Consider the following 42,034-nt stretch of genomic DNA (forward strand, 5'->3'; position numbering starts at 1 on the left):
GGTCCAGCCGCCGTCGACCGTGAGTACGGTGCCGGTGACGTACGTCGCCGCGTCGGACACCAAGTAGGCGGCGGCACCGACGAGTTCGTCGGCGCGGGCCCAGCGTTTGAGGGCGGAGGCCTGCGCGTACGCGTCGTACCAGGCGGGGTCGGCGGCGATCTGGTCGGTGAGGGGGGTGCGGACGACGCCGGGCGCGACGGCGTTGAAGCGGACGCCCTGGGGACCCCATTCGGCGGCCGCGGTGCGCAGCAGCTGGACGAGTCCGGCCTTCGACGCGGCGTACGCGCCCTGGCCCGGCTCCACCTGGAAGGCCCGCATGGACGCGAACCCGACGACGCTGCCGCGGCCGCGCTCGGCCATGCCGGGGGCGACGGCCTGGACGAGGGTGAGGTAGGAGCGCAGGTTGAGGGCGATGACGCGGTCGAACTCGTCGAGGGTGTAATCGGCGATGCGCTTGCGCACGTTGGCGCCGACGGTGACGACGAGTCCGTCGAGCGGGCCCCAGCCCTCGACGGCGGTGCGGGTGGCGTCGGCGTCCAGGACGTCGAGGGTGCACACGGACCCGGCGCCGGCGAGCCGGACGGTCTCCCCGGCCCCCTTCTCGTCCCGGTCGGCGACGACGACGTCGGCGCCCTGGGCGACGAGCGCGCCCACCACTTCGCGGCCGATGCCGCTCGCGCCGCCGACGACGGCGACGCGCCGCCCGTCGAGCCTGAACAGACGTGTGTAGTCCATGGGTTGACACCTCGGGCGGGTCAGGGCCGGATGACGGCCATGCGGGTCACGGTCAGCTCGTCGATGGCGAAGCGCGGCCCCTCGCGGCCGATGCCGGAGTCCTTGACGCCGCCGTACGGGGCGATGTCGCTGCGGTAGCCGGGCACGTCGTTGATGACGACGCCGCCCACGTCGAGGGCGTCGATCGCGGCGAGGGCGGTCCGCAGGTCCTTGGTGTGCACGGCGGCGTGCAGGCCGTAGCGGCTGGCGTTGACGACGGCGTACGCCGTGTGGAGGTCGGGCACGGTGCGCAGGCACACGACGGGCCCGAACACCTCTTCCGCCCAGACGGGTTGGCCGTCGGGGACGTCGGCGAGCACCGTCGGGGCGATGCAGCTCGGCTCGCCGGGCGCCCGCGTCCCGCCGGCCAGGAGCCGCGCCCCGGCCGCCCGCGCCTCGTCGATCCACTTCAGTACGCGGACGGTGGCGGCCTCGTCGATCAGGGCGGAGACCCGGGTCCCGGGGTCGCGCGGGTCCCCCACCGCGACGGACGCGACGCGCGCGAGGATCCTGCGCCGCAGTTCGTCGGCGACGTCCGCGACGGCGATGACGCGCTGCACCGAGATGCAGGCCTGTCCGCTGGCGTAGAGGCCCCCGCGGACGATCGCGTCGGCGGCGGCGTCCAGGTCGGCGTCGGCGGCCACGACGAGCGCGGCGTTCGACCCGAGTTCCAGGACGACCTTGCGGGGTGCGGCGTCCCGGGCGATGGCGTGGCCGACGGCGGCGGAGCCGGTGAAGGAGACGGCGGCGACGTCCGGATGGGTGGTGAGGGTCAGTCCCACCTCGACGTCGCCGGTGACGAGCTGCACCGCGGCGGCGGGCGCGCCGGCCGCGGTCAGCCGCTCGCGCACCAGGTGGACGAGCCAGAGGGTGGCCAGCGGGGTCGCGGGTGCGGGCTTGAGGACGATCGGGCAGCCCGCCGCGAGCGCGGGGGCGATCTTGTGGGAGGCGAGGAGCACGGGGTAGTTGAACCCGGCGATGCCGACGACGACGCCGACCGGGCGCCGCGTCCAGAACCCGAGCAGCCCCTCGCCGGACTCCTGGGCGTCCAACGGCACGGTCTCGCCCCGCAGTTGGGACACCTCGTCGGCGGCCGCCCGCCAGGTGCCCACGGTCCGGCGTACCTCCACGTCGCAGTCGACGCGCGGCTTGCCGGTCTCCAGGACGAGCAGCTCCGCCATCCGGTCGGCCACCGCTTCCAGGGCGTCCGCGACGTCGGCGAGGACGCGGCGGCGCAGATGGGCGGGGAGCGCGGCGACGTCGGCCCGCACCCCGGCGGCGTGCGCGACGGCGGCCCGGGCCAGGGCAGCGTCCCCGACGGGGGCGTCGGCGACGGTCCCGCCGTCGTAGGGGAAGGTGACGGGGTGGTGGACGGCGACGGGCAGCCAGCCGGGACCGACCGGCAGCCCGTCCGGCACCTCGGGCGCGGTCCGGGCCGCGGCCGGTTGGGCCCGCGTCATCGCGCACCGCCGGTCAGGAAGGCGCGGGCGGCGGCCGCGTAGACGCGGGCGTACTCGCCGATCTCGTGGACCTCCACGAACTCGTCCTTCTGGTGGGCGATCCACTTGCCGCCCGGCCCGTAGACGACCGTGGGCAGGCCCGCGTCGCGGGTGAGGATGGTGCCGTCCGTGGTGCCCGGTACGGCGCCGAACGGCGGGGCCTCGCCGTGCACGCGGGTGTGGGCGTCGACCAGGGCCGTGACGACGGGGTGGTCCGCGGGGATCTCGATGGCGGGCCGGTCGTCGACGACGGTGACCGTGACGCCCACGCCGACCGTCGCCGCCGCGCGGCGCGCCGACTCCTCGATGCGGGCGATGAGTTCGGGATGATCGGTGCCCGGGACGGTGCGCACGTCGACGCCGACCACTGCGTGCGCGGGGATGACGTTCAGCTGGTCGGGGTCACCGCCGAGCAGCACGGTCGGGGTGACCGTGACCCGGCCCGCGTGCGGATGCGTGCCGTACCGCTCGCGCGCCCACGTCTGCGCGGTGTCGAGGGCCGTCACGACGCGCGCGCCGGCGACGATGGGGCTGCGCCCCTCCTGCGGCATCGCGCCGTGGGCCATCACGCCGTGCAGATCGAGCCGGAGCCGGATACCGCCCCGTGCCGAGGTGCACACCTCGTAGCCCTCCGGCTCGCAGACGATCACGCCGTCCACGTCGCGGGCGAGCGGGGACGCCGCGAACGCCTTCGCGCCGAGCATCAGCCCTTCCTCGTCGCACAGCACGCCGACGACGATCCGGCCGGGGAACGGGCCGGCCAGCTGCAGCGCCCGGACTCCGTGGATCATGGCCGCCACACCGGACTTCATGTCGGCGGCGCCGCGGCCCCACAGCTTCCCGTCGCGGATCTCGCCGCCGTACGGGTCGACGGTCCAGTCCCCCGGGTCGCCCTCGGTCACGACGTCGACGTGCCCCTCGAACATCAGGGTGGGGCCCGGTCCTCCCCCGCCCTCCACGACGGCGACGGTGTTGGGGCGGCCCGGCGCGACCTCGGTCACCTCGTAGGGCCACCCGAAGTCGTCGAAGAGCCGCTGCACGAGTGCGGCGGCGGGTCGCTCGACCTCAACGGCGCCCGCGGCGTTGACCGTTCGCAGTCGTACCAGGTCACGGGTCAGGGCGACGGCGGCGTCGGCATCGACCACGGGCTCGGTCGTCGACGGATGTGCACCGGCATGCATAGAACCTCCAACTCGACTGCCCACCAGGCCAGTCGACTGGTCAGACCAGGTGAATTCCCGTACTGTGCCCACACGTTCGAGCCGAGGTCAATGGTCCGATCATGGATTCACCGCGCGGTGACGCGCCGGCCTTACCCGGAGAGGCACATGACATCCGACGACGTTCTCTTCCGACCGGTGCAGCCGGTCCGCGCGTATCAGCGGGTCGCGGAGCAGATAGAGGAGCGCATCCTCAGCGGGGACCTGCCGCCCGGCTCCCGGCTGCCCGCCGAGCGTGACCTCGTCACCCGGTTCGGGGTCGGCCGGTCCACGGTCCGGGAGGCGCTGAGGGTGCTGCAGTCGGCCGGACTGATCCGGTCGCGGCCCGGTGACCCGCTGGGCGCGGAGGTGCTGGGCGTGTCGCCGGACAACCTGAGCCAGGCGCTCGGCCGGCTGACCCGCTCGCGCGTCGCGAGCCTCGGTGAGCTGGTGCAGTTCCGCATGGTCCTGGAGGCCGAGAGCAACCGGCTCGCCGCCCGGTTGCACACGGCGGAGGACCTCGCGCGGATGCAGGACGAGATCGACCGGATGGCGGCGCTCGGGCCCGCCGAGCTGCACGCCTTCAGCGAGGCCGACGCCCGCTTCCACCAGGCCGTCGCCGAGGCCAGCGGCAACTCGTTGCTGGCGTTGTGCGCCCGCGCGGTGCACGAGGCCGTGGTCGCGGTCATCGAGAAGAGGATCGCGGGGGCGGCGGACGCGGCGGCGTGGATGGCGCGGTCGATCGAGCATCACCGTGCGGTGCTGTGCGCTGTCCGCTCGGGGGAGGCGGAAGCGGCCTGCCGGCTGGGGCGGGAGGCGTTGTTCGCGTACTACGCGGACCTTGTGGAGCCGGAGGCGCGGCGGCTGCTGGAGGCATCGGTGGAGCCGTGAGCTCCGCTCCGTGGGGGCCGCGGATGGGCGTGTGCCGGGTGGGTGGGGGGTGTCGCGTGCGGGTTCGTCGTGGCTGGGCGCGCAGTTCCCCGCGCCCCTGTCGGGGCCGTTGCCCGCTCCCCCTTCACGTCAGGCTCTTGGGCCGCCCAGTCTGCCCTCCAGTTGGGAGAGCAAGTCGCCCAGTAGGGCGCTGAGTTCGGCGTCGCGGCCGTTCGTGAGGCCCGAGAGGACCGAGGTCTCGTACGCCAGCTGGCTCGGCAGCAGGTCGTCGACGAGGGCGCGGCCCTCGTCCGTGAGGCTCAGGTGGGACACGCGGCGGTCGCGGGTGTCGCCGCGCCGCGCGACCAGGCCCCGCTCCTGGAGCTGCTTGAGCCGCTTGGTGACGGCCGCGCCGGAGGCGAACGTCTCGCGGGCCAGGTCGCCGGGGGTCAGCTCGCGCCCGGTCCGCCGCAACGTGCCCAGCAGGTCGAACTCGGGCCGGGTCAGTCCGGCGTGCCGCAGCGGGGCGTCCTCGGCCTGCTGGAGCAGCGCGGCGCACCGGTTGATGCGTCCGATGATCTCCATCGGGCCGGTGTCGATGTCGGGCCGTACGGTCTGCCACTGCCGTACGACGGACGACACGGTGTCGAGCGGCCGCGCTGCCGCCCCGCCTTGCTGCGTGCTCATCCCTGCCTGACCGGCCCTTCCTCGCCGAGGTCGCCCGCCGGGGCGACTAGCCGCGGGCGCCGCTTCGGTCGCCCGTCCTCTCCCCAGTCTCGCCGACGCCCGCCTGACGTCGCACCGTGGCCGCGAGCGTACGGTGTCCGGCCTGCTCGGCCGCGAGGACCCGGTCCTCGGGCAGGGCCCGCTGCCACCACTCGCCGGCCGCGGTGTCGGCGGCGGCGCGCAGCTCCACGAGGGATCCGGCCAGACGGCGCCCGGCGGCCTCCAGGGCCGCGGGGCCCGGCTCGGGCAGGGCGAGGACCCGGCCGGCCGCCTCCCGCGCGGTGTCGGACGCGGCGAGGGCCCGCTCGATGTGGTCGCCGGCGCGCCGGTTGGTGACGGCGACCGCGGCCAGGATCCCGACCAGCGCGCCGACGAGGGTGTCGACGACCCGGTCGGTGATCAGTTCGCCGGGCTCCTGGAACCGGGCGAACTCGGTGACGAGGAGCGCCATCGGCGTCACGCACAGGCTGCCCAGCCAGTAGTTGCGGGTGATGAGGGCCTCCGCGCCGAAGCTGAAGGCGAGCACGCAGACGATGAGGGCGGCGTGGCCGGTGTGCGCGAACGGGACGACGGCGGCGAAGACGAGCACCCCGGCCAGGTTCCCGACGACGCGCTGGACGCCTCGGCTCCAGGTCAGCGTGACGTTGGCCTGGTAGAGCGAGGCGGCGGTGACCAGCGCCCAGTAGGGGCGCCCGACGCCGAGGGCGAGCGAGGCGTATCCGGCCAGCGCGCAGCCGAGGAACGTGCGCAGGGCGACCGGCAGCAGCGGCGAACCGGGACCGAGCCGCCGCCACAGCGACGTCTTCGCCCCGGCCGCCAGCTCGGTCTCGACGCCGAGCAGCTCGTCGTCGTCACCGGCGACCGGCGCGGGCCGCGGCACGGCTCCCGTGCCGCGCAGTCCGGCGGCCCAGCCACGCAGCTGCGCCGCGTCCGCGTCGCCGGGCGCCGCGACGGCGACCTCGGCGCGGACGACGAGCCGTTCCATGGCCCGGCGGGCGGGGGTGCGGGCGCCGGTGGCGAGCAGCGACTGCCAGGCGGCGTGCACGGCGGCCGCGGCGGCGGCGCGGGCGGGCGCGTGGTCGGGGCGCTCCGCGTAGGCGGCGGCGGCGTTCAGGGCGCGTGCGGTGGCGCGCCGCTCCGGGCCGTGCGGGCGGACGACGCAGGGCGCCATGCCGACGATCCAGGCGACGACCCCCGCGCCGAGGGTGAGCGCGAGATGGCCCGGCACCTGCCCGAGGGTCTGCGGCGCGAACAGCGACGCGGAGCTGACGAACGTGAAGATCAGGTGTCCCGGCGGTCCGATCCGGGTCGCGTCGCAGAGCGTCTTCTGCGCGGCGGCGAGCAGCGCGCCGACGGCGACGAGCACGGCGACCGAGGTGGTGAGCGAGGCGGCGACGAGCGCGACGCCGACGCTCGCGAGCATGCCGAGCAGCACCCAGACGAGGGCGCGCGCCCGGGCCGCGTAGGGGAGGTTGTGCGCGTACAGGGCACAGAAGCTGCCGGCCATCGTGTACATCACGAGGTCGAGCCGGCCCAGGGCGAGCAGGGTCAGGTTCGGCAGCGCGGCGGCGGCGACCACGCTGGTGGCGGGCTTGAACCAGATGTCCGACGGCTTGTTCGGGCGCAGCACTCCGGCGAGCGGGAGCGGTCGGACGGAGGGGGCGCGAGGGGACGGGGGTGTGCTGCTCATACCTAAAACCTTAGCAGGTGTTTTACTCGTAAAAGATGTGAGGCGCAGGACACCGCGCGACCGCCCGTGCTCCCCTGCGCCGCCATACGCCCCCGGCCCGCCGGGCATCTAGCCCGGAGACCGGCACCGGACGACGGAGCCGGACGACGAGGGGGACTCGGGTGCACGGACCGCTGTCGGCCGCCTGGCTGCTGGTCGCGCTGTGCGCGGCGACCGGCGCGTACTGCCTGCTGCGCATGCGCAGCCCCGTCGACGAGCAGCGCCGCACGGCCGGCGGCGAGGCGCTGATGGGCTTCGGAATGGCGCTGATGGCCGTGCCCGCCGCGGTCCTCACGCCGCCGCGCCCGGTCTGGCTGCTCTACGCGGTGGTGTTCGGGGCCGCCGCGCTGCGGGCCCTGTGGGCGTCGAGAGCCGGTGCCCACCATCTGCACCACCTGGTCGGCGCGTTCGCGATGGCCTACATGGCGGCGGCGATGGCGGCGCGCCCGTCGGCGGAACACGCCCACCACGGCGGCGCGGGCGCACCCGCCCTCACGGCGCTCCTGCTCGTCTATTTCGCGGCGTACGTCCTGTGGTCGGGCTCGCGCCTCGTCCCGGCCACAGCCACGGCGACCACGGCCGGCGGCCCGGCCGGCGGCTGGGGCGACCGCCCGGAACTGGCGCGGGCCTGCCGGCTCTCGATGGGGATCGGGATGCTGGCGATGCTGCTCACCATGTGAAGAACCCCTGATCGATAAGGTCCGTCCGCGTCCCGTACCGCGACGGCGCGATCGGCAACGAAACCGTGGCGTGCGTCACTTGCGGCTCTCGTGCATACCGCCGGGTAGCGGCCGACTCATAGGCTGCGACCATGACGGTCCCCGTAGCACTGTTGCTGCTCGGCTTGCTCGCCGCTGTCGTCGCCCCGCGCCTGCTGGCGCGCGCCGACTGGCCCGAGCGGGAGCCGATCGTCGCGCTGTGGGTGTGGCAGTGCGTCGTGGCGGCGGTGCTGCTGTGCTGCGCCCTGTCGATGACGCTCAGCGCGGCCGCCGCGTGGCAGGCGGTACGCGGGCACGTGTTCGCGCCCGCGCCCAGCGGAGTCGTCGACGCGTACGCGCTGCGGGCAGGACCCTGGGCGGTGACGCTCGCCGTGACGCTGGCGCTCGGCGGGGTGTGGACGGCCGCGATGCTGGTGCGCGAGGTGCGCGGGGCGCGGGTCCGGCGCGGTCGGCGGCGCGCCGAACTCCTGGTGCGCGCACCGCAGTTGCCCGGCGAGGAGCCCGCTACCGACCGGCTCGTGATCCTGGAGGGCGAGCGCCCCGACGCCTGGTGGCTGCCCGGGCAGACGCCCCAACTGGTGATCACCACCGCCGCGTTGCGTCGCCTGAAGGGCCGTCAGCTCGATGCGGTGCTGGCGCACGAGATGGGCCACGCGCAGTGGCGGCACGACTGGCTGCTGCACTGCTCGGGCGCGCTGGCGTCCGGATTCCCGCAGGTTCCGGTGTTCGCCGCGTTCCGCGACGAGATGCACCGGCTCGTGGAGCTGGCCGCGGACGACGTGGCCTCGCGCCGGTTCGGCCGGCTGACCATCGCCCTCGCCCTGGTCGAACTCAACGAGGACCGCGGCGTGTTCGGCGGCCCCTGCCCGACACCGCACGCGCATGTCCCGCAGCGCGTGCACCGGCTGCTCGCACCGCCGTCCCGGCTCACCCCGGCCCGCCGGCTGCGTCTGACGGCGGCCGCCGCGCTCGTCCCGCTGGTCCCCGTCCTGGTGGCCTTCGTCCCGGGGTTGCGGGCCCTGGGCTAGGTGCTGGACGAGGAACTTGGCGAGGACCCGGGTTGGCCCGCGCCCCCGCCGATGGGCGAGGATCCTCCCCATGCACCCGGCACGGCTCGACTCCCCGCACCGTTCCCGATCCCGCGCCCCGCTGACGGCGACGCTCGCGCTGACCTCGCTGCTGCTCCTGGTCCTCGTCGCGGTCCGGTGGCGCCCGCTGACGGACCTCGACTCCGGCATCGCCGATGACCTGCACCGCTCCGCCGTCGCCGAACCCGGCCTGACGCGGGCGAACCGGATCCTGACGGACTGGGTCTGGGACCCGTGGACGATGCGCGCCCTGTGCGCGGTCGTCGTGCTGGTGCTGGTGTGGCGGCTGCGGAACTGGGCGCTCGCGGGCTGGATCGCGGCGACCTGTCTGCTCGGCACGCTCGTGCAGCAGGGCCTCAAGGCGGCGGTCGACCGGCCCCGCCCGGTGTGGCCCGACCCGGTGGACTCGGCGCACTACGCCGCGTTCCCCTCCGGGCACTCGATGACGGCGGTCGTCGTGTGCGGCCTCCTGCTGTGGCTGCTGCGCCGGTACGGCGCGGGGCGCGCGTTGCGCCGCACGGCACTGGCCGTCGCGGTGGTCTCGGTCCTCGGGGTGGGCCTCACCCGGCTGTGGCTGGGCGTGCACTGGCCGTCCGACGTCCTGGGCGGCTGGCTGCTGGGCGCGCTCACGGTGACGGTGTCCACCGCCGCGTACGAACGGTGGAACGGCCTGAACAGCCGTCCTTGACCAGCGAGTTCGGCACCCCGCAGGATCGGTCGCATGACGATCAAAGCGGTGCTCTTCGACTTCTCAGGGACCCTCTTCCGCATCGAGTCCACCGAGTCCTGGCTGCGCGCCGTGCTCGACTCGTCCGGACTGTCCATGTCCGACGGGGAGTTCAGCCGCGCCGTGGCGGGACTGCACGCGGTGGGCGCGCTGCCCGGCGGCACGACGCACCACGTCGAGGTGCCCGGCCACCTGACGGAGCTGATGGCCGTCCGCGACGTCGACGCCGAGCGGCACCGGGCCGCGTACACGGGGATGGCCCGTGAGGTACCGCTGCCCGACGACCGGCTCTACGACGCGCTGTACGACCGCCACATGCTGCCCGCGGCCTGGCGCCCCTACCCCGACGCGCTCGACGTCCTCACCGGTCTGCGCGAGCGCGGCGTACGCGTCGGCGTGGTCAGCAACATCGGCTGGGACCTGCGCCCCGTCTTCGTCGGGCACGGCCTCGACCCGTACGTGGACACGTACGTCATGTCGTACCGGCACGGCATCACGAAGCCCGACCCGCGCCTGTTCACGACGGCCTGCGAGGCGCTCGGCGTGGCCCCCGGCGACACGCTGATGGTGGGCGACGACCGGCGCGCGGACGGCGGCGCCGCCGGCATCGGCTGCCGGGTGCACTTCGTGGAGCACCTGCCGGTGGACCGGCGCCCGGACGCCCTGCGCCCGGTCCTGGACCTGCTGTAGCCCCCACGGCTCCTGGCGGGGCGCTCAGCCCTCGCCGTCCTTCCCGCACGCGCCCGCGTGATCGCAGTACGGCTGGTTCCCGCTGACGCCGCAGCCGCACAGGGTGGCCCGGACCTCCACGGCCCGCGACCCGTCGGCGGTACGGATCCGCAGGTCGCCGCGCATGACGAGGCGGCCGTCCGGTGTCCGCTCGATCGTCGTGGCCGCCGGGGGCACCTCCACGGTTCCGTCGAGGAGCTCGTAGCGCAGCGCGCCCGACGGACAGCGCCGGACGACCGCGGCGACCTCGTCGGCGGGCGCGGCGTCCGGCTGGATCCAGGGCCGCCGCGCCGTGTCGAAGACCTGCGGGAGGCCGCGCACGCACTCCGCGGCGTGCAGACAGCGCTGCCCGTCGAACGTGACCGTGACCAGGTTCCCCGGGTACGGCTTGCGGGTCACGACTGGTATCCCTCGACCTGCCCGGACGGCCTGACCCGTGCCTCGTCGGGGTTCTCGCCGAACTCGGCCTTGGCCCGGCGCTGCCGCAGCAGGTCCCAGCACTGGTCGAGGGCCCGCTCCACGGCGGCCAGCCGCTCTCGCTCGGTGGCGGTGTCGATGGTCCCGTCGGCCAGGGACGCCCGGAGCTGCTTCTCGTCGTCGACCATGGCGCTGATCCGGCTCAGGATCTCCTGCTGGTCCATGTGGCACGCCTCCCGGTGAAGGTGACCCCCCGGCCCACTCTAGGAAGACCCGCCCGGCCCCGCGCGCGGAACGGCCCCCGGGCGGCGCCGACACCGTCCGGAGGCCCGCTCACGAAACGGCCGTATCGGACGATCCCCCGCGTCGCCCGATACGGCCGGCCGCCCATGCGCACCACGCCCCGAAGGACCGGTGGCCGGGCCGCGCTGAGTATAGTTGGCTGGAAGCCAGTCAACGCAGGAGTCAAGGATGTCCCCCCGCAGCGCATCGGTCAATGAGGAGTTGCGCCGACGTTCCCGCGAACGGCTTCTGCAGGCGACGCTGGAGCTCGTCGGGGAGCGCGGGTACGACGCGACGACGCTCGGCGACATCGCGGACCGGGCCGGTTCGGCCCGCGGTCTGGTCTCGTACTACTTCCCGGGCAAGCGGCAGCTGCTGCAGTCCGCGGTGCACCGGCTGATGCACCGGACGCTGGAGGAGGCCCTGGCGCGGGAGCCGCGGCCCGACACCGAAGACGGGGACGAGCGGCTGGCCCGGGCGATCGACGCGATCCTGGGCCTCGCCCGCGACCAGCCCGTCCTGATGCGGACGCACATGGCCGGGATCCTCCAGGCCGAAGGGTTCGTGCAGTGCCCGGAGCAGCAGCGGCTCGCCGCGCTGCTGCGCGACACGGTGCTGCGGCACGGGACGCTCGACGTGGATAGGGACTATCCGCTGCTGCGGGCCCTGCTGATGGGCGCGGTCTTCTCGATCCTGGTGCCCGGGGCGCCGATGCCGATGCCGACGCTGCGGGCGGAGCTGTTCCAGCGGTACGACCTGACGTGGGAACGGGGCTTCCCGCCGGGCGGCGGTGACGAGCCGTCCGACGAGAGCCCCGCGCACGACCGGGTGGCCGATTTCTCACGCTACTTCGAGCCGTTGCGGCCCCCGGCCGACCCTGACGGCCGGGGGGCGCGGCCTCCTCAGTCGAAGTAGTCGGGCTGCGTCTGGACGTTGAGCTCGTCCAGGTGGATCCGCTTGGCCGGATCCGTGCGCTTGTCGCTGAGCTTCAGGACGTCGAAGCCCTTCGCGATGTCGTTGGAGAAGATGTAGCCGTTGTAGTAGTACGCCGACCAGGAGCCGCCCGTGGTGAGCTTGTCGGTGGTCAGCGGGCCGCGCTCGAAGTAGCCGATCTCCTTGGGCTTCGCCGAGTCGGTGAAGTCCCAGACGGAGACGCCGCCCTGGTACCAGGCCTGGACCATCAGGTCCTTGCCCTTGACCGGGATCAGCGAGCCGTTGTGCGCGACGCAGTTCTCGGTGTCGGCCTGGTGGCGCGGGATCTTGAAGTAGCTCTTGAAAACGAGCTTGCGCTTGTCGCCCTTGCCGACGATGTCGTAGATGCCGTCGGCGCCGCGGTTCGGGCCGATGGCCGCGTTGCAGGTGGCGGCACCGCCACCGCCCAGCTCATCGGTGAACACGACCTTGTTCGCCTTCTGGTTGAAGGTCGCCGAGTGCCAGAACGCGAAGTTGACGTTGTCCTGGACGCGGTCGATGACCTTCGGGTTCTCCGGGTCCTTGATGGAGAACAGGATGCCGTCGCCCATGCAGGCACCGGCCGCCAGGTCCTTGGAGGGCAGGACCGTGATGTCGTGGCAGCCCGTGGTCTTGGAGACGCCGGGGTTGGTGGGCGCGCCCGGGTTGCCGCCGCCGTCCGGGCCCTCGCCCGGGAACAGCACAGGGAAGCCGACGACCGCCGCCTTCTCCGGAGCGTTGCGCGGCACCTTGATGACGGAGATGCCGTCGTGCGGCGGCTGGCAGTCGGGGAACGTCGCGCTCGGCGAGTACGAGGAGACGTAGATGTAGACGTTCTTCTTCTCCGGCACCAGGGAGTGCGTGTGCGAGCCGCACGCGGTCTCGACGGCGGCGACGTACTTCGGGTTCCGCTTGTCGCTGATGTCGAAGACCTTCATGCCCTCCCACGACGACTTCTCGGTCGCGGGCTGGGTGGTGGAGGCGCAGGAGTTGTCACTGCGGGAGCTGTCCGTGGACAGGAACAGCAGGTTCCCGGAGACGGTGACGTCGTTCTGCGATCCGGGACACAGGACCTGCGCGACGGTCCTGGGCGCCTTCGGGTTGCTGATGTCGAAGATGCGGAAGCCGTCGTAGTTCCCCGCGAAGGCGTACTTGCCCTGGAAGGCGAGGTCCGAGTTGGTGCCGGGCAGCGCGTCCTTGGGGATGTTGGTGAGGTGTTCGATGTTGTCGGAGTGGACGATCTCGTCCTGGCCGGGTATCTCGCCGGCGGCTATCGCCGCCTTCGCGCGAGCCTCGGTGCTCTCCGAGACGCTCTTGGGCGCGGCCGACTTGTCACCCGGGTCGGGCGTGGCCGACACGGGGCCGGCGGCGAGGAGCGCGGCGAGCAGGCCGGCGGCGGCGGTGGCAACTCCGAGGCGTCTGCGGCGCGTTCGGGCGGAGTTCTGCAACAGGGTCACTGTTGTCTCCCTGGTTGACGACGGCGTCGTTCATACGTGAACGGTTCACGGATCCCCCGAGTATCGTCTTCCTCATGCACAGATCAACAGATGGCAACAGACTCGTCATGATAGTTGCTGTGCCCGCGCTGGTCGCGGCGCTGGCCCTGGGGGTGACCGGCTGCGACTCGGACGGGCCCGCGAAGGCCGACTCCCCGGCGTCCGGCGGCCCTTCGGTGATCGCTCCGGGCAAGCCCGGCGAGGCGGCGGAGACCCTGTCGGCCAAGGACGCCGAGCGGCGCGCCCCGGACGACAGCCCGAACTCGGCCGACGTCGGCTACGCGCAGATGATGATCCAGCACCACGAGCAGGCCCTGACGATGACCCGACTCGTCCCGAAGCGGGCGGAGTCGGGGAAGGTGAAGCGGCTCGCCGAGCGCATCTCCGCGGCGCAGGCCCCGGAGATCGAGGTGATGCGCGGCTGGCTGAAGAAGTACGGCAAGTCCGAGTCGCCGACGGGCCACCAGGGGCACGGCACGATGCCGGGGATGGCGACCGAGGCACAGCTGAAGAGTCTGCGGGCGGCGCACGGCGCCGCGTTCGACGAACTGTTCCTGAAGCTGATGATCACGCATCACCAGGGGGCCGTGACGATGGCCACTGAAGTGAAGAGCGACGGGAACAACGTGCAGGTCGAGGAGATGGCCGACGACGTGATCGCGCAGCAGACGGCGGAGATCGGCCGGATGCGCGACATGGGGTGACCGGGCGCGGCACGGCTGACGCGGGCGCGACATGGAGTGACGCGGGGCGCGAGGTCACGCGGGCGCGGCATGGGGTGACCCAGGCGCGCCATCGGGTGACGCGGGCGCGATGCCCTGTTGTTCAGCGCCTGTTGTGGCGTGGCGCCAGGAACCCCGCGTCCCGGGCCGCCGCGATCAGGCGCAGCGATCTGCGGCGGCTGCGGCCCGTCGCGCACATCACCGCCAGGACCGGGTCGCGGCCTTCCGCCTGGGCCGCGCGATAGGTCTCGGCGACGCCGCGGCGCCCCTCGACGCCGCGCGGCCAGGCCGGGCGCGCCCGCCGGCCGGCCACTCCTTCGCGCCCCTCCTCCCGGCGGGGCGAAGCGTCGAAGGGGCCCGCGTCGGAGTAGTCGGCGACGGCGACGAGGGCGCCCTCGGCCCAGTCGTCCCGTGCCACGCCGGGGTCGACGGCGGACAGCGGCGGCCCGGCCCCCATCTCCTCCAGGACGACACGGCCTTCCGTGACCCTGCCCAGCATGTCGACCCGGGCCCCGTCGCCGAACGCCAGCCGGACGTGGAAGCACGGCGTCCTGACGTCATCGCCGGGCCTCTCCCGGTTCCCCTGCGGCCGCTCAGAGACGGAATCGTCCGGCCGGTAGTGATCAGAAAAGTCGAAGAATGAACTCTCCAGCACACGCGAACGGTAGCCCTATGATCACGTTTGGTCATCAACGGCGCGCAGGGAGCCCTGCCGATCCCGGGGGCACAGCACGCCCACCACCCCCGTCCAGCCCCTCCCCGGCCGCCCCGTGCGGTGCCATGCTGAAGAGCATCAGCGCGCGCCAGCGGAAGGAGCCGCCCGTGCCGCACATCGCCGTCGTCGGATCGGGGCCGAGCGGGGTCTACACCGCCCAGGGCCTCGTGCAGCAGGCAGGCGTCCCCGACCTCCGGGTCGACGTGCTCGACCGGCTGCCCTGCCCGTACGGCCTCGTGCGCTACGGCGTCGCCCCCGACCACGAGAAGATCAAGTCGCTGCAGGGCAACCTGCGGACGGTCCTGGAGGACGAGCGGGTCCGGTTCCTCGGCGGCGTCGAGGTGGGTCCCGCACTGCCGCCCGCGAAGCTGCTCGACCTGTACCACGCGGTCGTCTACTGCGTGGGCGCCGCGGCCGACCGGCATCTCGGGGTGCCCGGCGAGGACCTGCCGGGCAGCTGGTCGGCGACCGACTTCGTGGCCTGGTACAGCGCCCACCCGGACGCCTCCGACCACGGTTTCGTCCACGGCGTGCGCGCGGCCGTCGCCATCGGCGTGGGGAACGTCGCCGTGGACGTGACGCGCATCCTGGCCCGCGGCGCCGCCGAGCTCGCCCCCACCGACATGCCGGAGGCGGCGCTGCGCACCCTGGCCGTGAGCGAGGTGCGGGACGTGTACATGGTGGGGCGGCGCGGCCCGTCGCAGGCCCGCTTCACCACCAAGGAGCTGCGCGAGCTCGGCGGCCTCCCCGACACCGAAATCGTCGTCGACGCCCGGGAGTTGGCACTCGATCCGGCCTACACCGACCCGTCGGCGCTGCCCGCCGCGAACCGCCGCAACGTCGAGGTCCTGCGCGCCTGGGCCGCCGCCCCGCCCCGCGCCGACGCCCGCCGCCGGATCCATCTGCGCTTCTTCCTGCGCCCCGCCGAGATCGTGGACGGCGGCGGGCGGGTGGCCGGAGTGCAGTTCGAGCGGACGCGCCCGGACGGACAGGGCGGCGTGCTCGGCACCGGCATGTACGAGGAGATCCCCGCCCAACTGGTGCTGCGCTCGGTCGGATACCGCGGGGTGCCGCTGGAGGGGCTGCCGTTCGACGAGGCGCTCGGGACCGTGCCGCACGCGGCCGGCCGCGTCCTGCGCGACGGACGGGCCTCCCTCGGCGAGTACGTCGCGGGGTGGATCAAGCGCGGCCCCACCGGCGTCATCGGCACCAACCGGCCGTGCGCCAAGGAGACCGTGACGTCCCTGCTGGCGGACGCCCCCGCCCTCGTACGCAAGGACCTCGCGCAGGACCCGCTGGCCGGGCTGCTCGACGCGGGCGTGCGGCCCGTCGAATGGGGCGGATGGCGGGCGATCGAGCGCGCCGAGGCGGAGTTGGGGCGCTCGCTCGGCCGGGGGTCCGTCAAGATCCCCGACTGGGCGGGGCTGTTGGGCGCGGCACGCGGTTCGTAGGCGATCCGCACCCGCTCCTGCACCGCGACACACACCGGCAACACCCGCGAAATCAACAAACCGTTTAAGCCCCCTACGGTCTCGTGCTGCCACCCCTGCTCGGACTCCCCTGCCTTGGAGCACGTATGACACATCCGGTCGACCAGGTCCCGCCCGTGCGCCAGTTGGCGGCGTTCGGGCTGCAGCACGTCCTCGCGATGTACGCGGGCGCGGTCGCCGTGCCGCTGATCGTGGGCGGCGCGATGAAGCTGCCGCCCGCCGACCTCGCGTACCTGATCACCGCCGATCTGCTGGTCTGCGGCATCGCGACGCTGATCCAGTGCATCGGCGTGTGGCGGTTCGGCATCCGCCTGCCGATCGTGCAGGGCTGTACGTTCGCGGCCGTGTCGCCGATGGTGCTCATCGGGACGACGGGCGGCGGGCTGCCCGCGATCTACGGGGCGGTGATCGTCGCGGGGCTGGCGATGATGCTGCTCGCACCGGTCTTCGGACGGCTGCTGAAGTTCTTCCCGCCGCTGGTCACGGGCACGGTGATCCTGATCATCGGCCTGTCACTGCTGCCGACCGCCGGCACGTGGGCGGCGGGCGGTTCCGGCGCGCAGGACTTCGGGGAACCGAAGAACCTCGCGCTCGCGGCGCTGGTCCTGGTGATCGTGCTCGGCGTCCAGCGGTTCGCGCCGCCCGCGCTGAGCCGGATCGCGGTGCTGATCGGCATCGTGGCGGGCACGGCGGTGGCGATACCGACCGGCTTCACGGACTTCGGCGCGGTCGGCGACGCGAACTGGGTGGGCATCAGCACGCCGTTCCACTTCGGGGCGCCGGAGTTCCACGGGGCGGCGATCGTGTCGATGCTGATCGTGGCGCTTGTCACGATGACCGAGACCACTGGTGACTTCATCGCGGTGGGCGAGATGACGGAGCGCCCGGTCGACCGGCGGGCGCTCGCCGACGGGCTGCGCGCGGACGGCTTCTCCACGGTCCTCGGCGGCGTCTTCAACACGTTCCCGTACACGGCGTTCGCACAGAACGTGGGACTGGTCGGCATGACGAAGGTGCGCAGCCGGTGGGTCGTGGCCGTGGCGGGCGGGATCCTCGTGGTGCTGGGGCTGCTGCCGAAGCTGGGTGCGGTGATCGCCGCGATCCCGTCGCCGGTGCTGGGCGGCGCGGGTCTGGTGATGTTCGGGACCGTCGCGGCGAGCGGGCTCAGGACGCTCGCCAAGGTGGAGTTCGAGGGCACCAGCAATCTGACCGTGGTGGCCGTCTCCGTCGCACTCGGGGTCATCCCGGTGGGCGTGCCGACGATCTACGACAAGTTCCCCGACTGGTTCCAGACGGTGATGCACAGCGGGATCAGCGCGGGCTGCCTCACCGCGATCGTGCTGAACCTGCTCTTCAACCACCTTCCGGGGAAGGCGACTTCAGCTGACGCCACCACCACCGGCACCACCGTCACCGCCACCGCCGAGCCGGTCGGCCTGCCGGGCAGCCGCGTCGAGGACGCTGTCGAGCAGTCCGGGGAACAGCGCGTCTAGATCGGCCCTGCGCAGGCCGTTCAGCTTGGCGGTCCCCCGGTAGACCTGCTCGATCACCCCGCTCTCGCGCAGCACCCGGAAGTGGTGCGTGGAGGTGGACTTGGTGACGGGCAGGTCGAAGTGCGAACAGGCGAGCCCGTCCGGCTCGCTCTGCGCGTTGGCGCCCATCTCGCGGACGATCGAGAGCCGCATCGGATCGGAGAGCGCGTGCAGCACCGCTTCGAGGCGGATCTCCTCGCGGGCGGGGTGCGCGAGGGTGCGGCTACCGGTGGCCTGCGGTGTTGCGGTCGTCATGACGGTCCCCTCGGTGTGCGATCTCCCTGCCTCATTGTACGAGATCTCTCGTAGTTTGACAGTTGCCGTACTACGATGTCTATCGTACGAGGCAAGCAGGTAGCACGGGTGAGCACTCACCCGTGCACGTACTGACCACACGTACCGAACGCCTGTACCGATCGCCCGTACCGAATGGAGTCCGCCGTGAGCGCGCTGTTCGAGCCCTACACGCTGAGGTCCCTGACCTTCCCGAACCGCGTCTGGATGCCGCCGATGTGTCAGTACAGCGCGGCCCCCGACGGCCCGCTGACCGGTGCGCCCACGGACTGGCACTTCCAGCACTACGGGGCGCGGGCCGCGGGCGGCACGGGTCTGATCATCGTCGAGGCGACGGGCGTCTCGCCCGAGGGCCGGATCTCCCCGTACGACCTGGGGATCTGGAACGACGCGCAGGTCGAGGCGTTCCGCCGGATCACTGCGTTCTTGAAGTCGCAGGGGACGGTTGCGGGCATCCAGCTCGGTCACGCCGGGCGCAAGGCGTCGACGGACCGGCCCTGGAAGGGCGGCGGGCCGGTCGGTCCCGAGGAGCACGGGTGGCAGGCGGTGGCGCCGAGCGCGATCGCGTTCGACGAGCGCCACGCCGCGCCGGCCGAGCTGACGGCCGACGGCATCCGGGAGATCGTCGGGCAGTTCGCCGAGGCGGCGCGGCGCTCTCTGGACGCCGGGTTCGAGGTCGCCGAGATCCACGGCGCCCACGGTTACCTGATCGGCCAGTTCCTCTCCCCGCACTCCAACCACCGCACGGACGAGTACGGCGGCTCCTACGAGAACCGCACCCGCTTCGCCCTGGAGGTCGTCGACGCCGTTCGCGCCGTGTGGCCGGACGAGCTTCCGCTGTTCTTCCGGATCTCCGCGACGGACTGGCTGGAGGGCCGGGCCGGCTGGACCGCCGACGACACCGTCCTGTTCGCATCGGACCTCGCGCGGCACGGCGTCGACCTCATCGACGTCTCGACCGGCGGCAACGCGTCCGGCGTCCGCATCCCGGTCGGCCCCGGCTACCAGGTCCCGTTCGCGGCGCGGGTCCGCAACGAGGCCGGGGTGCCGGCCGCGGCGGTCGGCCTCATCACGGACGCCGAACAGGCGGAGAAGATCCTCGCCAACGGGGAGGCGGACGCGATCCTGCTGGGCCGCGAACTGCTGCGCGACCCGTCGTTCGCCCGACGGGCGGCGCGCGAGCTGGGCGGCGCCGTCCACGTTCCGGACCAGTACCACCGCTCGGTCTGAGCGGTTCCGCTCGCGCAGTGCGAGGCCCGGGCTGTTCGGTGTGCCGAATCGCCTGTTGCCCCCAACCACCGCCGCCCACCAGGGACTTCACGGCCCGGTGCGGCGACCATGGAGTGGGAGGCTGTTGCTTCGCGGTGGGACGGCTGGTGGTTCATGGGATTCGTGGGCGGGCCGACCCTCGCGGTCGTGGCGCGGGAGGCCGGGTTGTCCGTGCCGACCGCATCCAAAGTGGTCAACGGGCGGCAGGACGTCGCGCCCGAGACCCGGCGGCGGGTCACCGAGGCCCTCGACCGGCTCGGGTACGTGCGCAGGCGGCGGGCCGCGTCCGCCGCGCTCGTCGACCTGGTCGTGCCCTCGCTCGGCGGCGCCGGGGCGGCGGAGGTGCTGCGCGGCGTGGAGGAGGCGGCGCACTCCGCGGGCCTGGAGGTCGTGGTGTCCACGGGGCCGGCGCGGGCGCGCGGCCGGCGGGACCGGGTGATGACGCGGGGGACGTCCGGGGTCCTGTTCCTGCGGTCCGGGGTCGCCCGGGTGGCGGGATTCCGTGCGGCGCTGGCGGCGGCCGGGGTGCGGCCGCGCCCCGCGTACGTCCGGAACGGCGACCGCATGCGTGAGCCGCTCGACCTGCCGCCGGCGGAGATGGCGGCGACGGCCGCCCTACGCCTCGTGACCGGGCAGGAGACCTCCCGGGACGCAGGCGGTGGAGGTGGCCATCCGCCTTGCGGTGCGGGGCAGTACGGCGGCGGAGCCGGCGCCGGGCGGCCCTGTCAGGGTGGCGCGCCCGGCGCCGGGGCTCGGGTCCGGTGTCGGGCCGGACTGAGCTTCCACTGCCGGCAGTTGTTGTTCAGCCGGCTCCACTGCCGTACGTCGGCGCCGTCGGCGGCTGAGCGATCGGCGGTGTCGAGGACCTTGCCGCCGGCGCGGTTGGCGACCGGCCGAGGCCGAGCGCCGGCAGGAGCGCGCCGAGCAGGGTCAGTAGGCGACGGGCCAACCGGTGCTCCAGTTCAGGAGGTTGACGCCGAGCTTCGGGGTGCCGTTGTCGTTCCCGTCGTAGTAGTGGTAGACGATCAGGTCGCCGTCGGTGTCGTTCATGATCGACTGGCCGCCGGGGCCGATGACGCTGCCGTGGGACTCCAGGACCGGGGTGCCGCCGTTGTTCGTCATGGAGACGCCGCTCTTGTCGTAGTAGGGCCCGGTGACGCCGGCGGCGCGCCCCACCTTGACCTTGTACGTGGAGCTGGTGCCGGCGCAGCAGGTGTCGTACGAGGCGAACAGGTAGTAGGAGCCGCCGCGCTTGACGATGTACGGGGCCTCGACGGCCTTGGTGCCGGTCGGCCGGGACGCGAGGGAGTAGCGGGTGGTGTTCGAGGCGAGCTGTTTGCCGGTCGACGGGTCGATCCGGATCATCTTGATGCCGGTCCACCAGCTGCCGAACGACAGCCACCACGTGCCGTCGTCGTCGACGAAGAGGTTCGGGTCGATGGCGTTGTAGTCGCTGGCGGTCGTGGACGTGTAGACGACGCCGTAGTCGGTCCAGGACCCGGGCAGGCCGGTGGTCGAGCCGGCCAGGCCGATCGCGGACTTGTTGGAGCCGAACGTCGAGACGGCGTAGTACATGAGGTACTTGCCGCCGTGGTAGGAGATGTCGGGCGCCCACGCCTCGGTCGCGTACGACGACCACCACGACGGCTTGGTGGTGAAGGCGTCGCTGCCCGCGCTGAACGCGATGCGGTCGGTGGAGGTGCGGTAGCCGAGGCCGCCGCCGGTGGCGTACAGGAGATAGCGGCCGGCGGAGGTGCGGATCATGGTCGGGTCGTGGACGACGGTGGCGCCGGTGACGGTCCCGGGGTTCGGGTACGCGGACGCGGTCGACGGGATCAGGGCCAGCAGGGCGGCGGCCGGCAGGGCGAGGAGCGCGGTTCTGGTGCGGCGGGGGGTGCGGCGGCTCACGCGGCTCTCCTTCGGGGCGGGGTGCGCGGGGGTTCGTGACACGGTCGCCGTGCGGACGCGAGAGGTTGCCGATCCGCCTCAACACCCATACCACGTACGGGATTTCGAACGCTGGTCGTGACTTCGGACGGGACCGTAGAATCGAAGCGCTCCCGCGTCAATGACTCCCCCAGGACTCATCTAACTTGCATTTCAGATGCCACATTTGTAGCGTGCACTCATGCGGTTGACGCGATTCACGGATCTGGCTCTGCGCGTACTGATGCGCCTCGCGGTCGAGGAGGGGGACCTGCCCACGACCCGCGAGGTGGCTTCCGCCATGGACGTGCCGTACACGCACACCGCGAAGGTCGTCGCGAAGCTGCAACACATGGGCCTGGTCGAGGCGCGGCGCGGCCGGGGCGGCGGGCTCGTGCTCACCGGGGCCGGCCGGGCGGTCTCCATCGGCGGGCTGGTGCGGGACCTCGAAGGACCCGGCGACGTCGTCGACTGCGAGGGCACCACCCCGTGCCCGCTGCGCTCGGCCTGCCGGTTGCGGGGCGCGCTGCGCGAGGCCCAGGAGGCGTTCTTCGCGTCACTGGACCCGCTGACGCTGCCCGATCTCGTCAAGGCACCCACCGGCCCCCTGCTGGTGGCCCTCTCACCCACCCCCGCCGCGGACTGAACTCGTGACCACGACCACGGTCCGCGTCGACCCACACCTCAAAATACGACTCTCAGATGCATATTAAGGAGTTCCGCTGATGCTCAGCGCTCAGTCGGCCGCAGTCGTCCGCGCCACGCTCCCCGCCGTCGGTGCGGCCATCGAGGACATCACCGGGCGGTTCTACGGCAAGCTCTTCGACGCCCACCCCGACCTGCTCCGCGACCTGTTCAACCGGGGCAACCAGGCGGCCGGCAGCCAGCGGCAGGCGCTCGCCGGCTCCATCGCCGCGTTCGCCACGTACCTCGTGTCGCACCCGGACGACAGGCCCGACGTGATGCTGCAGCGCATCGCGCACAAGCACGCCTCGCTGGGCGTGCTCCCCGAGCAGTACCCGGTCGTGCACCAGCACCTGTTCGAGGCGATCGCCGAGGTGCTCGGCGACGCGGTCACCCCGGAAGTGGCCCGCGCCTGGGACGAGGTGTACTGGCTGATGGCGAACGCCCTCATCGCGATCGAGGAGCGGCTCTACGCGGAGCAGGGCGTGACCGCAGGCGACGTGTGGCAGGAGTGGGAGGTCGTGTCCCGCACCGATCCCACGCAGGACGTCGCCGCCTTCCTGCTCCGCCCCGCCGACGGCGCCGCCGCGCCCGCGTTCAAGCCGGGCCAGTACGTGTCCGTCCAGGTCACGCTGCCCGACGGCGCCCAGCAGATACGCCAGTACAGCCTGACGGGCGCGCCGTCCGCGACGACCCGCTCGATCGCCGTCAAGCGGGTGCCCGGCACCGGCACCACGCCCGACGGCGAGGTATCGCACCACCTGCACACGCATGTCGGCGCGGGCGACCGGCTGCGGGTCTCGGCGCCCTACGGCGACCTGGTCCTGGCGGTCGACGAGGCGCCGCTGCTGCTCGCCTCCGCGGGCATCGGCTGCACCCCGATGCTGGCCATGCTGGAGGAGCTCGCGGCCGCCCGGCACACCGGCCCGGTGACGGTCGTGCACGCCGACCGCTCCCCCGACACCCACGCGCTGCGCGCCGAGCACGAGGCGCTGGCCGGGAAGCTCCCCGACGCCACCGCCCACTTCTGGTACGAGCGGCCCGGCTCCGGGCACCGCACCGGCCGCGTCGACCTCGCGAACGTGCCGGTCGCCCCCGGCACCCGCGCCTACCTCTGCGGCCCGCTGCCCTTCATGCGCGCGGTGCGCGAGCAGCTCCTCGCCCAGGGCGTGGCGCCGGCCGACATCCACTACGAGGTGTTCGGCCCCGACCTGTGGCTCGCCGCGGCCGCCTGAGCCGGGCCGACGGCCCTAGGGGCGGAGCACGATCTTGCCGTGCGTGTGCCCCTGCTCCAGGTCACGGAACGCCTCCCGCACCTGCTCCAGGGGGTAGGTGCGGGCGATCGGCGCCACCAGTTCGCCGCGCGCGGCGAGCCGGGCGAGTTCGCCGAGGACGACCGCGCAGGCCGCCGAGCCCTCGCCGTGGGTCCGCGCGCCGATCCTGGCGGCGGACCGCCAGGCGCGGATCGTGTTGATCCGCTCGGGCCGCACCCCCAGCTCCACGGCCAGTTCGACGTACGGGTCGCCGAACGTGTCGATGAACGCGTCGACCCGGTCGCCGGAGGCCTGCCGGATCCGCTCCGCCACCCCTTCCCCGTACGCGACCGGCACGACGCCGCGCTCCTCCAGCCAGGCATGGTTCCGCTCGCTCGCCAGGCCGATCACCGTGGCGCCGCGCCGCCGCGCAAGCTGCACGGCGAGCGATCCGACGCCGCCCGCCGCGCCGGACACCACGACCGTGTCGCCGGGAGCGGGGTCCACCGCGAACACGGTGGCGTACGCCGTCGTCCCCGCCACGTACAGCGAACCGGCCACGTCCCACGGCAGGCCCTGCGGGCGGGCGACCAGGTTCACGTCGTCGACCACCACCAACTCCGCCTGGCTGGCCCGCCGATGGGTGAAGCCGAGGACCTCGTCGCCCACCGCGAAGCCGCGCACCTCCGGGCCGGTCTCCACCACCACGCCGGCCAGATCGCTGCCCTGCCCGGAGGGGAACGTCGCCGGCCAGCGCGCGTGCAGCGCACCCGTGCGGATGTGCGTCTCACCCGGCTGGATCCCGGCCGCCCGCACCTCGACCAGGACCTGCGCGGGCCCGGGCACCGGCCGCTGCACCTCCTCGACCTCCAGCACATCGATCCCGCCGTACGCGTGGAACCGCACCGCCTTCATTCCGTGATCACCGCACTTTCTGGAGAGGACCGTCCTGGCGTCGACAACGGATCACGAACGCCGCGTCTTCCCCCGTCTTCCCGGGGCAGCTGGACACCCGCAGACTCACAGACGGGCGGCCCACGGATGGGCTCCGTACGTCGTGGTGAGCGCGTCCGCGAGCCAGCGGCGCTGCTCCCGTGCGAGATGCGGCAGCGCCGCGTCGAAGTCCAGTTCGTCCTTGGGGCGCACGCCCTTCGCCTTGTAGTGGAGCTGCACCTCGGGAACCACCACGGGCGTGCCGTCGCCGGTGGTGAACCCGAGGGCGTCGAGCGGCCTGCTCACGCGCGCGTCACGGCGGGAGACCCATGCGGCCCCCTCGCTCTCCTCCAGCATGAGCTGGATGCGCCAGGGCGCGTCGGGGCCGGGACGGCACCAGATGTCGTGCACGCCCGGCGCCAGCGGTTCGCCCGCCGCCCAGGGCCGCAGACTGCCCGGCGGGTCGGCGGCCCACAACTCCCATCCCCGCAACGCCTGTTGCGCACGGGTCTGATCCCGGCGGAGCACCATCACGTCGATGTCGCCGTGCGCGCGCAGCCGCCGCCCCACGGCCAGCTCGATGGCGATGCCCCCGGCCAGCCACCACGGTGCGCCGATCTCCTCGAAGAGGGCCGCGACCTCGCCCGCGGGGGCGGGGTCCCAGGGGCCGAACGGTGCGTGGAGTCGTCTCATACGGCCCATCCTGCCGCTCCGGAACGCCACGCTCCCCCAAGCCCGTACACGGTCTTCACCCGCCCCCCGCTCTTCTGCCAGGGTGAGGCCCGCATGATCAGTTCACCCTGCATCCATGTTCGTCCACCTCGACGAGGAGCATCGATGAGCCGCCGCGTGCCCAAGCAGCGCACCGCCACCCTGTCCGCCCTGGTCTGCCTGCTGGCCCTGACCGCCGCCGCACCCGCGGCGCCCTCCGCCGCGCACCGCCCCGCGAAGAAGCCGGCCACGAGTCTGCTGGACTCCGTGCCCAGGACCGGGGTGCTGCGCGTCTGCACGACGGGCGACTACCGGCCGTTCACCTACAAGGACCCGAAGGACGGCTCGTACCGCGGTGTCGACGTCGACATGGCGCGCGACCTGGCGAAGAGCCTCGACGCCGAGCCCCGCTTCGTGGACACCACCTGGGCGAACCTGGTGGCCGACCTGTCGGCCGGGAAGTGCGACGTCGCGGCCGGCGGTGTCTCCGTCACGCTGCCGCGCGCCCGCCAGGTGTCCTTCAGCGAGCCGACCCGCGAGGACGGCAAGACGCCGATCGTGCGGTGCGCCGACAAGGACAGGTACCGCACGCTCCAGGACATCGACCAGGTCGGCACCACCGTGATCGTCAACCCCGGTGGCACGAACGAGCAGTTCGCCCGCGCCCACATCAAGCAGGCCACCATCAAGCTCCACCCGGAGAACACCACGATCTTCCAGGAGATCGTGGCGGGCCGGGCGGACGTGATGATGACCGACGCGAGCGAGACCCGCTACCAGGCCAAGCTCCACCCGGAGTTGTGCTCGGTCCACCCCGACGAGCCGTTCACGTTCGCGGAGAAGGCGTACGCGACGCCGCGCGGCGACCGGGACTTCCAGGAGTACGTGAGCCAGTTCGTGCACCTGGCCACGCACGACGGTACGTACGCCACGTACGAAGCGGAATGGATGAGTTGAGGGTTCCGCGGCCGCTCAGAGCAGGACCGGTGCGAGGTCGGGTCCGTCGCCCGTGTCGTGGGCGTCCTCGTCGAAGGGGTAGAGCGGGCGCTCCACCCGGTGGTGCCCCAGGCGCACCAGGTCCTGGTCGACGCCGCCGGGGGTGAGCGCGAGCAGCCAGTCGGCGGCCATCGCGTGCAACTCCGGTTCCAGATAGCCGATCTTGACGACGACGAGGTCGTAGGTGCGCGGGTCGATCCCGAGTCCGCCGTCGGCGGGGCCGAGGAAGTCGGCGAGGGTGTGGAACGGCTTGCGGCGCTCGACGAGGATCACGGTGAGGCCGCCGACGCGGACGGCCGCCATGTCGACGCCGCGGTCGTACGCCCCGCCCTCGGCGTGGTCCTTCCGGTCGGCGGCGCGCTGCAACGCCTCGACGGTGCCGGTCAGCCGGTACGGGCCGCCGTGCTGCGCGTCGACCTTGCCGCCGACCGAGAGCGTCACCTCGGCGCCGACCCCGGCCTCGAAGCAGGCGGCGACGGCGGCCGGGTCGGTGATGCCGGGGTGCACGGCCGTCACCGCGCCGTCGCGGATCGCGTCGTGGGCCAGCAACTCGCCCAGCACGTAGGCCAGATCACCGGCGCCGCCCGCGGTCGGGTTGTCGCCCGAGTCACTGATGAGGAACGGCCGGCGGTCGGAGGCCACGGCCCGCGCGATGCACTCCCGGGCGCTGCCGGTCGGGCCCACGAAGACAAAGTCCCGGCGGGCGTCCCAGTAGCGCCGGGCGAGCAACTCTGCTTCCCGCACGGCCAGTTCGGCGTCCTCGCCGGTCACCACGACGGCGGCCCTGCAGCGCGGCTCGTCGGCCCACGCGTAGCCGACCCACAGCGCGGCGTCGAGGATGCCGTCCTGCTTCTCGATGCCGGCGAGGGAGGCGTAGAGCGACGCGGCGGGTTCCAGCCGGGTGCTGGTCTTCTCGCCGGGGAGGAGGACGGGGACCTGGACCCAGGCGCGGTGCGGGCGCAGGCCCTCGCGCAGGCAGTGGACGAGATTGCGGGCGGCACGCTCCCGGGTGTCCCAGGCGTCCTCGTGCGGAGCCAGGCGGTGGGCGGTGAGCAGGTCGACCGGGGTGGCGAAGCGGCGCGAGACGTTGCCGTGCAGATCCATCGCGGCGGAGATCATGGGGCGCTGCCCGTCGGGGGTGCCCACCTGGTCGAGGGCCGCGCGCACGGCTTCGGTCAGGTCGGCCTCGGCATCGGTGAGGCCGACGACGCTCATGGCACCGTGGATGTCGTACACCAGCCCGTCGAGCGGCCCCGACTCCCTGATCCGGGTGACGAGTTCGTCCTTCAGGAGCAGGTACGACTCGGCTTCCACGGGGCCGCCGGGCAGGGCGACCGCGTGCAGCAGCGGTACCCACTCGACGAGGGCGGCGAGGTCGCCGTCCGGACGCGTCCAGGTGTAGCGGTCGAGGAGTTCGGCGCCGCGGGTCCGCCGGAAGTCGTCGAGGGTGGAGCGGTGCGGGCAGAACGTCGACGACTCGATGCCGATGCCGCCGATCCCGATCCGCAGCCGGCGGTCCCGCGCCGGCGCGCTGCTGCTGGTCATGCGTCGCGGCTCTCTTCCTGCTGGGGGCGGTGGCGGCGGAACCCTACCCGCGCGGCGGTGCGCGAAAAGCGTTGGCGGGACGGGGCCGCCCGTGGCTAGCGTCGTTCGAATGACTCACGAGAACCCGCTCGCGTACGCGCTGGGGCTCGAAGGCATCGCGCTGATGCGGGCGTTCACCGGAACCGGGGAGCTCCCGGAAGACCCGGATCGGGCCGGGCACGGCCCGGCGTTCGTGGCCGCGCGGGTCGCGGAGATCCGGCGGCTGCTCGACGACGCGTCGCTCGCGGGGGCCGCGGTCGACGTGGCACGGGTCGACACCGTCGAGGGGTACCGGATCTGGTCGTCGACGTACGACGGCCCGAACACGGCCTTCGACTACGACGAGCCCGTGCTCGCCGGGATCACGGCGGCCCTGCCGCCGGACTCGGTGGTGCTCGACGCGGCCTGCGGCACGGGTCGGCTCGCGGCGCTGGCCGCCGGGTCCGGCCACCGGGTCGTGGGCGTGGACAGCTCGCCCGACATGCTGGCGATGGCCCGCGAGCGGGTGCCGGAGGGCGACTTCCGGCGCGGCGACCTCCATGCCCTGCCCGTGGCGGACGCGTCGGCCGACCTGGTGACGTGCTCCCTCGCGCTCACCCACGTGCCCGAACTCGGTCCGGTGCTCGCCGAGTTCGGGCGGGTACTGCGGCCCGGCGGCCTGCTGTTCGTCGCCGACATCCACCCGGAGCAGGTGGCGCGCGGGGTGATCCCCTCGGTGCGGCGCGCGGACGGCAGCCCCGCCCGGCTCGCGTCGTACGTCCACCGCACGGGCGACTATGTGCGCGCGGCCCTCGCGGCGGGTCTGTCGGTGCGCCGCTGCGACGAGCCGGCGCCACGGCCCGGGCCGGAGGCCGAGGACGACGGCGCGGCGCGGGAGCCCGGCCCCGGGCCGTGGGAGGTGTGGCCGTGGTCGCTGTCGGACCTGGCGCCGGAAGCGGCGGACACGGCGTGGGCGGGGATGCCGGCGATGGTGCTGTGGCAGTTCACGAGACAGGCCATCTGACCTGCGACGAAACCCGCCGGCCCGGCCAATGTCAGTGGCGGGGTGCAGACTGGCCGATACCTGGAGACAACGACGTTTCGGAGGTGTTCGGCATGACTGAAGTGCTGCTGGCCGTGGGCACGCGCAAAGGGCTGTTCCTTGGACGGCGGACGGGCGGGGGGTCCGGGGCGTCCTGGGTCTTCGACGACCATCCCTACTTCAACGCGCAGGCGGTGTACGCCGTCGCGATCGACACCCGGGGAGACACGCCCCGGCTCCTCGCGAGCGGGGACAGCGCGCACTGGGGGCCGTCCGTCTTCCACTCCGACGACCTGGGCCGGACCTGGACGGAGCCGTCGGCGCCCGCCGTCAAGTTCCCCAAGGACACCGGGACTTCGCTGGAGCGGGTGTGGCAGCTCCATCCGGCGGCGGCCGAGCCGGACGTGGTGTACGCGGGGACCGAGCCCGCCGCGCTGTACCGGTCGGAGGACCGCGGCGAGACGTTCGAGCTGTGCCGCCCGCTCTGGGAGCATCCGACGCGCTCGCAGTGGGTGCCGGGCGGGGGCGGCGAGGGCCTGCACACCGTGCTCACCGACGCGCGGGACCCGCGGGCGCTGACGGTGGCGGTGTCGACGGCCGGGGTGTTCCGCTCCGCGGACGCCGGCGCCAGCTGGGCCCCGGCGAACCACGGGGTGTCGGCGGTGTTCCTGCCCGATCCGGACCCGGAGTTCGGGCAGTGCGTGCACAAGGTGGCGCGGGACGCCGTCGACCCGGACCGGCTCTACCTGCAGAACCACTGGGGCGTGTACCGCAGCGACGACGGGGGCGGCCGCTGGACCGACATCGGCGACGGCCTGCCGTCGACGTTCGGGTTCGGGGTGGCCACGCACCCGCGCCGCGGGGACACGGCGTACGTGTTCCCGATCACCGCGGACGCGGACCGCGTCCCCGCCGACCACCGGTGCCGGGTCTTCCGCACCCAGGACGCGGGCAAGAGCTGGGAGCCGCTGTCGAGGGGCCTGCCGGAGGGCGACCACTACGGCACGGTGCTGCGGGACGCGCTGTGCACGGACGACGCGGACCCGGCGGGCGTCTACTTCGGCAACAGGAACGGCGAGGTGTACGCGTCGGCCGACGACGGTGACAGCTGGCGGCAGTTGGCGTCCCACCTGCCGGACGTGCTGTGCGTGCGCGCGGCCGTCGTGGGGTGACACGGGAGCACGGGGCGGTCGGCCGGAGGACCGTGGCCGACCGCCGGTTGAAGTGCTCCGCGTGTACGGCAGTAGGGTGACGCCCGTGGCACCACGACCCTTGCATGAAATCGTCGAGGCGGGCTGGGCGAAGGCCCTGGAACCCGTGGCCGGGCAGATCACCGCGATGGGAGAGTTCCTGCGCGCGGAGATCGCCGCCGGGCGCACCTATCTCCCGGCCGGAGCCAACGTGCTCCGCGCCTTCCAGCAACCGTTCGACGACGTCCGGGTGTTGATCGTCGGGCAGGACCCCTACCCCACGCCGGGGCACGCGGTCGGCCTGTCGTTCTCCGTCGCGCCCGACGTGCGTCCGCTGCCGGGCAGCCTCATCAACATCTACCGGGAGCTGGGCAGCGACCTCGGCCTGCCGCAGCCGTCGAACGGGGACCTGACGCCCTGGACCCAGCAGGGCGTCCTGCTGCTCAACAGGGCGCTGACCGTGGCGCCCCGCCGCCCCGCGTCGCACCGCGACAAGGGGTGGGAGCAGGTCACCGAGCAGGCGATCAAGGCGCTCGCCGCGCGCGGCCGGCCGCTGGTGTCCGTGCTGTGGGGCCGGGACGCGCGCAATACGCGGCCCTGGCTCGGCGAGTACCCGGCGATCGAGTCACCGCACCCCTCCCCCATGTCCGCGGACCGCGGCTTCTTCGGCTCGCGCCCCTTCAGCCGGGCCAACGACCTGCTGGCCCGGCAGGGCGCGCAGCCCATCGACTGGCGGCTGCCGTGACCGCGCGCCGGGTCCTCGGAGTGGACTCGGGCGGCTCGGGACTGCGGCTGGCACTCGCCGACCTCGACGATCCCGGGCGGACCACGACCGCCGTGTCCCGCACTCCGGTGCGGACCTCCGCCGCAGGGATCGACGCCGCCGACATGATGGCGCAACTACTGCCCATGGCACGGGCGTTGCTCGGTGACGACGACGCCGAGCGGCAGGCTCCGGCCGCGGTCGTCGTGGGCGCCGCCGGGATGGCCACGCTCGGAGCGGACCTGCGCGCCGAACTGCCGGGCGCGATGCGGCGCGAGCTGGACGTCGACCGGCTCGCGCTGGCCGCCGACGGCGTGACCGCCTACGCGGGCGCGCTCGGACAGCGGCCCGGCGCGGTCGTCGCCGCGGGCACCGGGATGATCGCCCTCGGCACCGACCTCGACGGCTGGCGGCGGGCCGACGGCTGGGGCCATCTGCTCGGCGACTGCGGTGGCGGCGCCTGGATCGGACGGGCCGGGCTCGACGCGGCGATGCGGGCGTACGACGGGCGCAGCGGCGGCAGCAAGGCGCTGCTCGCGCTCGCCGAGGAGCGGTTCGGCCCGGCCGGTGACCTGCCGGGCCGGATCTATCCGCGCACGGACCGGCCCGCGGCGCTCGCCTCGTTCGCACCGGACGTGGCCGCGTGCGCGGCGGACGATCCGGTCGCGGCCGACATCCTGCGCGCCGCGGCGCGGCACATCGCCGAGGCCGCCGCGGCGGTGTGTCCCGCGCAGGGCGGTGAAGTCGCACTGACCGGCGGACTGTTCAAGATGGGCGATCCGCTGCTCGGCCCCCTGGCCGAGGAACTGGCCGGCCAACTCCCGCAGGCCACCGTGGTGCCCGCGGCCGGTGACCCGCTGCACGGTGCCCTGGTGATCGCGGGCGCCCTCGCGACGGACGGCCTGCGACTGCCCATCGACGGGCGTCTGCTGCATGTGCCGTAGACCGCCGCACCCCTGCGGACCAGGACAGTTGAGCCATCCGTAACCGATCGGACATTAGCGGACGGATACCGCTCAGCTGCCCCCTGACCGAACAAGGATGCCGCCCGAGCCAGTAGCATGCGGCGCCATGAGCTCCCCCACTGGGCCCGCTTCCGGCCTGCCTGTACGAATGCCGCGACCCCGACAGCCCGGACGGCACCGCCGCCCGGAACCCGTGGCCGCCCCCGAGGGCGCACCGTCCCTCGTTCTCGCGGTTCCTGGCGTGCCCAGCGCCGCGACGCGCATGCTCGCCGACGAGGTCGTCAGCATCGCGCGGTCCGAGCTGCCCGGCCTGGACGCGCGGGTCGGTTTCGTCGAGGGTGAGGTCACCGACTTCCCGATCTCGGCCGAGTTCCCCTCTCTCGCGTCCGTGCTCGCGCACGCCGCGAAGGAGCGCACCGCCCGCTACGAGCAGGCCGTCGCCGCCGGGGTCGAGGGAGTCAAGGAGCCCGAGGGGCCGGTCGCCGTCGTCGTGCCGCTCCTCGCGGGGCCCGACAACGCGCAGATCCGGCAGATCCGCCAGGGCATCACCGACAGCCGGGTCGCCGCCGAGCTGACGGACGTCCTCGGCCCGCACCCGCTGCTCGCCGAGGGCCTGCACGTGCGGCTCTCGGAGGCCGGGCTCGCCCGCGCCGACCGGGCCCGCCTGTTCACCGTGGCCACGGCCGCGGACGGCATCATCCTCGCGTCGGTCGGCGGCGAGGAGGCGGTCCAGGCCGCCGGCATCACCGGCATGCTGCTCGCCGCGCGCCTCGCCGTGCCGGTGATCGCCGCCGCGCTCGACGCCGAGGGGGCCGTCGCCGCGACCGCCGAGCAGCTCCGCAACTCCGGTTCGCAGCAGCTGGCGCTCGCGCCATACCTGATCGGGCCCGAGCTGGACCCGTCCGTGCTGGAGGCCGCGGCCAAGGACGCGGGGTGCGCTGCCGCGGAGCCGCTCGGGGCGTATCCGGCGATGGGGAAGCTGGCGCTGGCCAAGTACACGACGGCGCTGGGGATCACCCCCCAGCCGGTTGCCTCCGGCGGTTGAGCGGGGGGTTCGTGGGGCCCGTGGCCGGTGCTGCGGGTCCTTCGTCGTTTCCGGGCTCGCCCTGCGGGCTCGATCGTCGCCCTGCGGGCTCGTCCTCAAGCGCCGGACGGGCTGGATGGTGAGCCTCGGGTGAGGCGTCGCGCGCCTTCAGACCGCCCTCAAACGCCGGACGGGCTGGATGGTGCGTACCGGGTGAGGCGTCGCGGGCTTTCAGACCGTCGCTCAAGCGCCGGACCGGCTGGATGGTGAGCCTCGGGTGAGGCGTCGCGCGCCTTCAGACCGTCCTCAGACGCCGGACCGGCTGGATGGTGAGCCTCGTGTGAGGCGTCGCGCGCCCTCAGACCGTCCTCAAGCGCCGGACCGGCTGGATGGTGTGTACCGGCCCATGAGCGCGTGGAACGTCTGTACCGTCGTGGGGCATGGGTGCTGACGAGGACGACGCTCTGCTGACCGAGCAGATGGCTTACTACCGGGCCCGGGCGCCGGAGTACGACCGGCCCTACGCCGAGCGGAGCGACCTGCGGGAGTTGCTGGGGCTCGTCGACGCGTGGCCGGTCGGTGGGGACGTGCTGGAGCTGGCCTGCGGGACCGGGCAGTGGACCGCGCTGCTCGCCGCGCGGGCGGACTCGGTGACCGCGGTCGACGCGTCCGCCGAGGTGCTGGACATCGCACGGGCGCGTGCGGAGGGGCCGGGCGTGCGGTTCGTCCAGGCCGATCTGTTCACCTGGCAGCCGCCGCGCCGGTACGACACCGTGTTCTTCGGGTTCTGGCTGTCCCACGTGCCGGCGGCGCGGCTGGCGGACTTCTGGGCCACCGTCGATGCCGCGCTCGCGCCGGGCGGCACCGTGGTGTTCGTCGACGACGGTCCGGACGAAGCCGTGCACGAGAAGCTCGTCCCCGGCGGGTCCGGGGACACCGCGCTGCGGCGCCTCGACGACGGCAGCGAGTACCGCATCGTGAAGGTGTTCCACGAGGCCGAGGCGCTGACCGGGCGGCTCGCGGCGCTCGGCTGGTCCGTGCGGGTGCGGCCCGCCGCCGGGAGCTTCATCGTCGGGATCGCCCGGCGGCGGGCGGCCGCAGACGTCAGCTGAACACCACGCAGGACGCGGCGGGCACCCGTACCGAACCCGCCCGCACCGGCACGCCCGACTCCGCGTCCACGGCGAACCAGGTGACGTCGCCGGAGCGTTCGTTCGCCGCGTAGAGGAACCGGCCCGAGGGATCGAGGGCCAGGTCGCGAGGCCAGTCGCCGCCGCACGGCACGATCGCGCGCAGGGTGGGCTGTTCGCCCGTCGGGTCGAGGGAGAACAGCGAGACGGTGTTCTCACCGCGCGTCGCGACCCACAGGAAGCGGCCGTCGGGCGCGACGACGACCTCTGAGGGGTAGGCGTCACCGGCCGGGGCGTCGGGCAGGACCTGGAGCTCGGTGAGCGGCTTCAGGGTGCCGTCGGCCGCGTCCCAGCGGCACACGGTGAGGGTCGGGGTCAGCTCGTTGAGGACGTACGCGTGGTCGCCCGCGGGGTGGAAGGCCAGGTGCCGGGGGCCCGAGCCGGGCCGCAGGGCCGTCTCGTGGTGGAGCGTGACGCGGCCGTCGCCGTCAAGGGCGCAGACCCGGACCGAGTCCGTGCCGAGGTCGACGCTCAGGGCCCAGCGGCCGCTCGGGTCCGGCAGGACCTGGTGGGCGTGCGGGGTCTGCTGGCGCTGCGGGTGGGGTCCCGAGCCGGTGTGGGCCAGCACGTCGCGGCCCGCGGGGTCCGGGGTGCCGTCGGTGCGCAGCGGCACCACGGTGACGCTGCCGGAGCCGTAGTTGGCGGTCAGGACGCGGGCGGCCTCGGGCCACACCGACAGATGGGTGGGGCCGTCGCCGTCGACGAGCGTGGGCGGTGCGGCCAGGCGCACCGGCACCGTGTCGGTGCGGAACGCGGCGACGGCGCCGTCGGTGGTCTCGCTCACCGCGTAGAGCAGTCCGCCGCCGGCCGTCAGGTACGAGGGGTCGGGCAGCACGTCCGTGGCGTCCAGGACCGTGAGCGAGCCGTCGGCCGGGTCGAGGTCCGCGGTGACGATGCCGCGGCCGCCCGCTGCCGTGAACGATCCGATGTACGCCCGCCCTGCCTGACTGCCGCTCACTGCTTCCCCTTTCGGCGTGCGGGCCGAGTGCCCGCGCGGCCGACGGTAGCAGCGGGTCTAGACCAGATCGTGCCAGGGAGTGCGGCGCCGCGTCGCGATCCCCTCTTCGCCGCGGGCCCTCGCGTGCGCCTCGGGGTGGTGGACGTACGCCGGGGTGCTCTCGACGTCGTCGTACGTGCGGTGGAAGACGCCGGTCGCGGAGCCGGAGATCGGCGGCACGATCCACGACCAGTCGGCGCCGACGGGGCGCCCGCGGGACTCCTCGCGCTCGATGTGGGTGAGGAAGCGCCGGGACTCGGTGTGGTGGTCGGTGATGGTGACGCCCGCCCGGTCGAAGGAGTGCAGGACGGAGCGGTTCAGCTCGACGAGCGCCTCGTCCTTCCACAGGGAGCGGTCGGTGCTGGTGTCGAGGCCGAGGCGGTGGGCGAGGTGGGGCAGGAGGTTGTAGCGGTCGGTGTCGGCGAGGTTGCGGGCGCCTATCTCGGTGCCCATGTACCAGCCGTTGAACGGCGCGGAGCCGTAGCAGACGCCGCCGATCTCCAGGCACATGTTGGCGAGGGCGGGGACCGCGTGCCAGCGCAGGCCGAGCTCGGACCACCAGGTGAAGTCCGGGTGTTCCAGGGGGACTTCGAGGACGGCGTCGGGGGGCAGGTCGAACCAGCGGGGCCGTTCGTGCGGGGCGCTCTGGACGACGAGGGGCAGGACGTCGAACGGAGTGCCGGGTCCGCCGCGCCAGCCGAGGCTCCGGGCCAGGGCCGTGAGGCCCGTGCCGCGCGGGTCGCCGATGACGTGGCCGCTGTGCTGGACGTATCCGGCGTAGCGGATGAGTTGTTCGTTCCAGATGCGGGGGCCGGGACGCCCGGGGCGGTCGGGCGCGAAGACGGTGATCAGCGGGCGGATCCGGCCTTCGGGCGCGGCCTCCCGCAGGTGGTCGGCGCAGGCCGCCGCGATCTCCTCGGGACGGGTGAGCCCGCGCAGGTCGCGCACGCGCAGCGAGCGCCAGTAGAGGCGGCCTATGCAGCGGTTGGCGTTGCGCCAGGCGACCCGGGCGCCGAAGACGAGTTCCTCGGTGGTGTGGGTGTACGTGCCGGTCGCGGCGAGCTCGGCCTCGACCTCGGCGAGCCGGGGTGCCGGGTCGCCGAGCTGTTCCTCGGCGTGGTGGCGGCGGACGAAGTCGGCGGCGGCGTGTGCCACGTCGCCGGGGCGCAGGGCGGTGGGCCTGCGGTGGGTGCCGGTGGCGGGGGCCGGGCAGCGGTCGTGCCGGCGCGCTTCGGCGGCGTCCCCCGGGTGCGCGTCCGTGGCGGCGGCCAGCCAGCCCTCGACCTCCTGGGCTCCGGTCCGGCGCAGGTTGCTTCGCATGGTGACCCCCAGCGGCTCGACGGTGGCCCGCGGCTCGCTCCCGCGCGGCCGTGGGTGGGGGACCTGTCCGACGGACAGCGCCCCGGGCGTCCAATGGCGCGGGATTACCCCTGGGGCAGGGTGATCCACCCTGTACGTGCTCCGGGAAAGGGCCTCATTCGGGGCCGGGTTGTCCACGCCGATGCGAGACAACCACAAGTGGGCGCCGGTCGGCGGGCGGTCGGCGACGAACGGGGAGCGTGCGGAACTGTGCAGGGGCGCGTGGACCGTTTCACACGCCTGGGGCGCGGGCCGGGCCCCAGACCGGGCCCGAAGCGGAGCCCGGTGCACGACCCGGTGCGGGCTCAGGCCCCGGCGGCCCCGACCGGTACGCGGTTCGATCCGCGCAGCGGAACGGCCAGGTCGAGGAGGGCCCGCTCCAGGGCGTGCAGGTGCGCGAGCACCGGTTCGGCGCCGGCCGGGTGCGGGGCCACAGCCTCGTCGACGGGGCGGTGCTGCCCGCCGGTCGGTGCGTCGGTGAGCGCCTCGACGGCCGCTTCCACGCGCCAGCAGGCGGCGGCGAGGCGGGCGTCGTGGGAGGCCTCGGGGTCGGCGGCGACGGACGCCAGGCCGCGCACCTCGCGCGCGCAGTCGTCGAGCAGTGCGAGCACCTGCCGGGCCCGGCCGCTGCGGGCCCTCATCGGGCTGAGCGGGTGGACGAGCGGGGCGAGCGAGAGCCGGACGCGGCCGAGGATCGCCTCCAGCTCGGCGACGCGCGGGGCCGGATCGGCGGCCGCGTTCCCCGCGAGGCGTGCGGCGGCCTCCGCCGTGCACGCGTGCACACAGCGCAGCGCCCGTTCGACCCAGGCGTCGGTCACCGAGTGCGTGGTCACCGGCAGCACGAGCAGCACGGCGAGCACGGCCCCCAGCGAGCCCACGGCCGTCTCGCTCACCCGCAGGGCGAGCAGCGCCGGGTCGAGCACGCCCAGGAGTCCGTAGAGCATGCTGGCCATCACGGTCACCGCGAGCATCATCCACGTGTACGAGACGTGCGCGGTGTAGAAGATCCCGAAGACGCCGACGGCGACGACGACCGCGGCGGCCACCGGATCGTGGTGCAGGGGCACGGCGACCGCGAAGCCCACGACGATGCCGAGCACGGTGCCCAGGAACCGCCGGAAGCCCCGTACGACCGTCTCCCCGCGCGAGGTCGTCGCCACGAACACCCACCAGGTGGCGCCCACGGCCCAGTACCACCGCTGGTCGGACAGCAACTGCCCGACGGCCAGGGCGAATCCGGCGCCCACGGTCGCCTGGACGGCCTGCCGCGTGGTGATCCGGGCGAGCCCGGTGCCCCCGGTCGGCGGCGCGACGGCGGCGGGCGCCGGCAGCCGGAGCTCGTAGCACCACACCCCGAACCGCACGGCGGCCGCGGCGACGAGCGACAGCAGCACCGCCGCGTACAGCTCGGGGAGCTGGCCGGGCACTGTGTGCAGGAACTGCGTGGCGAAGAACATCATGAACGCGAAGACGCCGAGGGAGTGGCCGCGCGGTCCCCACCGCCGCGCGTACACCCCCGCTCCGACGACCGCGAGGAAGGCCAGGTCGCGGGCGACCGGCACGTCGTGCAGCAGCGCGGCGAGCGCGAGGACCGGAAGGCCGGCGACCGGGAGCAGGGCGGTGGTCACGGCCTGGCCGCGCACCGTCGCGTCGGTGACGGTGAACAGGGCGAGCAGCGCGGCCAGACCACCGGTGATGGCGGCCACCAGCGAGTGCCCGGCCAGTCCGCAGGCCGCGACGGCGAGCCCGATCCCGAGCACGGCCCGGCTCGCGAACCGCAGCCGGATCCGCCCCGGGTCCGGCGCCACGAACGCCCTCTTCAGCACGTTGCCCCGCCCCTTCCGCACCTGAGATGCGCCACGACATGAGAAAGGCGCCGCGGAGATCCCTGGGGATCCGCAGCGCCATCGACATACGTATCTCAGCATCCAACCGGCTGACGGTTCAAATGAGGCCGAATGTTCTGAGCCAATGGCCCAGTGAGATGCTGTTCCTGTCGGCCACGGCAGAGCCAACGGACCACCTGCCCGGGCAGGCGGCCGTCATGGACCGGACCGCTCAGGAGCCGAGGATCCGCGCCTTCTCCACGGCGAACTCCTCGTCCGTCAGCAGCCCCTGGGCCTTGAGGTCGGCGAGCGCGCTGAGCTGGGCGACCCGGTCCGCCGGTGCTGGAGCCGGGGCCGGGGCGGGCGGGGGTGCGGCCTGCGCCTCCGCCTCCGCCTGCCGGCGCATGTCGCGCTCGGACATGCCGCGGTTGACGCGGTGGGAGACGGCCGAGGCGGTGCCGGAGATCACCGCGGTGCGTGCGACGGTGCCCAGCAGGCCGGGCCGTCCGTATCGCCGAGGCATGTCGATCCTCCCTTTCGCTGAATCACTGAATCACTGAATCACTGAATCGCCGGATCGCCGGATCACTGTCAGTCGTCGTCGAGCGCGGCGACGGCTTCGACGACGACCGCCCTGGGGATGCGTTCCAGCAGCCGCAGGTCGCCGTGCGACGCCCGCACCGCGATGGACAGCCGCGCCGCCCAGGAGTTCTCCCAGGCCACGACGAGCGCCGACGACGCCGGCGGGAGTTCCTCCGCGACGGCGTGCAGGTCCTCGTCGCTGAACAGGTCGAACTGGGCGCCGGCGATCGATCCGAAGTCCTCCGCGACTTCCGCGTCGGCCCCTTCGACGACCGCCACGGAACCGTCGTCGTCCTTGCGGACGAAACTCAGGTCCAGGATGCGCACGGTGCCGTTCTTCTGCAGCTCCCACAGTGCGGGAGCGACGTCGCCGTTGATGTGGTTGCCCTCGAAGACGACCACGGCGACGTCGACCGGTCCGATCGTGTCGACGTTCAAACCACTGGGCACGAGCGGGACCCCCTTCCCTGAGGCGGGTCACGGACTCACGGACATCGCGGAGCACGGAGCACCGGGAACCGGAAACCGGGTGGTGGGAACGAGACAAGCACCGCTGCCGCCCGGACGGTAGCCACGAACAAGCCACCGCGTCGGCTCACCCCGTGCGGTCCGGTCGGCCGCGGCCGCCGAGGGCCGCGCGGTAGCGGCTCGGCCGCGTGCCCGTGTGCCGGGCGAAGAGGGCGCTGAACGTGCCCACGTCGCGGTAGCCGACCTCGGCGGAGATGCTCGCCACGGTCCGCTCGGTGCTCTCCAGCAGGTGGCGGGCCCGGCGCACTCGCGCCTGGTGCAGGTACGCGAGGGGGGTCCGCCCGGTCTCGGCGCCGAAGCGGCGCAGCAGGGTCCGGGCGCTGACGCCGAACTCGCGGGCCAGGGCGGGCAGGTCGTAGCGGGCGGCCAGGTTCTGGTCGAGGCGGCGCATGACGGAGGGGGCGAGGCCGCGTCCGACCGTGGGCAGCAGGTCCAGGTCGACGTAGGGCGCCTGCGTGGAGCGGGTGTCGTCGAGCAGGGCCAGGCGTGCGGTGCCGCGGGCGACCCGTGGGCCGTCGTGCTCGCGGACGAAGCGCAGCGCGAAGTCGTACATCGCGCTGAAGGCAGCCGTGGTCGTCACCCCGCGGTCGGTCACCACCAGTTCCGCCGGGCCGATCCGCGCCTCGGGGTGGCGCCTCGCGAGTCGGTCCGCGTACAGCCAGGAGGTGGTCGCCTCGCGGCCGTCGAGCAGTCCGGCCTCCCCCAGCAGGAAGGCGCCGACGCAGATCGACACCAGGGCGGTGCCGGCCGCGGCCTGCGCTCGGATCGTGCCGGTCTCCGGCGCGAGGGCCGCCAGGGCGGCGTCGAGGGCGGGTCCGGGCGGCGCCTCGAACCCCGGCACGATCAGGACGTCCGCGGGACGCACCGCCGAGACGTCGAGCCGCGCGCCGCCGGACGCGGTCACCCGGCGCCGGGGCGAGACCACCGACGTCTCGTACGACGGCCCGGCCGCGCCCTGGGCCGCGGCGACCCGTGTCGCCATGGTCAGCAGGTCGAGGACGCCGTAGACCTCCGACGCGAAACAGCCCGGGTAGGCGAGGACGCTCACGCGCAGCGGGCTCACACGGCACCTCCGACGACCGACGGTGGACGGCGGTATCGCCCCGACACGTGGCGGCATCGCCGGTTCTCTGCGCGGCCAGCCTCCCCCCATCCTTGCGATCATGACAAGCAGGCAAGGACGACAGGACGACGATCCCCTCGACGACTTCGAGCGCCGGGACGTCGTCGTCGACGGCGTCGGCAAGCGGGTGTACGTCACCGGGGACGGTCCCGCGGTGATCCTCATGCCGGAGATGCCGGGGATCAGTCCCGACGTCGCCCGGTTCGCGCGCTGGATCCGGGACGCGGGCCTCTCCGTGTACCTGCCCTCGCTGTTCGGCGTCGACGGGGCGTATCCCCACGCGAAGGCGGCCGAGGCGGTGGTGCGCCGGGCGTGCGTCAGCGCCGAGTTCCGGGCGTTCGCCGGGGGCGGCACCAGTCCGGTGGTGGGCTGGCTGCGCGGCCTCGCGCGGATCGCGCACGCCGAGCGGGGCGGCCCCGGGGTCGGCGCGGTGGGCCTCTGCTTCACCGGCAACTTCGCCCTCACCATGGCGCTCGAACCGGCCGTCGTCGCGCCGGTGGTGAACCATCCGTCGCTGCCGCTCGACGATCCGGGCGGCCTGGAGATGGACGCGGCGGACGCCGCCGCGGTGGCCGACCGGGTCCGCCGCGACGGGCTGACCGTGCTCGCGCACCGCTTCGAGGGCGACCGGTGGTGCACCGGCCGACGGTTCGCCGCCTACCGCGCGCTGCTGGGCGACGCGTTCGACGGGCGCGTGCTGCCCGCCGACGCGGCCAACCCGGACCCCCCGCCGTTCTTCCGTGACGTCGTCGGCTGCGCCCACAGCGTGGTCACGGCGCATCTCGTCGACCGGGACGGCCATCCCACGGTGCGGGCCCGCGACGACATCCTCGCCTTCCTCCAGGAACGGCTCGGCGAGGCGGCCCCGGCGTAGCCGGCGCGTCCTACGGGGCGATCCCCACCCCGTCGATCCGCGACCACGCCTTCTCCTGTGCGGCCGTCATGGCGGGCCAGGTCAGTCCGCCGGGGCGGGGCCTGATCCGGGAGGCGTACGGCTCGGGGCGGAACGACGGGACGTAGAAGCAGCCGGTGCCGTAGGTGCGGTCGAAGGTGGCGCAGGACGCGGCGAGGGATCCGGGCGTCGGCTTCTCGCCCGTACGGGCCCAACGGTCCAGCGCCGCCAGGGAGTTGGCGTACTCGGAGTCGCTGAGCGCGCTGTGCTCGGTCTCCGTCGTGAACGTCTGCACGAGGTGCCCGTCGCGGCCCGCGCCGCGCAGCGTCTCGCGGTAGGCGGCCTCGTGCTCGACGAACGCGGTCGGGTCGTCGATCGCGTGCAGGGTGAGCACCGGCAGCGTCACCCGGCCCGTGAGGTCGCTGTCGTAGGAGAGGTCACGGCGCGCCGTGGGGTCCGCGGAGAAGCGGGCGACGCCCGCGTTGAGCGCCTTGTCGTCGTGCGAACCGGTGTATCGCACGCCGCGGTTGGAGAACGGGTTGCGGCCGCCGAGGCGGGTGTCGACGATGTCGCGGAAGGTGAACGTGGCGAACCTCAGATGGGATTCGAGGGCCCTTTCGGGGATGCGCGTGACGGCGAGGATGTCGTCGAGGTTGCGCTGCTGGAGCGCGGTGCGCTGTTCGGGCGGCGAGGTGTAGCCGGTGCACTCCTGGAGGCGGGCGCGCAGTCCGGCCGACGTCATGGTGGAGCCGGGGCGCAGGCCCTGCCACAGCGGGTACTGCGGTTCGCTGGGGCGGGGGTGGTTGTGGCAGTAGTACTGGTAGACGACGCGCAGGTCGACGCGGTAGTCGTAGCCGCGCGAACCGCCGCCCAGGACGCCGCTGGTGAGCAGCACGCCGTCGTAGGCGCCGGGCCGGGTGCCGTAGGTCTCGGCGACCTTGGCGGCGACGTCGCCGCCCCAGGACTGGCCGTGCAGGTAGGTGCGGTCCGGTGTGCCGAACTCCTCGACGAACAGGCGGCGCACGCTCTCGGTGTCGGCGGCCGCCATCCGGGTGCCGTATCCGCCGCGCCGGTAGGAGGATCCGGCCCAGGCGTACCCCTGGTCGACGAGCACGGCCCAGCGGTCCAGGTCGTCGGTGCTGCGGGCGGGGTCGGAGGCGTCGCCGAGGTCGGGGCCGCCGTGGGCGTGGACGACCAGGGAGCCGTTCCAGTGCGTGGGGACCGCGACGGTGTAGTACGCCCCGGCGTCGTCCTGACCG

The 42,034-nt window shown here is 73.6% G+C and carries 41 protein-coding genes and 2 pseudogenes; 21 read left to right on the forward strand and 22 right to left on the reverse strand.

Annotation, left to right across the window (positions count from 1 at the left end; all coding sequences use genetic code 11):
* The 3 genes from M4J07_RS21085 to M4J07_RS21095 all read right to left on the reverse strand — a co-directional run.
* The coding region (locus tag M4J07_RS21085) for an SDR family NAD(P)-dependent oxidoreductase (protein WP_255974185.1) at positions 1-735 on the reverse strand (735 nt) is incomplete at its 3' end.
* 20 nt (positions 736-755) lie between these two features.
* Positions 756-2,234 (reverse strand): aldehyde dehydrogenase family protein, encoded by a 1,479-nt coding sequence (locus M4J07_RS21090; RefSeq protein WP_255974187.1) that lies wholly within the window; start codon positions 2,232-2,234, stop codon positions 756-758.
* Positions 2,231-3,454 (reverse strand): M20 family metallopeptidase, encoded by a 1,224-nt coding sequence (locus tag M4J07_RS21095; protein ID WP_255974189.1) that lies wholly within the window; start codon positions 3,452-3,454, stop codon positions 2,231-2,233. Before M4J07_RS21095 ends, M4J07_RS21090 begins: the two co-directional genes overlap by 4 nt.
* Before the next feature lie 147 nt (positions 3,455-3,601).
* On the opposite strand from M4J07_RS21095, the gene M4J07_RS21100 reads away from it, so the two are divergent.
* Positions 3,602-4,363, forward strand: coding sequence for a FadR/GntR family transcriptional regulator (locus M4J07_RS21100; protein ID WP_255974191.1), 762 nt, complete (start codon positions 3,602-3,604; stop codon positions 4,361-4,363).
* A gap of 129 nt (positions 4,364-4,492) precedes the next feature.
* On the opposite strand, the gene M4J07_RS21105 is transcribed toward M4J07_RS21100, so the two are convergent.
* Positions 4,493-5,029: a MarR family winged helix-turn-helix transcriptional regulator gene (locus M4J07_RS21105; RefSeq protein WP_255974193.1), complete on the reverse strand. Its 537-nt coding sequence runs from the start codon at positions 5,027-5,029 to the stop codon at positions 4,493-4,495.
* A 46-nt stretch (positions 5,030-5,075) separates the two neighbouring features.
* On the reverse strand, positions 5,076-6,758 hold the full coding sequence (locus M4J07_RS21110) for an FUSC family protein (protein WP_255974195.1): 1,683 nt from the start codon (positions 6,756-6,758) through the stop codon (positions 5,076-5,078).
* 161 nt (positions 6,759-6,919) lie between these two features.
* On the opposite strand from M4J07_RS21110, the gene M4J07_RS21115 reads away from it, so the two are divergent.
* The 4 genes from M4J07_RS21115 (at position 6,920) to M4J07_RS21130 (ending at position 10,021) form a co-directional block, all read left to right on the forward strand.
* Complete coding sequence (locus tag M4J07_RS21115) at positions 6,920-7,477, forward strand: DUF5134 domain-containing protein (protein ID WP_255974197.1); 558 nt, start codon at positions 6,920-6,922, stop codon at positions 7,475-7,477.
* 131 nt (positions 7,478-7,608) lie between these two features.
* Positions 7,609-8,544 carry a M56 family metallopeptidase gene (locus M4J07_RS21120; RefSeq protein ID WP_255974199.1) on the forward strand — a complete coding sequence of 312 codons (936 nt, stop codon included), beginning with the start codon at positions 7,609-7,611 and terminating at the stop codon, positions 8,542-8,544.
* Between the two features lie 70 nt (positions 8,545-8,614).
* Positions 8,615-9,292, forward strand: coding sequence for a phosphatase PAP2 family protein (locus tag M4J07_RS21125; protein ID WP_255974201.1), 678 nt, complete (start codon positions 8,615-8,617; stop codon positions 9,290-9,292).
* 33 nt (positions 9,293-9,325) lie between these two features.
* Positions 9,326-10,021 (forward strand): HAD family hydrolase, encoded by a 696-nt coding sequence (locus M4J07_RS21130; RefSeq protein ID WP_255974203.1) that lies wholly within the window; start codon positions 9,326-9,328, stop codon positions 10,019-10,021.
* Positions 10,022-10,045: 24 nt separating this feature from the next.
* Here the strand turns inward: M4J07_RS21130 and M4J07_RS21135 are convergent, their stop codons facing one another.
* A complete protein-coding gene (locus M4J07_RS21135) occupies positions 10,046-10,459 on the reverse strand; it encodes a (4Fe-4S)-binding protein (protein WP_255974205.1) in 414 nt (137 codons plus the stop codon).
* Positions 10,456-10,701 carry a DUF2630 family protein gene (locus tag M4J07_RS21140; protein WP_255974207.1) on the reverse strand — a complete coding sequence of 82 codons (246 nt, stop codon included), beginning with the start codon at positions 10,699-10,701 and terminating at the stop codon, positions 10,456-10,458. The genes M4J07_RS21135 and M4J07_RS21140 overlap by 4 nt, the downstream gene beginning before the upstream one ends.
* A 247-nt stretch (positions 10,702-10,948) precedes the next feature.
* Here M4J07_RS21140 and M4J07_RS21145 point away from each other — a divergent pair, with 247 nt between their 5' ends.
* Complete coding sequence (locus M4J07_RS21145; RefSeq protein ID WP_255974209.1) at positions 10,949-11,674, forward strand: TetR/AcrR family transcriptional regulator; 726 nt, start codon at positions 10,949-10,951, stop codon at positions 11,672-11,674.
* Here M4J07_RS21145 and M4J07_RS21150 read toward each other — a convergent pair.
* Entirely contained in the window at positions 11,662-13,167 is a 1,506-nt protein-coding gene (locus tag M4J07_RS21150) for an LVIVD repeat-containing protein (RefSeq protein WP_255974211.1), read from the reverse strand. The two genes, M4J07_RS21145 and M4J07_RS21150, sit on opposite strands and share 13 nt — an antisense overlap.
* A 107-nt stretch (positions 13,168-13,274) precedes the next feature.
* Here M4J07_RS21150 and M4J07_RS21155 point away from each other — a divergent pair, with 107 nt between their 5' ends.
* On the forward strand, positions 13,275-13,910 hold the full coding sequence (locus M4J07_RS21155) for a DUF305 domain-containing protein (protein WP_255974213.1): 636 nt from the start codon (positions 13,275-13,277) through the stop codon (positions 13,908-13,910).
* Positions 13,911-14,031: 121 nt separating this feature from the next.
* On the opposite strand, the gene M4J07_RS21160 is transcribed toward M4J07_RS21155, so the two are convergent.
* Positions 14,032-14,583, reverse strand: a complete 552-nt coding sequence (locus tag M4J07_RS21160) for a DUF6214 family protein (RefSeq protein ID WP_255974215.1) — start codon at positions 14,581-14,583, stop codon at positions 14,032-14,034.
* A 167-nt stretch (positions 14,584-14,750) separates the two neighbouring features.
* Between M4J07_RS21160 and M4J07_RS21165 the strand changes: the two genes are divergently transcribed.
* Both M4J07_RS21165 and M4J07_RS21170 read left to right on the forward strand, forming a co-directional pair.
* Positions 14,751-16,094, forward strand: coding sequence for an NADP oxidoreductase (locus M4J07_RS21165; RefSeq protein WP_255974217.1), 1,344 nt, complete (start codon positions 14,751-14,753; stop codon positions 16,092-16,094).
* A gap of 125 nt (positions 16,095-16,219) precedes the next feature.
* Positions 16,220-17,626, forward strand: coding sequence for a nucleobase:cation symporter-2 family protein (locus M4J07_RS21170; protein ID WP_255974219.1), 1,407 nt, complete (start codon positions 16,220-16,222; stop codon positions 17,624-17,626).
* On the opposite strand, the gene M4J07_RS21175 is transcribed toward M4J07_RS21170, so the two are convergent.
* Complete coding sequence (locus M4J07_RS21175; protein ID WP_255974221.1) at positions 17,513-17,920, reverse strand: ArsR/SmtB family transcription factor; 408 nt, start codon at positions 17,918-17,920, stop codon at positions 17,513-17,515. The two genes, M4J07_RS21170 and M4J07_RS21175, sit on opposite strands and share 114 nt — an antisense overlap.
* Before the next feature lie 186 nt (positions 17,921-18,106).
* On the opposite strand from M4J07_RS21175, the gene M4J07_RS21180 reads away from it, so the two are divergent.
* Both M4J07_RS21180 and M4J07_RS21185 read left to right on the forward strand, forming a co-directional pair.
* The gene (locus M4J07_RS21180) at positions 18,107-19,189 is read left to right on the forward strand and encodes an NADH:flavin oxidoreductase/NADH oxidase (RefSeq protein ID WP_255974223.1); all 1,083 of its coding nucleotides are present in this window, start codon (positions 18,107-18,109) and stop codon (positions 19,187-19,189) included.
* Between the two features lie 153 nt (positions 19,190-19,342).
* Positions 19,343-19,816, forward strand: a pseudogene (locus M4J07_RS21185) (LacI family DNA-binding transcriptional regulator); the annotation flags it as partial.
* Between the two features lie 137 nt (positions 19,817-19,953).
* Here the strand turns inward: M4J07_RS21185 and M4J07_RS48525 are convergent.
* Both M4J07_RS48525 and M4J07_RS21190 read right to left on the reverse strand, forming a co-directional pair.
* A pseudogene (locus tag M4J07_RS48525) lies at positions 19,954-20,103 on the reverse strand (RICIN domain-containing protein); the annotation flags it as partial.
* Between the two features lie 55 nt (positions 20,104-20,158).
* Positions 20,159-21,136, reverse strand: coding sequence for an arabinan endo-1,5-alpha-L-arabinosidase (locus tag M4J07_RS21190; RefSeq protein WP_255974224.1), 978 nt, complete (start codon positions 21,134-21,136; stop codon positions 20,159-20,161).
* Between the two features lie 220 nt (positions 21,137-21,356).
* On the opposite strand from M4J07_RS21190, the gene M4J07_RS21195 reads away from it, so the two are divergent.
* Positions 21,357-21,800: an RrF2 family transcriptional regulator gene (locus tag M4J07_RS21195; RefSeq protein ID WP_255974226.1), complete on the forward strand. Its 444-nt coding sequence runs from the start codon at positions 21,357-21,359 to the stop codon at positions 21,798-21,800.
* A gap of 79 nt (positions 21,801-21,879) precedes the next feature.
* The gene (locus M4J07_RS21200; protein ID WP_255974228.1) at positions 21,880-23,073 is read left to right on the forward strand and encodes a globin domain-containing protein; all 1,194 of its coding nucleotides are present in this window, start codon (positions 21,880-21,882) and stop codon (positions 23,071-23,073) included.
* A gap of 15 nt (positions 23,074-23,088) precedes the next feature.
* On the opposite strand, the gene M4J07_RS21205 is transcribed toward M4J07_RS21200, so the two are convergent.
* Both M4J07_RS21205 and M4J07_RS21210 read right to left on the reverse strand, forming a co-directional pair.
* The gene (locus M4J07_RS21205) at positions 23,089-24,006 is read right to left on the reverse strand and encodes an NADP-dependent oxidoreductase (RefSeq protein ID WP_255974229.1); all 918 of its coding nucleotides are present in this window, start codon (positions 24,004-24,006) and stop codon (positions 23,089-23,091) included.
* A 105-nt stretch (positions 24,007-24,111) separates the two neighbouring features.
* Positions 24,112-24,717 carry a nucleotidyltransferase domain-containing protein gene (locus tag M4J07_RS21210; protein ID WP_255974231.1) on the reverse strand — a complete coding sequence of 202 codons (606 nt, stop codon included), beginning with the start codon at positions 24,715-24,717 and terminating at the stop codon, positions 24,112-24,114.
* A 144-nt stretch (positions 24,718-24,861) separates the two neighbouring features.
* On the opposite strand from M4J07_RS21210, the gene M4J07_RS21215 reads away from it, so the two are divergent.
* Complete coding sequence (locus M4J07_RS21215; RefSeq protein WP_255974233.1) at positions 24,862-25,692, forward strand: transporter substrate-binding domain-containing protein; 831 nt, start codon at positions 24,862-24,864, stop codon at positions 25,690-25,692.
* A gap of 15 nt (positions 25,693-25,707) precedes the next feature.
* Here the strand turns inward: M4J07_RS21215 and M4J07_RS21220 are convergent, their stop codons facing one another.
* Positions 25,708-27,276 carry a M81 family metallopeptidase gene (locus tag M4J07_RS21220; protein ID WP_255974235.1) on the reverse strand — a complete coding sequence of 523 codons (1,569 nt, stop codon included), beginning with the start codon at positions 27,274-27,276 and terminating at the stop codon, positions 25,708-25,710.
* Positions 27,277-27,385: 109 nt separating this feature from the next.
* On the opposite strand from M4J07_RS21220, the gene M4J07_RS21225 reads away from it, so the two are divergent.
* The 6 genes from M4J07_RS21225 to M4J07_RS21250 all read left to right on the forward strand — a co-directional run bounded on the left by M4J07_RS21225 (position 27,386) and on the right by M4J07_RS21250 (position 33,390).
* The gene (locus M4J07_RS21225) at positions 27,386-28,318 is read left to right on the forward strand and encodes a class I SAM-dependent methyltransferase (RefSeq protein WP_255974237.1); all 933 of its coding nucleotides are present in this window, start codon (positions 27,386-27,388) and stop codon (positions 28,316-28,318) included.
* Between the two features lie 92 nt (positions 28,319-28,410).
* Positions 28,411-29,508 carry a WD40/YVTN/BNR-like repeat-containing protein gene (locus M4J07_RS21230; RefSeq protein ID WP_255974239.1) on the forward strand — a complete coding sequence of 366 codons (1,098 nt, stop codon included), beginning with the start codon at positions 28,411-28,413 and terminating at the stop codon, positions 29,506-29,508.
* Positions 29,509-29,593: 85 nt separating this feature from the next.
* Positions 29,594-30,271: a uracil-DNA glycosylase gene (locus tag M4J07_RS21235; protein WP_255974241.1), complete on the forward strand. Its 678-nt coding sequence runs from the start codon at positions 29,594-29,596 to the stop codon at positions 30,269-30,271.
* Positions 30,268-31,233 (forward strand): N-acetylglucosamine kinase, encoded by a 966-nt coding sequence (locus M4J07_RS21240; protein ID WP_255974243.1) that lies wholly within the window; start codon positions 30,268-30,270, stop codon positions 31,231-31,233. The genes M4J07_RS21235 and M4J07_RS21240 overlap by 4 nt, the downstream gene beginning before the upstream one ends.
* A 127-nt stretch (positions 31,234-31,360) precedes the next feature.
* Positions 31,361-32,299 carry a sirohydrochlorin chelatase gene (locus M4J07_RS21245; protein ID WP_255974245.1) on the forward strand — a complete coding sequence of 313 codons (939 nt, stop codon included), beginning with the start codon at positions 31,361-31,363 and terminating at the stop codon, positions 32,297-32,299.
* 419 nt (positions 32,300-32,718) lie between these two features.
* Positions 32,719-33,390 (forward strand): class I SAM-dependent methyltransferase, encoded by a 672-nt coding sequence (locus M4J07_RS21250; RefSeq protein ID WP_255974246.1) that lies wholly within the window; start codon positions 32,719-32,721, stop codon positions 33,388-33,390.
* On the opposite strand, the gene M4J07_RS21255 is transcribed toward M4J07_RS21250, so the two are convergent.
* From M4J07_RS21255 to M4J07_RS21280, 6 genes are all read right to left on the reverse strand, one after another.
* On the reverse strand, positions 33,383-34,426 hold the full coding sequence (locus M4J07_RS21255) for a lactonase family protein (protein ID WP_255974248.1): 1,044 nt from the start codon (positions 34,424-34,426) through the stop codon (positions 33,383-33,385). The genes M4J07_RS21250 and M4J07_RS21255 overlap by 8 nt on opposite strands.
* Before the next feature lie 57 nt (positions 34,427-34,483).
* Complete coding sequence (locus M4J07_RS21260; RefSeq protein WP_255974250.1) at positions 34,484-35,785, reverse strand: nitric oxide synthase oxygenase; 1,302 nt, start codon at positions 35,783-35,785, stop codon at positions 34,484-34,486.
* Positions 35,786-36,129: 344 nt separating this feature from the next.
* Positions 36,130-37,650: an FUSC family protein gene (locus tag M4J07_RS21265; RefSeq protein WP_255974252.1), complete on the reverse strand. Its 1,521-nt coding sequence runs from the start codon at positions 37,648-37,650 to the stop codon at positions 36,130-36,132.
* Positions 37,651-37,882: 232 nt separating this feature from the next.
* Positions 37,883-38,173: an SHOCT domain-containing protein gene (locus M4J07_RS21270; protein ID WP_255974254.1), complete on the reverse strand. Its 291-nt coding sequence runs from the start codon at positions 38,171-38,173 to the stop codon at positions 37,883-37,885.
* 68 nt (positions 38,174-38,241) lie between these two features.
* On the reverse strand, positions 38,242-38,682 hold the full coding sequence (locus M4J07_RS21275) for a DUF6325 family protein (protein WP_255974256.1): 441 nt from the start codon (positions 38,680-38,682) through the stop codon (positions 38,242-38,244).
* 145 nt (positions 38,683-38,827) lie between these two features.
* Complete coding sequence (locus M4J07_RS21280) at positions 38,828-39,823, reverse strand: GlxA family transcriptional regulator (protein ID WP_255974258.1); 996 nt, start codon at positions 39,821-39,823, stop codon at positions 38,828-38,830.
* Between the two features lie 100 nt (positions 39,824-39,923).
* Here M4J07_RS21280 and M4J07_RS21285 point away from each other — a divergent pair, with 100 nt between their 5' ends.
* The gene (locus M4J07_RS21285; protein WP_255974260.1) at positions 39,924-40,757 is read left to right on the forward strand and encodes a dienelactone hydrolase family protein; all 834 of its coding nucleotides are present in this window, start codon (positions 39,924-39,926) and stop codon (positions 40,755-40,757) included.
* 10 nt (positions 40,758-40,767) lie between these two features.
* On the opposite strand, the gene M4J07_RS21290 is transcribed toward M4J07_RS21285, so the two are convergent.
* Positions 40,768-42,034 (reverse strand): alpha/beta hydrolase family protein (locus M4J07_RS21290; protein ID WP_255974262.1); only part of this gene is annotated, 1,267 nt, incomplete at its 5' end.

It is taken from the genome of Streptomyces longispororuber (assembly GCF_024448165.1).
Classification (GTDB): domain Bacteria; phylum Actinomycetota; class Actinomycetes; order Streptomycetales; family Streptomycetaceae; genus Streptomyces; species Streptomyces longispororuber_A.

Excerpts from the sequence above, each read along its gene's own strand:
- M4J07_RS21090 (WP_255974187.1), bottom strand. The coding sequence starts at position 2,234 with ATGACGCGGGCCCAACCGGCCGCGGCCCGGACCGCGCCCGAGGTGCCG.
- M4J07_RS21155 (WP_255974213.1), top strand. The coding sequence starts at position 13,275 with ATGATAGTTGCTGTGCCCGCGCTGGTCGCGGCGCTGGCCCTGGGGGTG.
- M4J07_RS21130 (WP_255974203.1), top strand. The coding sequence starts at position 9,326 with ATGACGATCAAAGCGGTGCTCTTCGACTTCTCAGGGACCCTCTTCCGC.
- M4J07_RS21170 (WP_255974219.1), top strand. The coding sequence starts at position 16,220 with ATGACACATCCGGTCGACCAGGTCCCGCCCGTGCGCCAGTTGGCGGCG.
- M4J07_RS21095 (WP_255974189.1), bottom strand. The coding sequence starts at position 3,454 with ATGCATGCCGGTGCACATCCGTCGACGACCGAGCCCGTGGTCGATGCC.
- M4J07_RS21220 (WP_255974235.1), bottom strand. The coding sequence starts at position 27,276 with ATGACCAGCAGCAGCGCGCCGGCGCGGGACCGCCGGCTGCGGATCGGG.
- M4J07_RS21200 (WP_255974228.1), top strand. The coding sequence starts at position 21,880 with ATGCTCAGCGCTCAGTCGGCCGCAGTCGTCCGCGCCACGCTCCCCGCC.
- M4J07_RS21175 (WP_255974221.1), bottom strand. The coding sequence starts at position 17,920 with ATGACGACCGCAACACCGCAGGCCACCGGTAGCCGCACCCTCGCGCAC.
- M4J07_RS21125 (WP_255974201.1), top strand. The coding sequence starts at position 8,615 with ATGCACCCGGCACGGCTCGACTCCCCGCACCGTTCCCGATCCCGCGCC.
- M4J07_RS21105 (WP_255974193.1), bottom strand. The coding sequence starts at position 5,029 with ATGAGCACGCAGCAAGGCGGGGCGGCAGCGCGGCCGCTCGACACCGTG.
- M4J07_RS21195 (WP_255974226.1), top strand. The coding sequence starts at position 21,357 with ATGCGGTTGACGCGATTCACGGATCTGGCTCTGCGCGTACTGATGCGC.
- M4J07_RS21145 (WP_255974209.1), top strand. The coding sequence starts at position 10,949 with ATGTCCCCCCGCAGCGCATCGGTCAATGAGGAGTTGCGCCGACGTTCC.
- M4J07_RS21230 (WP_255974239.1), top strand. The coding sequence starts at position 28,411 with ATGACTGAAGTGCTGCTGGCCGTGGGCACGCGCAAAGGGCTGTTCCTT.
- M4J07_RS21120 (WP_255974199.1), top strand. The coding sequence starts at position 7,609 with ATGACGGTCCCCGTAGCACTGTTGCTGCTCGGCTTGCTCGCCGCTGTC.
- M4J07_RS21110 (WP_255974195.1), bottom strand. The coding sequence starts at position 6,758 with ATGAGCAGCACACCCCCGTCCCCTCGCGCCCCCTCCGTCCGACCGCTC.
- M4J07_RS21270 (WP_255974254.1), bottom strand. The coding sequence starts at position 38,173 with ATGCCTCGGCGATACGGACGGCCCGGCCTGCTGGGCACCGTCGCACGC.
- M4J07_RS21140 (WP_255974207.1), bottom strand. The coding sequence starts at position 10,701 with ATGGACCAGCAGGAGATCCTGAGCCGGATCAGCGCCATGGTCGACGAC.
- M4J07_RS21250 (WP_255974246.1), top strand. The coding sequence starts at position 32,719 with ATGGGTGCTGACGAGGACGACGCTCTGCTGACCGAGCAGATGGCTTAC.
- M4J07_RS21205 (WP_255974229.1), bottom strand. The coding sequence starts at position 24,006 with ATGAAGGCGGTGCGGTTCCACGCGTACGGCGGGATCGATGTGCTGGAG.
- M4J07_RS21100 (WP_255974191.1), top strand. The coding sequence starts at position 3,602 with ATGACATCCGACGACGTTCTCTTCCGACCGGTGCAGCCGGTCCGCGCG.
- M4J07_RS21245 (WP_255974245.1), top strand. The coding sequence starts at position 31,361 with ATGAGCTCCCCCACTGGGCCCGCTTCCGGCCTGCCTGTACGAATGCCG.
- M4J07_RS21215 (WP_255974233.1), top strand. The coding sequence starts at position 24,862 with ATGAGCCGCCGCGTGCCCAAGCAGCGCACCGCCACCCTGTCCGCCCTG.
- M4J07_RS21285 (WP_255974260.1), top strand. The coding sequence starts at position 39,924 with ATGACAAGCAGGCAAGGACGACAGGACGACGATCCCCTCGACGACTTC.
- M4J07_RS21210 (WP_255974231.1), bottom strand. The coding sequence starts at position 24,717 with ATGAGACGACTCCACGCACCGTTCGGCCCCTGGGACCCCGCCCCCGCG.
- M4J07_RS21260 (WP_255974250.1), bottom strand. The coding sequence starts at position 35,785 with ATGCGAAGCAACCTGCGCCGGACCGGAGCCCAGGAGGTCGAGGGCTGG.
- M4J07_RS21225 (WP_255974237.1), top strand. The coding sequence starts at position 27,386 with ATGACTCACGAGAACCCGCTCGCGTACGCGCTGGGGCTCGAAGGCATC.